The sequence below is a fragment of the Neisseria sp. HMSC064D07 genome, from assembly GCF_001837185.1.
Lineage (GTDB): Bacteria > Pseudomonadota > Gammaproteobacteria > Burkholderiales > Neisseriaceae > Neisseria > Neisseria flavescens_C.
Genome location: NZ_KV831680.1, coordinates 1 through 51379 on the forward strand (window position 1 = coordinate 1; position 51379 = coordinate 51379).

The following is a 51379-nucleotide window of genomic DNA, read 5'->3' on the forward strand; positions in this document are numbered from 1 at the left end:
GGATTTTGGGGAATTTTGCAAAGGTCTCGGCCTTAAGTTTATTCTGCTAATAAAAAAGACCCACCTTTAAGGCAGGTCTTTTCATACATGATCCTGATTATTTCTCAGAAGTATGTTGCTGACGGCGCAAGATAGCAGGAATTTCAAAGTCATCCAGTACAGACTGGTTGCTGAAATCAGCCGCAGTCAGATTCATAGAACGGATATTGCGGTTGGTACGAACCAAGCTTTCAGCACTGCTTTGGCTTTGAGCTTGAGGCGCTTCTTCCGCACCGCGTACCAATTGTTGGGTACGGGCAGCAGCACGCAGTTGGTTGTCAGTACCGTTTTCTTTCAAGCCGGTAGCAATGATGGTAATACGGATAGCATCTTCGCTCATGCTCTCATCTTCGGCAGCACCAAATTTGCATTCCACTTCAGGGTGTGCATTTTGGTTGACGATACGCATAATCTCGTTGAACTCAGACATTTTCAGGCAACCAGGAGCAGTTGTAATGTTTACCAATACACCGCGTGCGCCATCCAAAGTAACGTTATCCAAGAGCGGGCTGGAGATAGCTTGATCGGTAGCCAAACGGGCACGGTCGATACCTTGTGCGAAACCTGAACCCATCATGGCGATACCACGATTGCTCATCACGGTTTTCACGTCGGCGAAGTCCAAGTTGATCATGTCGCTAGGGCAAGTCACCACTTCGGAAATACCGGCAACCGCATCACGCAGCACATTGTCGGCCGCGCGGAAGGCTTCACGCATGGTCACGTCTTCGCCCAAGGCAGTCATCAATTTGTCGTTCGGGATAATAATCAGGGAATCGACGCGCTCTTTGAGTTGATCCAAACCTGCTTGAGCGATGTGTACGCGTTTGCCTTCGTAAGCAAACGGACGGGTTACAACCGCAACGGTCAGGATACCCATTTCTTTAGCGATTTCAGCCACAACAGGAGCAGAGCCAGTACCTGTACCGCCACCCATGCCGGTAGTGATGAACAGCATGTTTGCACCACGGATGGCATCTTCGATGGCTTCGCGATCTTCCTGAGCGGCGGCGCGGCCAATTTCAGGATTTGCACCGGCACCTAAACCGCGAGTCAGGTTTGTACCCAATTGAATGCGTTTAGCCGCATTGTTTTTAGCCAATGATTGCGCATCGGTATTGGCACTGATGAACTCAACACCATGAATAGTGTTGGCAACCATGTTGTTGATGGCATTACAGCCGCCGCCACCCAAACCGATAACTTTAATAACAGCAGGGCTCGTTGCTGATTCTGCTACGTCGTAAACAAATTCCATTCAATAATCCTCCGCGCCCCGCTTTATAAGGACGGTTCAAAAATAACTCATTATCCGTATTATATAAGAAGTATCCAGATACTGGCAAAAATCTTCTTACCATTCGGCTGTCGGCGTTATATTTTTACTACATTTTTTAACAGAAAATATACAAGTTTTAAATTATCCACTTGGCAATTATTTAAAACCGTTTAATCCCACTTAAATATTCAGGACAAACAGATTTTACACCGCCTGTCCTGAACGCTTTTATCAGAAATTATCTCTGAAGAATCTTTGGATTTTTTCCCACAGACCCATTTTTTTGCCTGAATCATTCAGGGCAATCGCACCGGTTCGGCTGGTTTGCTCACCCTCTTCGGCAGCATAGGCCGTCTGAAGCAGGCCAATCGCTGTTGAATAGCGTGGATTGCGGATACGCTCGGATACGCCGCCCATTTCTTGTGGAACACCGATACGCGCCGGCAGGTTGAAGACTTCTTCCGCCAACTCAACAATACCGGTCAACATAGAAGCACCACCGGTCAAAACGATACCTGAAGTCAGCACTTCTTCAGGGAAACCAGAGCGGCGCAATTCGTTCAGCGTCAATTCCAAAATTTCTTCTACACGCGGGCCGATGATTTCAGCCAATACACGGCGCGAAATTTGACGTGATTGACGGTCGCCTACGCTAGGAACTTCAATCATTTCATCCAAGCCGTCCATAGTCGGAATCGCAGCGCCGTAATGGATTTTGATGTACTCGGCTGCACTGTGCGGCGTACGCAAAGCTTGTGCCAAGTCTTTGGTAATCAAATCGCCGGCAACGGGAATAACCGCAGTATGGCGGATTGCACCATTAGTATAAACCGCGATGTCGGTTGTACCGCCACCGATATCGATGACGCACACGCCCAAATCTTTTTCGTCTTCAGTCAAAACGGCGTGACCGCTTGCCAAAGGCTGAAGCATGATTTGATCCATTTGCAGACCGCAACGTTGGATACATTTTTGGATATTTTGCAAAGCAGTGTTCGCACCGGTGATGATGTGTACACGTGTATCCAAACGCACGCCGCTCATGCCGATAGGCTCTTTCACACCGGGTTGGTTGTCGATGATGTACTCTTGAACCACAGTATGCAAGATGTTGTGATCAGGCGGAATATTGATGGCTTTGGCAGTTTCGATGGCACGATCGATATCGGCTTGCGATACTTCACCATCTTTAATTTTGACCACGCCTTGTGAATTCAGGCTGCGGATATGGTTACCGGCAATACCGGTAACAACGTGGGAAATTTTGGTATCTGCCATCAACTCGGCATCTTCTACCGCCTGACGAATGGCTTGCGCGGTAGCGTCGATATTGGTCACCATACCTGCACGCAGGCCGCGTGAAGGGCTTTGGCCCAAGCCGACAATGTGGATTTCATTATCTTCCCGAATCTCGCCGATTAAGGCGATGACCTTGGACGTACCAATGTCTAAGGCACTGATATATTTATTTTGTTGTTGTTCCATAATTGCTCGTTCGCTATGTTGTCTGACTGACGGTTTGATTATTTTTGAAACAAGATTGCTTCACGTCTAATCGGCTATTCACTGTCGGAAGGGTTTTCAGACGGCCTGTAACGGACTGAAAAACCATCCTTATAACGCATATCGACATACTCGATACGACTTTGTTTTTTACGCAGCAGCGACGGCCAAATCTGGGCAAACTGCTGCAAACGTTTGATTTCGTTTTCACGCCCCAAGCGCACGCTAATGCCGTTGTTCAATACAAGCAACCATGCCGATCGCGGCGTGTAGATCAATTCTTTGATGGTCAGTTTCAACGGACTCAAAATACCGGAAAAGTCCGCATAATGTTTGACCATGTCTTTGCCTGTCCCCTGCTGCCCTTCAAATATAGGCAGGTCCTGTTTCAGGCTTGCGACAAACACATTGCCCTTACTGTCCACCAAGCCGCCAGCGCGCCAGTGTGCAACCGGCACACGCTCGGTCAGGATAATTTCCACGGTTTCCGGAAAACGGCGGCGTACCATTGCCGAGTCAATCCAAGGCAATTCCTGAAAAGCGGCCTGCGCCGAATCAATATCGGCGCGGAACATATTACCCCTGATATGCTCTCGTGCAACGGTTTGCAATTCTTTGCCGGAAGCATATTTCAGCTTACCCTGAATGGCAATCTGTTTCACAGGGAAATATTTGGAATTGTAAAGCCAAGCTATGCCAGAACCTATCAGCAGAAAGGCCATCAGCAACAATAGCCGGCGGGTCAGCCGACCCAGTGCGCCTGCATCATCCCACATGAGCGGTCTTCAAAATCTCAATACATAAATCAGCAAAATCTACGCCGGTATGGGCTGCAGATTTTGGCACCAAACTGTGGCTGGTCATACCGGGCAAGGTATTGATTTCCAAAAGATACAGCTTACCGTCCGTATCTTTCAGGAAGTCCACGCGCGAACAGCCGTCCGCACCAATCGCCTGAGCGCCACGCACGGCCAGTTCGCGCATCAGGTTTTCCTCCGCCTCGCTCAAATCTTCCGACGGGCATTGATAAACTGTATCGTCGCGGTTGTATTTGGCTTCGTAATCGTAAAACTCGGTAGCCGGAATAATATGAATGCTCGGCAGGCCTTTGCCGTTCAATACCGGGCAAGAATACTCGCCGCCGCCGATAAAGCGTTCGGCAATAATTTCGCCCTGCAAATGTTTCAATTCTTCGTAAACGCTTTTCAGACGGCCTTTTTCTTTGACTTTTACCACACCGACGCTGCTGCCTTCCGCGGCGGGTTTCACAAACATCGGCAGGCCCAATTTTTCTTCAACGGCATCAAAGTCGCTGTCGTCATGCAATACGGCAAACTCAGGAACAGGCAAGCCCACAGCCTGCCAAATCAGTTTGCAGCGGTATTTGTCCATACCCAGCGCTGAAGCTGCCACCCCGCTGCCGGTATAAGGAATACCCATCAGTTCCAACGCGCCTTGAATCGCGCCATCTTCGCCGAAAGTACCGTGCAGAATATTGAAGGCCGTCTGAAAACCTTGTGTTTTCAATTCAGACAACGGAGTTTCTTTGGGGTCGAACGCATGGGCATCGACGCCTTTGCTTTTCAAGGCAGCCAAAATAGCGGCGCCGCTGTCCAGAGAAACTTCGCGCTCGCTAGAGAAGCCGCCCATCAACACGGCCACTTTGCCAAAATTCTGCATAATTTCCACTTTCTTAAATACTGATACAGGCCGTCTGAATATTGTTCAGACGACCTATCTGCCCTCAAAGACCAATATGCCCGTTTATTATGATTGTTTCGACAATTCCACCAATGCAGACGGAACGCGGTTGATGCTGCCGGCACCCATATTCAACACAACATCGCCGTCCTGCAAAACATTCAGCAGCATTTGCGGCAAGTCGGCAACGTTTTCGCAGTAAATCGGCTCAAGTTTGCCCAATACGCGTATGGCGCGCGCTAAGGCGCGGGAGTCGGCCGCGGCAATCGGCTCTTCGCCTGCTGCATAAACTTCGGTCAACACCAAAGCATCAACGGTATTGAGGACTTTGGTAAAGTCTTCAAACAAATCGCGTGTACGGGTATAGCGGTGCGGTTGGAAAGCCAAGACCAAGCGTTTTTCAGGATATGCGCCGCGTGCGGCGGCCAGAGTTGCCGCCATTTCGACAGGATGGTGGCCATAATCGTCCACCAGCAGCGCGGTTCCGCCGTTTGGCAATTTGATGTCGCCATATTTTTGGAAACGGCGGCCGACACCTTCAAAGCCGAGCAAACCTTTTTGAATGGCTTCAACCGATGCGCCAACTTCCAGCGCAACGCCGATAGCCGCCAACGCATTGAGGACGTTGTGGCGACCGGGCATATTCAAAACAACTTCAAACGGTTCTTGCTCATGTCCTTTCATTTGAACATGAACGGTAAATTTCATTTGCGCGCCAACGTTTTCAATATCGGTCGCGTAGATATCGGCAGTATCATCCAAGCCGTAAGTGGCGTAAGGCTTGCTCACTTTGGGCAAAATCGCGCGGACGTGTTCGCTGTCGATACACAAAAAGGCTTTGCCGTAAAACGGCATACGGTGGATGAAATCCACAAACGCCTGATGCAACTTCTCAACGCTGTGGCCGTAAGTGTCCATATGGTCTTCATCGATATTGGTCACGACGGACATAATCGGCGTCAGATACAGAAAAGAAGCATCGGATTCGTCGGCTTCTGCGACGATGTATTCGCCTTTACCCAAACGGGCGTTGGTCCCTGCGGCGTTGAGTTTGCCGCCGATAACGAAAGTCGGGTCAAGACCTGCCGCGCCGAGAATAGAAGCGGTCAGGCTGGTGGTTGTGGTTTTGCCGTGCGTACCGGCAATGGCGATACCATCGCGGAAGCGCATCAATTCTGCCAACATCAACGCGCGCGGAATGACGGGAATCTGCTGTTCCAACGCGGCAACAACTTCAGGATTGTCTTTTTTAACGGCAGTAGAGGTAACAACCACGTCGGCGCCATTGACGTGTTCGGCAGTATGACCTGGGTAAACTTGGATGCCGAGAGCGCTCAAATGCTCAGTAACGGCATTACGCGCCTGATCCGAACCGGAAACTTTAAAGCCCAAATTGTGTAAAACTTCGGCAATACCGCTCATGCCGACGCCGCCGATTCCGACAAAATGGATGTTGGTCACTCGATTTTTCATCATAACGTTGCGTTCCGGTTGGTTTTTAGTGCGTAAAGGCGTTATTTTAAAGGGCTATCCGCTTCTGCGCTATGCTTTTATTGTAAAGGAATTTTAACAAAAGCAATAAAGGCCGTCTGAAACGCCGTTAATCAACTTTTCAGACGGCCTTGAATCGAAGTCTGCCTGCTTATTCGGTACAAGAGATGGCAATTTCCGCCACATCGTCCGCACTGTGCGGCAACGCCAAGGTACGGGCATTTTTCGCCCATTTCAGGCATTTTTCACGGTTTAATCCGCCGAGGATTTCGGCCAGTTTTTCTGCCGTCAGTTGAGTTTGCGGCAGCAGCAAACCAGCTTCAGCCTGCACCATAAAGCGCGCATTGGCTGTTTGATGGTCGTCCACTGCGTGCGGATACGGCACCAGCAATGCACCCAAACCGGCAGCCGTCAGCTCGGCAATCGTCAGCGCACCGGCACGGCAAATCACCAAATCGGCATCACGGTAAGCGGATACCATATCGGTAATAAATTCGACGCACTCGGCTTGCACACCCAACGCATCGTAATCCGCCTGCAGGTTGCCCAATTTATTGCGGCCGGATTGATGATACATTTGCGGACGAGCCGCTTCAGGCAACAATGCCAAAGCTTGCGGAACGGTTTTGTTCAACACATCCGCACCCAAACTGCCGCCCACCACCAAAACTTTCAGACGGCCTTGACGGTTTTCAAAGCGTTCTTCGGGAACAGGCAATGCCGCAATATCGGCACGGACAGGATTACCCACCAAGCCGCCTTCATGTTGAAAGGCTTTGGGGAAAGCGTACAAGACACGTTTTGCCCAACGCGACAATTGGCGGTTGGACAAACCGGCTACGGCGTTTTGCTCGTGAATCACAATCGGCACACCGGAAATTTTTGCCGCTAAGCCGCCGGGGAAAGTAACGAAACCGCCAAAACCGATAACACACTCGACACGGTGTTTCTTAATAATCTGCTGAGCCGCACGGACGGTTTTATACAGTGTAAACGGCAACATCAGCTTGCGCTTGATGCCGTTGCCGCGGATGCCTTTAATCGCCAGCGTTTCCAAGCGTATGCCGTATTGCGGCACAATGCGCTCTTCCATCGAATCCTGACTGCCCAGCCAAATCACATGATGGCCGCGCTTTTGCAGCGACTCGGCAACCGCCAATGCAGGGAAAATATGACCGCCCGTACCGCCGGCCATCAGCATAAAAGTTTTACCGCTCATGGTTTTACTCCACCGAATAACCGCGCATTTTTTGGCGGTTTTCATAATCAATGCGCAATAACAAAGTAATGCACACCAGCATGATAAAGACAGCCGAACCGCCGTAAGACATAAACGGCAAAGTCAGGCCTTTAGTGGGCAGGATACCGATGTTTACACCGATATTGAAGAAACTTTGAATACCAATCCAAATGCCGATGCCGTTGGCGATGTACGCGCTGAACATCAAGCCCGAATCACGCGCCTGCTTGCCGATGGAAAACGCGCGCCATACCAGCCAGCCGTAGCAGAACACCAAAACCAGCATTCCTAAAAAGCCGAATTCTTCGCCGATGACGGCAAAAATAAAGTCCGTATGCGCTTCAGGCAGGTAGAAACGTTTTTCCAAACTTGCGCCCAAGCCCTCGCCAAACCAGCCGCCGCGCGCAATCGCCATCAAGGAATGCGTCAGCTGATAGCCTTTACCCAAAGGATCGCTCCAAGGGTCCAAAAACGCCGCCACACGCGCCATACGGTAAGGTGCGGCTAAAATCAACAATCCCATACCGCTCACAACGGTCGCCACCAATACGGCAAAATACTTCCACGGAAAACCTGCCAAAAACAGCATACCCATGGTAATCACGACAATCACGACAAACGAGCCAAAGTCCGGCTGACCCATAATCAAAACCAAACCGACCGCCACCAACATAATCGGCAGAATCAAGGTCTTAAACTTGCGGAAGCGTTCCTTTACCCTTACCCAAGCTTCACTTTTAAAAGGGCTGCACACCAAATCGCCAATACCGGTAAACAAAGACGACCAACCCAAAGAATCCAAATCGCGTAACATTTCTTCACGGCGCGTAAACAGGCTGGACAAGTACAAGACCGTCGCCAATTTGAAAAATTCAGTCGGTTGCAAATTGAGCGGCCCGATATGAATCCAGCGCGTCGCACCGTTAATCTCACGGCCGACAAACAAAACCAGCAACAACAGCAAACCTGAAACAGCAAAATAAAACGGAATAATCCGCCGCCAGAAGCTCATCTTCAGCAGGAAAAGCGGCAAGCATATGGCCACCGTAAACAGGATAAACATTGCCTGCTTAGACACAAAAGAAAACTGGCTGCCCCCTTCCGATGCCGCATACGCAATAGAAGCCGAATAAATCATAATCAGGCTGAAGACCGTCATTAAGACGACCATCCACAAGAGAGAAACATCAAACTTCCGACCATCGCGCGCAATCGGCCGGTCAAGCATTTTGGAAAGACTAATCATGAAAACATCCGTAACGGCTTGAATAAAATATTCAGACGGCCTACAAATGGGCAAGAGGCCGTCTGAAAAAATGAATTAACGTTATTTTAAAGGTTTATTTCCAAACCAACAATTCAGAATCTACGGTTCAAAAAAGAGAAAGCGTGTTGACCTATCCTTAGGAAGGATTGGCGGCTTATTTTAGATAAAAATCCCAGTATCAAGTCCCCTGCCCTACCGAGCTTTTCAGACGGCCTGACAAGCAATCGACTACCCGTTCCAACCTGCCCCATCACTTCAACAGGCATAAAACCTACGGCAGAATCTCAATTTCCGCATTGTGTTTCACGCTGCGGTAGAGTTCGTCGACTTCTTCGTCCGTGACCGCTATGCAGCCGTTGGTCCAGTCTTTTTGCAGGTGTTTTTTGCCGATAAAACCCCAGCCGTTTTTCATGCCGTGGATTTTAATCAGCCCACCCGGGCTTTTGCCTTGTGCCGCCGCGTAGGCTTTGTCGGCTTCGTTGGGGTAGGAAACGCCGAGGTTTTTGTGGTAGCCGCTATTGGGATTACGTTCATTGATGCGGTATTTCCCTTCGGGCGTTTTGCCGTCGCCTTCAAACTGTTTATGCCCGACCGGTTGCTTGCCCAACGAAATAGGATAGGTTTTCAGCAACCTGCCTTGCGAGTACGCCGACATGGTGCGCTTGCTTTTATGTACGACCAATCTGTCGATAACCGCATCTTCAGGCAACGGCGCTTCGCTTGGCATGGTAACGGTTGTCGTGGAACGAATCGGCGCGGCAAACCAAAACACCAAAGCGGCGACAGCCGAAAGCACGACTGCCAACAAGCCGATTTTCAACCCGACTTTCATCTTTCAGACGGCCTTACAAAGCTTTGAACGCTTCGATAAACACTTCCGAACGGTGCGCATAGCCTTTGAACATATCAAAGCTCGCACAAGCCGGGCTGAGCAGCACGATATCGCCCGCTTCGGCTTGGGCATATGCCGTCTGAACCGCTTCTTCCAAAGTGGCGCAGTCGGTCATATTCAGACCGCAGCCGTCCAAATCGCGTCGGATTTGCGGCGCATCGACGCCGATCAGGAACACGCCTTTTGCCTTGCCGGCAAGCGCGTCGCGCAGGGGCGTGAAGTCCTGCCCTTTGCCCATACCGCCCAAAATCACGAAGAGCGGATTTTGCAAACCGGCAATCGCGGCGGCGGTCGCGCCGACGTTCGTGCCTTTGCTGTCGTCAATGAACACCACGCCGTTTTTCTCGCCGATTTTTTCCACGCGGTGCGGCAGGCCTTGGAAGGTTTTAACGTGTTCGAGCAACTCGTCTCGTGGCAAACCGATAGCCTCACACAAAGCCACGGCAGCCATGACGTTAGCGGCGTTGTGCAAGCCTTGCAGCGGGATGTCTTGCGTGGCAATCAAATCTTCATTGCCTTGTTTCAAAGTGCCCGTCTCGCGTTCCAACCAAAAATCAGCTTCGTGTTCCAACGAAAACCATTTCACCTCGCGCCCGGCACGCTTCATCGCGCGGCAGAATGCATCGTCTGCATTCAAAACCTGCACGCCATCGCCACGGAAAATCTTATCCTTGGTATGCGCGTAGTCGAGCAAGTCGTCGTAGCGGTCGAGATGGTCTTCGGAAATGTTCAATACCGTCGCCGCGGTCGGGCGCAGGCTTTCAGTATTTTCTAGTTGGAAGCTGGAAAGCTCCAACACCCACACGTCCGCCTTTTTGCCTTCACGCTGCAATTCCGCCTCCAAAACCGGCGTGCCGATATTGCCCGCGATAACGGTATCCAGTCCGCACTTGATGCAGAGATAGCCGACCAGGCTCGTTACCGTGGTTTTGCCGTTGCTGCCGGTAATCGCAATCACCTTGTCGCCGCGACGGTTCACAATGTCCGCCAGCAATTCGATGTCGCCCAACACGCGCCCACCGTTTTGCTTGAACGCCTCAATATCCGGCTGACGCTCGCTGATGCCGGGACTGAGCGCCAGAATATCGAAACCGTTGTCCAATGCATCTTTCAGACGACCCGTGTAAAACACCAGCCCGTCAAACATCTTACCAATTTGCGACACGCGCTCGGCTTTCAGCTCCGCATCATAAGCGGCAACCTCCGCGCCGTTTTTGCGCAGATAGGCAATCATGGAAATACCCGTGCCGCCAAGTCCGGCGACGAGGATTTTTTTGTTTTGGAAAGTCATTTTGGTTTTGTCCTAAAACAAATCATATTGGGCAAGAGGGATGTCCGCCCCCTGCCCAAGCCGCTTTCAGACGGCATCGCGGGCTGTTCAATAACCCGCCTTCAGGAGTTGGTAATTATGACAGCCGTCTTGGTGTCCGTTTTGACACGCCTTACCAAACCATTCTTGAGCGAGCGCAAGGTCTTGGCGCACACCGCGTCCTTCGGCATACATCACACCCAAATTGAATTGGGCACCAGCATGCCCTTGTTCTGCAGCCCTACGACACCACTGCACCGCCTGTGTATAGTCTTGACGGACTCCTTGCCCGTTGGCATACATCAGACCCAAATTAACTTGGGCATCGGCATCCCCTTGTTCTGCCGCCTTACGAAACCACTGCACTGCCTGTGCATCGTCTTGACGGACGCCTTGCCCATCGGCATACATCACGCCCAAATTGAATTGGGCTTTTGCATCCCCTTGTTCTGCCGCCTTGCGATACCACTGCGCCGCCTGTGTATAGTCTTGACGGACGCCTTGCCCTTGTGCATACCCATTGCCCAAATCGGTTTGGGCTTGGACTAATCCCTGCTCCGCTGCCTTACGATACCATCTGAACGCTTCGGCATAGTCTTGACGGACGCCTTCACCTTTGTAATACATCAGACCCAAATTACTTTGGGCTTGGGCATCCCCTTGTTCTGCAGCCTGCCGATACCACTGCACTGCCTGTGCATCGTCTTGAGGGACGCCTTGCCCGATGGCATACATCACGCCCAAATTATATTGGGCATCGACATTCCCTTGCTTCGCAGCTTGAAGCGTTTTCTGAAAATTCGGTACGTCATCCGCCCACACCGCTTGGTTCAAGCCCAAGGCAATCAGGGCGGCTGCAAGCCATTTGACTGTCTGTTTCATGGTTTTACTCCTGTTTCGGTATAAGGCGGGTTTCAGTCGCCGTTAACGATAGGACGGGGCAGATTGCCGCCGCAGGTTTATTGCGCGTTTAAATGCCGTCTGAAAGGTGTTCAGACGGCATAGATTTAGCGGATTTTGAGGGTACTCAAGCCGATTAACACCAAGACGATGGTGATAATCCAGAAACGGACGACGACTTGGGTTTCTTTCCAGCCTTTTTGTTCGTAATGATGATGAATCGGCGCCATCAGGAAGATGCGTTTTTTGGTGCGTTTGTACCAACCGACTTGCAACATAACGGAAATGGCTTCAACAACAAACAGGCCGCCCATGATGACGAGGACAAATTCTTGGCGGATGATGACGGCAACGGTACCGAGCGCCGCACCAAGCGCGAGCGCGCCGACGTCGCCCATAAAGACTTGTGCCGGATAGGCGTTAAACCACAAAAAGCCGAGGCACGCACCACACATGGCGGTACAGAAAATCACCACTTCGTTTGCGCCGGCAACGTAAGGCAATTGCAGGTATTGGGCAAATTGGGAGTGTCCACTGGCATAAGCAAAGATGGCAAGGCCGGCGGCGACAAGTACAACGGGGAATGCGGCCAAGCCGTCCAAACCGTCGGTCAGGTTAACGGCATTGGATGTGCCGACGATGGTCAGGTAGGACAATACCAAGAAGCCGACTACACCAAGCGGCAAGGCAACTTGTTTGAAGAAGGGAACAATCAGGATATTGTTGGCGGAATTTGTAGCAAGGTAGAACAATGCCAAACCGGCGATAATGGCAACGCTGGACTGCCACACCATTTTAAATTTGGCAGACACGCCGTTAGGATCTTTATAAACCACTTTGCGCCAGTCATCGTAAAAACCGAGTGCGCCGGTAGCAAGCAAGACTCCTAAGAGAATCCAGATATAAGGATTTGCCCAGTTGCCCCACAAGATTGTGGACACGGTAATGGCGGTTAAAATCAGCGAGCCGCCCATGGTTGGCGTACCGTTTTTGATCAGGTGGGTTTGAGGGCCGTCGGTACGGACGGCTTGGCCGACTTTAAGCGCAGTCAGCTTGCGGATGGTCCACGGACCCAACAATAATGAAAATACCAGCGCAGTCAGCGCGGCCATTACGGCACGAAATGTGGTGTATTGAAAAATATTCAGACCGGTTAACCAGTTACTGAAATGTGCGAGCCATAAAAACATGGGGCTTCCTTTTTTGTTTTTGTTGTTACAGCGGGCTTATTGCCCAATTAAAAATAAATCGGTATGCCATCTGAAATTGCAGACGGCCTTGTTGAGTAAGATTATTTCTCTACCACGCAAATCGGATAGTTTCCAGGATTCTTTCCGCCGCCCAAATCCAAGCAGGTATCTTCATAAATAAATGCCTGTACTTTCATTCCGGCATAAAACGCGGCAATCAGCAAACCAGCCAATAGTAAAATCTTTTTCATATTTCAGACGGCCTTCTTAAGTTTTATTTTCTTGAGTCTGAAAATAATCCTTGGGATGTAAGCAAAACAAGCTGTAACAAATTGCAGCGCGAATAATGACATCCAACAATGGAAACCCGATTCTAGGGGAAACCAAATAACCGACCATATTGTAGACGATATACAGTATACAGCCATACAGCCATAACCTACGCGCCCAATCCTTACCTCTCCATAATCCAACAGCACTAACCAGCATCAATATCACTTGCACAAGCAAATGAAAATTTCCTAACCAAAATTCAAACCAACCCCAACGTCCTCTTGTGCTTTCGTATGCTTCGCTTATTGTCTCAAATCCTACATCTTTGATGTACTGCCACACTACAACCGGCCATAACACTGCTGCCACTACCATCATCCCAACGATAACCTGCAACAGTATAGGCCGTTTCCTTTTCTGTTCCATTTTCAGACAACCTCTTTATCCGTCAGTGCCTCGACCACTTCTTCCATCTTCATAAAGCGCGAGCCTTTGACCAATACAGTAGCGCGTTCAGGCAAGTCGTGGCTCAACACTTGGATCAGCGGATCTTTGTCAGCAAACCACAAACCTTCCACGCCAAATGTTTCTGCCGCTTCAACGCTGTTGTCGCCGACAAAATACGCGGCCTCGATGCCTTTATCCCGTGCATACGCGCCAACTTCGGCGTGCATGGCGGCGGCTTCGTCCTCGCCCAATTCGCCCATGTCACCCATCACAAAAATACGCGGCGCAGGCATAGCGGCGAGCACATCAATGGCAGCTTTCATGCTGTCGGGGTTGGCATTATAAGTATCGTCAATCAAAGTCGCGCCTTTAATGCCTTGCTTGATATTCAGACGGCCTTTGATATTACTGAAATTTTTCAGGCCGTCTAAAACTTCGGCAAGGCTCAAACCTGCCGCCAAAGCCAGAGCCGCCGCTGCTACGGCATTATGCACATTGTGACGGCCGGGGACCGGCAGTACCACGGCAACACGTTCATTGCCACGCACCAAATCAAACGCACAAGACAACGGTTTCAACTCAATATTTTCTGCATGGACATCACCACTGGTAACGCCGAAAGTCTGAGCGTTCAATTGCGCAGTAGCAGCTTCAAATGTAGCGATATTGGCATCTTCGCACGGAATCAGCGCAATGCCGTCTGCAAGCAAACCTTCGTAGATTTCACTTTTGGCTTTGGCAATATCGCCGACACCATCAAAACCGCAACCGACATGCGCGCGCAAGGCATTATTGACCAAAGCAACATTCGGACCGGCGATTCGGGTCAGCAAAGACAATTCGCCAAAATGGTTCATACCCATTTCAATGACGGCATAGCGGTGTTTTTCGTTCAATTTCAGCAAAGTCAGCGGCAGGCCGATATGATTGTTGAAATTACCGGCAGTCGCCAACACAGCTTCATTACCGAATCGATGACGCAATACGCCAGCCAACATCTCTTTAACCGTCGTTTTTCCGGAAGAGCCGGTAATGCCGAAGACAAACGGATTCACATTTTCACGCCACGCCTTCGCCAGTTTTTGCAAAGCCACAAGCGTATCGTCAACCTTCAACGCGCCTTTCAAAGCCGCGCAATCTTCGCGCGAAACCACAACCGCCGTTGCCCCCGCTGCCAACACATCTTCAACAAAGTCATGCGCGTCAAAGCGCTCGCCGGCAAGCGCAAAAAATACGTCGCCGTCCTGAATATCGCGGCTGTCTGTAACAATACGCGAAACGGGTTGATTTTCAGACGGCATCGTAAGGCCGAGGGTCTGACAAATAAAATTAAGGTCTAGTGGTTTCATAGTTTTTTTAATTAATAATAAAATGGCTGTTTACTTATCTGAAAATCGATGTTGAATAACCCGATAACCATTATTTCCAACCTTTCCTGTTTTTGCACACAGACTATCTCCGCAACGAACAATATCCGAACTATTAATCCGATTCAGCATATCTGCCTCCAATTTCTTTTGAGAGATAATGTTCGAATAGAAGAAAACCAATGCAATACCACCGAGAACTAACATAGTTAAAGTAAGTGCCATACCCAATACAGTCATTCTAAATATTTTTTGGTTTTCACTTTTAACTGCGCATAAATAAGTATTAAATTCACGCACCTGCTCAACCATCTGTTTCCGTGCATCATCCATATTTTGAGTGTATGCCTTTACTTGGGTAGAAGCGTGATGAAGGATATCATCCCTGACCATATCAACTATCATTTTTCGCTGCTGATTTAAAGAACTATCTAGTTCTTTTTGAATATTATCTACAATTTTCCCACTATTCTCTTTATATTTTTCCATAACCATGACCATATCAATCATCAGGTTTTGTATTTGCTCTGAAGCTCTATCAAGCTCATTCATTATTAATCTCACATGTCAATCCAAACTCCCTATGGATAAACTTCCATAGGGAGACTAAATTACCAATATTCATACAAAAACTATACAGAACGGGAAAAATTCCGCTGTTGTTCTTCTTGTTGCAGCGTATTTCTGCTTTCACGTTCAGTCAATTCTTGCAATTTTGTTTGTTCGATGATACGTCCTTGGATTTTCTCGCTAAAACCAGCAACTTCTTCCTGATTATTTGCTAGAAGCTTTTTGGCATATGAACCGTCAGTATCACTTAGCAAACCTTGAAGCATGGAACGGGTTTCTTCATATTTGGATTGTGAGGTATTAGTATCCTTCTCAGGAAGATTAAGCTTATCATCTTGATGATCTTTACGACCATATCCTTGATTATTATATTTTTCTTGAAGACCATCTGCCCTTTTTATCCACATATTGGCAAATTGTTCAGCAGTCATACTCGTTTTCCCACCATTTTGCTTAACTGAATTTTCTGCTTTTTTTCGCGACATAACAGTAGCCAGTGCATCCACCACATTGTCTTTTGGATGAGATAATAGCGCAGTTGCACCAGTCCATCCCTGCTGATGTCCTAGATAATATTCACCAGCAGTTAATTCACGTCCTAATTTTGCTCGCAATTGTGTAGAATTCCTTGCATGATGTTGCCTAACCGCAAGAAATGATTTTTCCAAATCCATAGTTTCATCTCTTGTTACACCATAATCTTTATAAAATTGAGGCATAATTTGAAAATGTCCAGTAGCTCCTGAACTTGCTTTCATATTTGTACCACTTGTACTTTCAATTTCATATATAGCCAGCCATTTAGCAGGATCCTCATTATATTTTAAGGATAAGTTATACAATTTCTTTTGATTTGCATTTAAATTAGCCATCTCAAAACTCCATAATAATTAATAGATTAATTTCCAATTAAGCTCTTTACTGTTTCTTTTACAAAAATATTCCAAGATTGCGAATATTTTTTATCCTTCTTAATTTCAACATCAGAAGGTCGATAAAAATATTCTGCATATGCCTGCGAACGTTGCAATTTACATATAGTAATCCAATTCAATTTTTGTGCTGGAGGAACACTTGCTCCTTGAAACTCATCACAATGTTGAATCTGCTGCTTGAGAAATAATTGATCTTTCCTGATTTCCTCTTTCAACAGCTGGTTATCTGCCCGAGCTAAACTCAAGTTGACATAACGGTTTCCTACATGAAGAAAACCATCTGCTGCCTCGCCATAGCATACATTGACATAATCGTTCCCACTGCCTTGCTCGGGAGATAGCAAGCATTTCTCCAGCTTCCCTGCAATATCTTTTTTAATTTGCGGCAGCGTATCAGCAATAACAGCCATCTTTCCTTTAGCATAAACATCAGTTATCGCACATACAGCAATCAAGCTCAAAACCATTATTTTCTTCATAATATTACCTCTCATATAATTTTCAAATTGAATCAATTCAATAAATGTATTACCCACATACAATCCAAAACCATAACTTTCTCCTTTCAACTTAACATTTCTCTGATGATGACTCACATACCTCAGTCTCTTTTCTCACTAGCTTAACTGCATCATTATGTAATTTATATGTAAATTTATTATATTCACAGCATCCACTTGTTTTACCTACCGTTAAAATATTGCCATTTACCCTGAATAAAGAATTTGTACCAATGGTTAATTGAGAAAGCGGTCGGTTATAAATGAATTTTCCTTTCCGATATAAATAGATGTTATATGACGGACCACCGTAAGCACCTTTTTTTCCTGTTTGAATAATTAAATCATTGACACCATCTCCGTTAATATCTGAGAAAACAATAGAATATTTATCATCTGCATATTTATCATCTAATTTTCCATTATAAACAGCATAATCCAAATTTATCCAAGCAGTATGCAATTTTAAAGTTTGCTTGATTGGCAGGATTTTGATAGATGTGTTTTTACATTCATATAACTTTTCCAAGAATGCGTTACATTGATTAGAAGAAAATCTAATATCCATCCCGTTGGATTTAAATGATTCATCATTAAGAAATATAGCCTTTTGAAGAAGCTTGCAACATTGCAGTTCCACTTACAGCTAACAATAAAAATTTCTTTAAGGTCATACTACACTCCTGTTTAGATTTTCATTTGCTATATAATTCGCTTACTAATGAATCAGGATTAAACTGATCAAAACGAATCTTCTTAAGACTTTTAGGATATTTTTTCAAGTCTGTTACCACATCAACTATTCCAGTATTTGGGTTATTGACGGTCTGTGTATTTTCCATCTCTGTCAAATACCACTGCCCATTCTTGAATTTACGGAAAGTATAGGTACTATTATGAGAAGTCCCTGCATGTATTTCTTGATAAATGCTAAACTGATTTTTTTGGAATTTGAAAAAATCTTCGCTGGAAAAAAGGTGTTTGGGAGTTTTGGAATATAAAAATATCTTATTATTTTCTGCTACTTTTATAAGCCGTCCATTCTTATTCTTTTCCAAAATAGAAAGAACAAGATTATTCTTTGCAGTTAGTGATTTTATTTTTTCAGGCTTAGTTATTAACAAAGCATCTGTATCCCCATCTCCATCCAAATCATGATACACATAAGCCCATAAATCATCATGTCCAACAAATACTGATAATTCTTTTGGTATGTTTTGTTGCTCTGGCGTAGAAATTTCAGTAGCTAATGCATGACAAAAAAACCATTTAAAGCAAAAAAAGCTGTTAATTTAAGAAATTTCATAGCCAAACTCCATTTAAAACAAAAAATAATTACAAAACAAAACCATAGAAAAACGCACAAAACAATCTAAAAAAATCCCATATCGAATTTAGACAGCCTATCTGCTCCGATGAATCAGTGGATACGGATTCACCGCGCCGCTGGGCAGATACATATATTGCCATCTTAGTTAATTAATTCTTCTTAACGAAATGATATATCTAGATTTTGAATATTTCAGATCAACACTTCCAATGACTTGGACGCGTCAAACTGAACTGAAAAAGTGTATATAACGGGGACATAAAGGGTTCAGAATCAAAATTTGCATCCGCATTCACATAAATAACCGCCCTGTCTTTAAAACTGATTTGATAGGCTTTTTCCGTTTGTATAAATTCGCTTCTACAACCCACTAACTCTTTAACCACATCCTTACCTAAATTGGCTTCCAAAATTTTTTTAAATTTCTGATTTGGCTCTGAATCTGACAAATTAATTGAATCGATATAGCCATTCCTACCAGATATGGTTATTTCACTATCCTTTAAAATTTTTAGCTTTATCTTACTGGAGTTATACATATTCTTCTCTTTTTTATGTTGCCATACTGCCATTTCATACCTTTAATATTATATCGTTCCGCTTCAGTGCCTACTTCAGGCTGTTGTGTGTCTGAAAAAATCAACAATAATTCTTTAAGCTGCATATTCCTCTGAGAGGCTGGAACATTGCTGGGTTTAGCAGAAATATCTATAGAAAATACGATACAAAGCAAACCTAATAATACTCTTCCATTCATTTTTAACTCCTAAAATCAAAAACTTAACGATTATTCATCAAATCTTATTAAAAAATAAATTAACAAGCAAAATATAAGACAATCTAAAAGACTATCTTCAATTCAGACGGTCTATCTGTTCTGATTAATCAGCGGATACGGATTTACCGCGCCGTTCGGCAGATACACGCCGTAATGCAGGTGGGCCGGTGTGGTTCTGGCGTTGCCGGTTTTACCGACATAGCCGATGACCTGTCCTTCTTTTACTCGTTCATACAGGCGGATACGGGCAAATTTATTCAGGTGGGCATAGTAATGCCACGCACCCGGCCCTTGAATACCGATAACTTTACCGCCCAATCGGTTGCGCCCGATTTTGGTCACGATGCCGGGCGTGGTACTGCGTATCGGCGTGTTTTTCTTAGCAAAAATATCCACACCTTCATGCCTGCGCCCCTGACTGCGCGCTGCGCCCCAAGTGTCGTCAAAACGTTTGCCTTTCACAGGATTCGGCAGGCTTTGCTCGGCCGGAGGCTGTTGCGCCCTCAACTGCTCGATTTCGGCAGTAGGACGCGGAAGTTGTTTGGTTGTACAGCCTGCGAATAAAACTACGGCTGCACTGATTAATAAGGTTTTTGTCGGCATTTTCAGCATCAAATCGGTCTCCTTGTTGTTCAGACGGCCTTTCTAAAAAAACCTTATGAAACAAACAACTGTGATGGGTTTAATGGCTGACGTGCCGTAATGCGTGTGTCGTATTGCTTTTATTGTATATGTTTAAATCTTTTTCAGACGGCCTTAAGGTTTCGGGCCGTCTGAACATTTGCGATATGGTCTATCCGCGCTCTGCCAATGCTTTTTCTGCGATTTCAAAATCGGAGAAATGGTGCTTCACGCCTTGTACATCCTGATAGTTTTCATGCCCTTTACCGGCAATTAGAATGATGTCGTTCGCGGCAGCCTGCTCAACCGCATAACGGATAGCAACGGCGCGATCAACTTCGACGCGTTCAGGATTAGGTACGGCAGGCAAAATATCGTTGATGATGTCTTGTGGATTTTCCAAGCGCGGGTTATCGCTGGTTACGACAACTTTATCGGCACCCTGAACTGCTGCCGCACCCATCAATGGGCGTTTGCCGCGGTCTCGGTTGCCGCCACAGCCGAAGACACACCACAAAGCCGCGCCCTGCGGTTTGATTTCCTGCAAGGTGGAGAGTGCTTTTTCCAATGCGTCGGGCGTGTGGGCGTAATCGACGACGACCAAGGGCTTTCCGCTGTTCATGATGCAATCCATGCGGCCTGAAGCAGGATGGATTTTTGCCAATACATCCAAAACGTTATTGAGTGGATAACCGTTGGCACACAGCAAGGCAACGCAGGCGGCGAGATTTTGCGCGTTGAATCGTCCGAGCAGACGGGTACGGCATTTTCCTTCGCCCCATGGTGTTTGGAATATGGCTTCCATGCCGTCTGAAGAAGCGGTGAAATCGGTAATGCGGATATCGGCTTGCTCGCTGAAACCATAGCCATAAACGGCTAAATCGGGACAGTCTTTTTTCAGACGGCCTGCGAGTTCTGCACCGTATGCGTCATCGACATTGATGATGGCGTGTTGCAGACCACGCCAGTAGAACAGGCGCGATTTGATGGCACCGTAGGCTTCCATGGTACCATGATAGTCGAGGTGGTCGCGGGTGAGATTGGTGAAGATTGCACTGCAAAACGGCACGCCGTTGACGCGTGATTGGTCAAGGCCGTGGCTGGAAACTTCCATCGCGGCGGCTGTTGCGCCTTGCTGGCGGAAGCGGTAGAGCAGGGTTTGGACATCGACAGGGGCAGGCGTGGTATGCGTGGTCTCTTCCAATGCACCCCAAAAGCCGTTGCCGACTGTGCCGATAATAGTGGTTTTTTCGCCCAGAAGATCGGCGGCTTGCGCCAACCATTGTGTGATGGAGGTTTTACCGTTGGTACCGGTTACGCCCCAAACTTTAAGGCCGTCTGAAACATTGCCGTAAACCTGTGCCGCCAACATACCGGCGCGATGTTTCAGATCTTTAATGCCTTGATTGGGAACATTCCATTCGGGATTCCATGTAAATTTGCCGTCATCATCCCAAAAAACAAAGGTCGCACCGTTGGCAATGGCAGCAGGAATATAGCTGCGGCCGTCTGTATATTCGCCCTGACAGGCAACGAAAATGTCACCCTGTTTAATTTGTCGGCTGTCTGAATGCAACAAACGCCCTGCTGCGTTTTCACACAGCAGAGGCGGAAAGTTGGTTTCAGCCAAGGGGGTTAACTTGCTGAACATAAACAATATCTCTTTGATTGTTTGGATTATGACGGTACTTTGACAGTAGCAGTATTACTTAAAGGCTTGGTCGGGGAAACGCCCAAGATGTTCAAGCTTCCGCTCATGACTTCTTTGAATACGGGACCGGCAACCACGCCGCCGTAATAGCCGTTGGCAGTCGGTTCGTCGATGGTAACGGCCACAATCACGCGTGGATTTTTAGCCGGAGCAAAACCGATGAACGTACCGACGTGTTTATTGTCCACATAGCGGCCATTGACCAGTTTACGCGCCGTACCGGTTTTCGCACCTACGTCGAAACCATCGACAGCACCTGCGGTACCGGTACCGCCAGCTTCAGTAACAGAAACCATCAACTCGCGCACTTTTTTCGCAGTAGAGGCTTTGATGACGCGCTTGCCTTTAGGTGCAACCGCTTGTTTTTCAAAGCTGACCGGCAACAATTCGCCGTCATGAGTCAAAACAGTATAGGCACGCGCCAATTGCAACAGGCTTAATTGCAGGCCATAACCGAAAGACATGGTTGCCTGTTCGATTTTTTGCCATCTGCGCCAGCTTCTCAACAAACCTGCAGTCTCGCCAGGAAAGCCTGAATGCATGCGCACGCCCACACCTAAATCGTGATAGAAATCGTACATTTCTTTAGGCGTAAACATGGCAGAAAGTTTACTGGTACCGACGTTGGAAGATTTTTGCATAATGCCGCGCACATCCAAAGTAGGATAAACGTGGGTATCCTGCACGGTAGCCGGACCGATTTTGTAAGGCAGGGTATTGAACGTATCGGTTGCATCCACTTTGCCGGAATCCAATGCTTTGGCAATGGTAAACGGCTTCATGGCAGAACCGGGTTCAATCATGTCGGTTACGGCGCGGTTGCGGCGTTGTTCGCTATTGGCCTGACCCGGTTGATTCGGATCGTAAGCCGGGCTGTTGACCAAAGCCAAAATCTCGCCAGTTTGTGCATCCAATACCACAACTGTACCCGCTTTGGCTTTGTGATAAGCCACAGCCTTGTTCAACTCGTCATACGCCAGCGTTTGAATACGCTGATCCAAAGACAAAATCATGTCTTGGCCGTTTTTAGGCACGCTGTTGCGTGGAGAGTCGAGGCTGTCAACGATATTGCCTTTGTTGTCGCGCAATACGACTTTCGCACCATCTTCACCACGCAGGCTGTCTTCACGAGAAAGCTCCAAACCTTCCTGACCTTTGCCATCGATATTGGTAAAACCGATAACGTGCGCAAACAGATTGCCCATCGGGTAATGGCGTTTCAATTCTTTTTGGAATGCAATGCCTTTAATACCCAATGCCTTGATTTCTTCTGCTTTCTCGTAGCTAAGTTGACGTTTCAGATAGATAAAGCCTTTGTCTTTTTTAGACAATTTATTTTTCAAAACTTCAACAGGCACATCGGCAATGGCCGACAGCTTTTCTAATTGTTCTGCAGTCGGCATTTCTTCCATACCGGAAGGCATGGCATACAATGATTCTGTAGGCGCACTCAAAGCCAATGTAGCACCATTGCGGTCGGTAATCATACCGCGTGATGCCGGCAGCGGAAGCGTACGCACAAAACGTTGGTCGCCCTGATTTTTCAAAAATTCATGCTGACTGGTTTGCAGATAAACCCCGCGCACCAACAGACCGGTAAATGCCAGCGCAACAGCACCCAGCACCAAACCAATACGTCCGTTACTTGTCAGCGGTTTTTTTGTTTTTGTGGTTCCAGACAGCATTTGAGGTTTATATTCGTTCTTAATTAACATGTTGGACTTCTCATGACTTAGCTGCTCAGTGAGCTATTAATTCCCGTAAACACCTTGAAAACAAGGCTATATTCTTATTTTTTGCGTTCCAGCATAGCCGTATTATGCGCACCCGGCGGAAGCAGATGTTGCTTTTCGGCCGCCACTTTAATCAGTTTGTGGTTTGCCAATCTTGCTTGCTCCAGTTTCAAGCGCGCGTAATCCTGTTCCAACTGAATTTCCCGCTTTTGCGCCTTATCCAACTCGATAAAGTGCAAGCGCGACTGGTTTTGCTTAAACACTACGGCAAAGGCAGAAACCGTCACCAAAACCAGTAATAAAATATTCAACTTACCCATTTCAAACTTTCAGACGGCCTGTCAACAGAAACATCCCTTGCGACAATGCCGAAACGCTTTCCCTAGTCAACAACCGAAAATTCGCCGCTGCTGCGCTCCGCCACACGCAAAACTGCACTGCGCGCACGCGGATTGGTTTCAGTCTCTGTCGAACCCGGTTTGATTGCTTTGCCCACAGCCTTCAAAGGCGGTTGAGGCAAATCCGCTTCCTTGACCACCGCCCAACGGGGCAAAGGCGCATGTTGCGAATATTTTTTAATAAACTGCTTCACAATTCTGTCTTCCAGCGAATGGAACGCAATGACGGCCAAGCGTCCACCCTCTTTCAGACGGCCTGCAACCTGCGGCAAAACTGCCTCTACCTCTTCGAGCTCGCGGTTAATAAAGATGCGAACTGCTTGGAAGGTGCGCGTAGCAGGGTCTTGTCCGCGCTCACGAGTACGGACGTTTTGCGCCACAAGCTGCGCCAGCTTGCGGGTTGTATCGATGGGACTCTCCTCGCGTTGCGCAACAATGGCGCGCGCAATCTGGCGACTAAACCGCTCTTCACCATAATTCTTAATTACCTCGTGTAAATCCTGTTCGGATGCGGTTGCAATCCATTCTGCCGCAGACATCCCGCGAGTCGGATCCATCCGCATATCCAACGGCGCATCAAAGCGGAAACTGAATCCGCGGCTGCCATCGTCAATTTGCGGCGACGAAATCCCCAAATCAAAAAGCGCACCGTCAATCTTATCGATGCCCAATTCATCCAAGGCCGTCTGAAATGTTTCAAAACCATTGTGTACGACACTGACACGTTTATCTTGCACCGCCAGCTCATTGGCTACCGCAATCGCCTCAGGGTCTTTGTCAAAAACAACCAAACGACCCTGCTTGCCCAAACGCGACAAAATCAGCCGGGAATGCCCTCCCCTGCCGAACGTACCGTCCACATAAATCCCATCTTCACGGATTGCCAACGCATCCACCGCCTCATGCAACAAGACAGTAACATGCTGATAATTTTCAACTTTACTCACAATTGCAAATCCGTTTGACTCAATTGGAAAGCCAATTCATCAGGATCGATATCCAAAGCCTGATTCATTTCCTCTTCCCAATGTTCGCGGCCCCACAACTCCATACGGTTTGCACGGCCAACCAAAGTAACTTCTTTTTCAAAATCTACGCGTTTGCGCAGATTGGCCGGAATCAAAACGCGTCCGGCGCTATCCCACTCCAAAATCTCCGCATTGTGCAGCAGCAAATTCTGATACCGTTGCAAAGCTTCATTGCCGGCCACTTTCAACTTCAAAATCTGCTCGGCTTTTTCTTCCCAAACGGGCTCGGGGTACATCAATAATTTTTTTCGGGAATCCAGAGTGACCACAATTGCAGGCGTATAACGGCGCAGCAAAATATCGCGGAATTTGGCAGGAATAGCCAACCGCCCTTTACTGTCCATACTCAATTCATGAGCACCGCCAAACACATTACACCCCAAATTCGATTAAAATAAAACTAGAGTGGGATTAAAAATCCCACCTTCCTAAAATATTTCGTCTTCACTTCTACGGAACACTTTTTAGGAAAAAGTAACCACTTTCACCCACTATGCCCCACCAACCGACACTATAAGAAATTTTGGCAATCAGGTCAAATCAACCCTTTATCTGAAATGAAACACTAAACACTTAAAATTCAATAGCTTATATATACAAAAATGCATGACAAATTAATATGCTAGCCATTTTATATGGCATAAAACACCATATCTAGTATTGTTTATGTTTTTAAAATACTACATATAGTATTTTTACACCAGATTACCACCCCTCTCACAAGGGGCTATAATATACAAACAAATTCAAATTTTTTACATTATCTAACAGTCATGAAGCCACAACTCCCCCTTCCTTCCACTGATGCACAAGCCTCTTCAGCACACCTGACGAAGCTCATAAAAAACGAAATTGAACAATATCAAAACTGGATACCCTTCTCCCGTTTTATGGAGCTTACCCTTTACACACCTCAATACGGTTATTACAGCGGAGGCAGCCATAAAATTGGCATGGACGGCGACTTCATCACTGCCCCTACCCTTTCTCCCTTATTCGGACAAACCCTTGCCAAACAACTTGACGAATTACTGCCGCAAACAGCAGGCAATATCTATGAATTTGGTGCAGGTACAGGTCATCTCGCTACCACACTCTTGCAAAACTTTTCAGACGGCCTGAATCATTACTATATTATCGAGCTATCGGCAGAGCTTGCAGAGAGACAACGCCAATATATTCTTGAACATACTTCCCCTGAAGCAGCCGCCAAAGTCATCCACCTCACCGCATTACCCAAATACTTTGACGGCATCATCATCGGCAACGAAGTATTGGATGCCATGCCGGTTGAACGCTTGATTTATCAAGATGAAGGATTTCAACAAATCGGCGTCAGCCTAGAGAATGACGAGCTAATCGAAGCCATCAGACCATTGGCCCAAGCCGAACTTACACAAACAGCCACCTTGTACTTCCCTCCTCTCCCTTCATACACAAGCGAGCTGCATCCAGCACAATATGCCTTTATCCAAACCCTGGCCGCCAAATTGCAGCGCGGCGGCATGATATTTATCGATTACGGCTTCGATGCCGCTCAGTATTACCATCCGCAACGCAAGGAAGGCACATTCATCGGCCACTATCGTCACCACACTATCCATGACCCTTTTTTCAATATCGGTCTGACCGATTTGACTGCGCACGTCAATTTCACCGATATTGCACGCGCCGGTACAGAGTCAGGTTTGGATTTAATCGGCTATCTGCCCCAATCTTATTTCCTGCTTAATCTCGGCATCACTGATCTACTGACACAAATCGGCAGCCCAGATTCAGTTGAATACATCCAAGCAGCCGCCGCAGTACAGAAACTGATCCATCAGCACGAAATGGGCGAACTTTTTAAAGTGATCGCTTTTGGCAAAAACATCGATATCGACTGGGCAGGCTTTAGCCACGGCGATATTTGCCATAAGCTATAGCCTGACAACCTACTTTTTATTTTTTAAAAACAATAAGAAATAAAAAAAACCAAAATTAGTGCTTGCCAAATATTCAAAAAAAACTATAATAGCGACTTCACGAAACGGCGAATTAGCTCAGTCGGTTAGAGCAGAGGAATCATAATCCTTGTGTCCGGGGTTCGAATCCCTGATTCGCCACCAAATTTCGGGGGTATAGCTCAGTTGGTAGAGCGCTTGCATGGCATGCAAGAGGTCAGCGGTTCGATCCCGCTTACCTCCACCACTAAACAAAAAAGCTCTTGTTAAACGCAAGAGCTTTTTTGTTTGGCTTAATTAATAACTGATTGCTCATTAATTTTGCCATTTCAACACCTAATTAATAAAGGCCGTCTGAAACATTTCAGACGGCCTTTTGTCTTTAATTACTTCACAAGCTTCAATACTTTTTTCGGCTTTTCTTCCGCAGATTCAGCTTTTTTATCTTTGGCCTCCGCAGCTTCAACAGAAGCAGGCTGATATGGTTCTACCTCAAACCCCATACCCTCTCCACTTTCGCGGCCAAATATACTGACAATATGACCGACCGGAATCCAAATCTCGTGTGCCACGCCGGAAAAACGCGCAGAGAAATTGACCCATTCGTTGTCGATATTCAAGTTATGACTGGCGGTAGGACCGATATTTAAAACAATTTCATTATCGCGAACATACTGCATCGGCACACGGGTATGTTCATTTACCCAAGCTACGATATGCGGTGTTTGGTTATTGTCCAAACACCATTCATACAAAGCACGCAACAAATACGGTTTGGTTGAAGTTGCCATAGATCCATCCCTTAACGACGCATGGCTTTTTCAGCCGGCGTCAATGCTTCAATAAAGGCTTCGCGTTGGAAAATACGCTCGGCGTACTTCAGCAAAGGCGCAGCAGATTTACCCAGTTTGATGTCGTAATAGTCCAAACGCCACAACAGCGGAGACAAGGCAACATCAATCATGGAGAAGTCATCGCCCAAGATGTATTTGTTTTTAGTAAAAGACGGTGCCAACAATGTCAAACCATTGCCAATGGCTTCACGCGCTTTAGCTTGTTCTTTATTGGTAGATTCAGGGTTTTCCAACACTTGCACCAAGCTGAACAATTCTTTTTCCATGCGGTACAGCACCAAACGGCCGCGACCGCGCATAACAGGATCACCCGGCATCAACTGAGGATGAGGGAAACGCTCGTCAATGTATTCGTTGATAATGTTTGATTCGTGCAAAATCAAATCACGCTCAACCAGAACCGGTACTTGGTTATACGGATTCATCAAAGCCAAGTCTTCAGGTTTATTGAACACGTCCACATCTTTGATTTCAAAATCCATGCCTTTTTCGTACAACACAAAACGGCAGCGTTGGCTGAATGGACAAGTAATACCCGAATACAAAGTCATCATAATCTTCTACTCCTAATCAATCTTTTCAGACGGCCTTAAGCCTTATAAAAATTTAGAAAGAATTATACATAATTTCAAACACTTAATCCAGAAATTTAAAATAACACACTGTTTACATTAAGTAATTTTTAGATTTGCATTTATTCGACATAAATTGATTAAGCAAACAAAAAAGGCAAACCTGAAACAGGTTTGCCTTTTTGATTCAAAAGAATTAATGAACGTCTTTCCAGAATTCTTTTTTCAGGAAGTACGCCAACGGCAACATTACGGCAAACAGGAATGTCAAAACCATGTAACCGATACGGTGGCGTTGCAATTGAGCAGGTTCGCCCATGTATACCAGGTAGTTTACCAAATCGCGCACATAAGCATCGTACTCTTTTTGGATTACTTTACCGTTAGGCAGACGACGGCTATGCAGACCGGTAGATTCCCAATACAGTTTAGGAGTCAGGTTGCCGTGCTCGTCTTTAATCATAACGGGCTGACCTTTGGCATCCAACTCAACGGCTTGAACACCTTGTTGCTCCCACAATGGGTGAGGCATACTCGCGCCGGCCAAAACGGTATTGTTCCAACCGGTCGGACGAGTTGGGTCTTTATAGAAGCCGCGCATATAAGCGTACAGGTAGTCTGCACCTTTAGAACGGGCGATCAGGGTCAAATCCGGTGGAGGCGCACCCAACCATTTGGAAGCATCTTTCGGATCCATTGCCGCTACCATGACATCGCCAACATTGTCTGTTGTAAACATCAGGTTTTTCTTGATTTCATCTTCAGTCAAACCGATGTCTTTCAGACGGTTGAAGCGCATACCGCTTGCAGAGTGGCAAGACAAACAGTAGTTTGTAAAGATTTGCGCACCGTGCTGCAGGCTGACTTGGTCACGCAGGTCGATATCGACTTTTTCATAGTTTGCATGGCCGCCGCTGGCGACGGCTGCACTCATAGGCACTGCCAGCAATAAGGCAGCAAACCAGTTTTTCAGAGTTTGTTTCATTTTCGCTGCCCTCATCAGATATTGGTTGCAAACAAGTAAGCACCAACAACGGTAATACCGACATAAACAAAGAACATAATTTTTTGTTTAGTAGTGCTCATGGTTACGCGTTCAGGCGTAGCTTTTTCGCTATTAAACGCATTTAGGAATGGAATAGCTGCAAAGAAAACAGTGTAAGCCAGAACAAACGCCTTAACGATGTAATTTGGCAAGACTGCAACTAAATACAGGTTATAAATAATTAAAGCTGCATAAACAAACAGGCTAATTAAATATTTAATACCACCAGCTTTTTCAGCCAACCATTTAGGGTTTGTATGCAAAGGCATACCGATGAAGAACAAGAAATAGAATGCACTGAATGCGCGAGCAAAAGCTGTACGAGTATCATCTGCTACCAATGCACCCAGAATGCCTAAGCCGATAAAAGATACAACAAACAACGCCAACATTACTTTGAAAGAGTTGTTGCGGTAACGAACAGATTTTACAGGTGACTTATCCAGCCAAGGCAACAAGGCAATCAATACAACTGCTGCACCCATGCCGATTACACCCCATACCTGAGTACCTGCCATCGAAGGAATCGCACGCAGAATTGCGTAGAATGGAGTGAAGTACCATACCGGCGCAATGTGCGGAGGTGTTTTCAGCGCATTCGCTGCATCGAAGTTTGGCGCCTCGAGGAAGTAGCCGCCGCCTTCAGGTGCAAAGAACAACACAGAACAGAAGACAATCAGGAATACAACGACGCCCAAGATGTCTTTAACGGTGTAGTAAGGATGGAATGGGATACCATCGCGTGGGATACCGTTTTCGTCTTTGTTTTTCTTGATTTCAACGCCGTCAGGGTTGTTAGAACCCACTTCGTGCAGGGCGATGATGTGAGCCACAACCAAGCCGAGCAATACCAAAGGTACAGCGATAACGTGCAGGGCGAAGAAGCGGTTCAGAGTAACGTCGGAAACGTTGAAGTCACCACGAATCCAAGTGGACAAATCAGGACCGATAACAGGGATGGCGGAGAACAGGTTAATAATTACCTGCGCACCCCAGAAGGACATTTGACCCCAAGGCAACAGGTAACCCATAAAGGCTTCTGCCATCAATGCCAAGAAAATCAGGGAACCGAAAATCCACACCAATTCACGAGGTTTTTTGTACGAACCGTAAATCAGGCCGCGGAACATGTGCAGATAAACGACGATGAAGAAGAAAGATGCGCCGGTGGAGTGCATGTAGCGGATAATCCAGCCGCCGGAAACGTCGCGCATGATGTACTCTACTGCGGTAAAGGCAGCAGGCAGATGGTAGGCGTTAAGGTTGCCGTCCGGTTTGTAGTTCATGGTCAGGAAAATACCGCTGACGATTTGAATCACAAGGACAAGCAGGGCCAAAGAGCCGAAGTAATACCAGAAGTTGAAGTTCTTCGGCGCATAGTATTGAGCCAAATGCTCATTCCACATTTTAGACAGAGGGAAGCGAGCGTCCATCCAGCCTAACAATGCTTTTGCTTTGCTATTGGTTTGGTTTGCCATAATTATCGTTCCTTATTTTTAGTCTTCGCCCACCAAAACAGTTGTATCGCTCAGATATTTGTAAGGCGGTACAACCAAGTTGGTCGGTGCAGGAACACCTTTGTATACTCGGCCTGCAATGTCAAATTTCGAACCGTGGCAAGGGCAGAAGAAACCGCCTTTCCAGTCTGCGCCCAAGTCGGCGGGAGCAATGTCGGGACGGTAAGTCGGAGAGCAACCCAGGTGAGTACAGATACCGATAGCGACGAGGAGGTTCGGCTTGATCGAACGGTGCTCGTTTTTAGCGTATTCCGGTTGCTGATCCACTTCGGAATTAGGATCGACAACTGCGCCATCCAAACTTTTCAAGTCTTTGAGCTGTTGATCTGTGCGGTTGACCAGCCAAATCGGTTTACCCTGCCATTCGGCAGTCAGCATTTGGCCTGCTTCGATTTTGCTGACATCTACTTCGACAGCAGCACCGGCAGCCTTAGCTTTCTCCGATGGGAAGAAGCTGGCCACGAAAGGCGTAGCTACGCCCAGAGCCGCCACACCGCCTGCACCGCAAGTAGCCAGTGTCAGGAAACGGCGGCGACCGTTGTTGATTTCTTGATTATCCATTATTCAGTCGTCCTAAAATTTTGGGAATACCGAGCCATTAAACAGCGTAATTCTACCTAGTTTGTTGTAATACTCAAAGCATTATTTAAAATAAGGTAAAGTTTTTATGATATTGCTCAATACTCAAGCAGGATTGTTTTCATCAAAGTGAACCACTTCGATACCGAATTTTTCTGCCACGGCATCGCCTAAGGCGCGGACGCCGTAACGTTCTGTCGCGTGGTGGCCTGCGCTGATAAACGCCACACCCGTTTCATTGGCAAGGTGATATTGCGCTTCGGAAATCTCACCGGTCAGATACGCATCGACACCTTCGTCTACGGCCGTCTGAAAAAATCCCTGCGCACCGCCGCTACACCAGGCAATGCGTTTGATTTCACGTTCAAGATCGCCGATAACGGTCGGCTTGCGGCCGAATACCGCCTCGATGCGTTCAGACAACTGCGCCAGCGTTTGCGTGGTTTTCAGACGGCCTGTATTCAACAGATTTTGCTCGCCGAATTGTTTTTCGAGCACCCAATCGAGTTTCTCGGCCAACTGTGCGTTATTGCCCAGTTGCGGGTGCGCATCCAGTGGCAGGTGGTAGCCCGCCATATTGATTTGGTGTTGCAGCAAGGTTTCAATGCGTGCTTTCTTCCAACCGGTAATCGTGACAGGCTCGCTTTTCCAAAACATGCCGTGGTGGACCAAAAGCATATCCGCCCCCTGCCCTACGGCAAAATCGATTGCAGCTTTGCTGGCGGTAACCGAAGTGGTGATTTTGGCAATTTCTTCTTTGCCTTCAACCTGCAAACCGTTGGGCGCATAGTCCTTAAACAACCCGACCTGCAATGTCTCATCGCACCAAGCCAGAATTTCGCGGCGTAAAGCCATATTCCGCTCCTTATATCTATCTTCAAAAACAGCTTCGCATTCTAACCGCAAAATCTGTTTATGCCTCAAATTCTTACATTCCGATTTCAGCAATCATTCCCAACATTAATCATTTGCACATCATCATGAATTATTTTAATATACACCACCTTACCCACAGGCCGTCTGAAAACACATGGACTCTATTATCGAATTGCGTCATCTCAAAACCTTGCTGGCTTTAGAAGAAACCGGCAGCGTTTCCCTTGCCGCCAAACGGGTTTTCCTGACCCAATCCGCCCTGTCACACCAAATCCGCGCCTTGGAAAATTATTACGAAACGCCGTTGTTTGAACGCAAATCTACACCTTTGCGCTTCACTCCGGCCGGTATGCGCCTATTGCAACTGGCGCGCGAGCTGTTGCCGCAAGTTGCCGCCGCCGAACGTGATTTGGTGCGGATTATCGAAGGCGAAGCCGGCGAACTCAGGCTTGCCGTAGAATGCCACACCTGCTTTGACTGGCTGATGCCTGCCATGGGCGAGTTCCGCCCGTTATGGCCACAAGTTGAATTGGATATCGTTTCCGGTTTCCAAGCTGATCCGGTCGGACTGCTGCTGCAACACCGCGCCGACCTTGCCATCGTTTCCGAAGCCGAGCCGCTCAACGGTATCAGCTACCGTCCTCTGTTTGCCTATGAAATGGTCGGCATCTGCGCAGAAGACCACCCGCTTGCCGACAAAGACGTTTGGGAAGCGGAAGACTTTATCGACGAAACCCTGATTACTTATCCCGTCCCCGACGAAATGCTGGATTTGCCCAAAAAAGTGCTGCTGCCCAAAGGCATTAATCCGCCGCGCCGCCACAGCGAGCTGACCATTGCCATCATTCAATTGGTTGCCAGCAAACGCGGCATCGCCGCCCTGCCCTATTGGACGGTCATGCCGTATTTGGAAAAAGGCTACGTCGTCCACCGCAAAATCACTTCAGACGGCCTGCAAAGCAAACTTTATGCCGCCATTCGTACGGAAGATGCCAACAAAGGCTATCTGGACAACTTCTGCCAAATCACGCATGACCGCTGTTTTGCCGACTTGCCGGGTTTGAGCGAATTGGAAATGTAAACTTGAAACAATCAAAAGGCCGTCTGAACAATTTTCAGACGGCCTTTTTTTAATACATACAAAAATTTCACTGTTTCTATTCGGACTCATCCGAGCCCAAACACGCCGACAAATTGATTTCAGACGGCCATGTTTTATCAGGCGTAACCCGAATATCGAAATGCTCGCCGCGATAGTCAAAAACCAAACGCCAAGCGTGCAGAAACAGATGTCCCGCCTCATCGCCGCCATACAGCATATCGCCCAAAATCGGGCTGCCTATGCTTTTCATGGCCACGCGCAGCTGATGGGTTTTGCCGGTAAACGGTTGCAACACAAACAGGCGCAAACCGGGCTTCAGGCTTTGGCTGCTGAAACGGGTAACGGCAAAATTATCCTCATCACGCGTCAGCTTCCATGTACCGCGCCGCGAACGCGCCATACCGCCTTTCACCCAGCCCTGCTTTTTCGCCGGCTTGTGCGTACCGAGTGCCAAATAAGTTTTACGCATGGTTTTCTCGACAAACTGCGCCGACAAAGCGGCCGCGCTGTCGTGATTTAACGCAAACAGCAACAGGCCGCTGGTGGCTTTGTCCAAACGGTGAACCAGCCACACGCGTTCAACGCCGAGCTGCTGCGCCAGCGAAGCGGTCAGGCAAACATCCCCTTCCGATTCGCTGTGCACCGATACACCGCAAGGCTTATTGATGACCACAAAGTCTTCGTGTTCAAAAACAATGTCCCACATTTCAGACGGCCTTCAACACAATACCGTCGCCAAGCAGGGTCAAAATACCCAGTAAGCAGAATAAGATACACGCAGCAATGCGCACTGCTTTGGCCGGAATCTTGCGCATCAGCATTTCGCCCAAATACACGGCAGGCACAGAAGCAATCATCAAACCGGCAATACTGCCGACCACGACCAGCAGGATAGATTGGTATTTTGCCGCCAAAAGAACTGTCGCAATCTGCGTTTTATCGCCGATTTCCGCCAAGAAAAACAGGACGACCGTCGCCGTAAATGCGCCGTATTTCAGCCATTTGCCATCAGGGTCTTCGTCTTTATCCGGCAACAGCAGCCATAATCCGACTGCAATAAAACTGCCTCCGACCACCCATTTCATGACTTCGGGCGAAATAGCGGATGCCAGCCAGACACCGAGTGCGGCCGAAACAAGATGGTTCAACAGGGTTGCAATAAAGATACCGGCAACAATCGCGTTTTTGTGGGCAAAACGTGCTGCCAAAAAGAGCGCGAGCAATTGCGTTTTATCGCCGATTTCGGCAATAGCCACGCCCAGCGTCGAGGAGAAAAAAGCTTCCATGATTTAAGATACTCAACCGAAAAGCGGGCAAACAAAAAGCGCTGTGCATACCGCCCGCAAGGGTATGGACAACGCTTACGTCTTGCCTGTCTTCCGATAAAGCAGAGAAGATACCGCTGCCACGGCCGCACAAGCCGATTATGTTGACAACGGTTTCGGCATTGCGCCGAATGGCTACTCCCGTAAGAGTGAAGCGCGAATTGTAAGGCAAACCATGGCTTGAAGCAACAGAAAGAAAAACAAAAGTCCGCCTGAAACCTGATTCAAGTAGGTTTCAGACGGCCTGCGATTACTTGCCGCATACTTCAAATTTACGGCCGAATCCTTTGCCATTATATCTGCCAAAACCATGCAGCATATCGTTTTCAATCACTTTAAACAAACCCGGGCTAGCTGTAACCCCTTCAGGCATATTATCCGGCAGGGCCTGACGCATCTTGGCAGTAGCGGCTTTAAAATCTTCCATATTGCGCCAACGGGCTACATTGACCAAATGATATTTACCGTTTGGATCTATATTTTGGTGCAGGCGCGTAGCTATATAGCCCGGCTGGGTTTTCAAAAAATCACGCGCTTTTTGCCAAGAAGCCAAAGCTTCGGCTTCTTTACCCTGTGGCACTTCAAAAGTATTAATGAGGACGACACTGTTTTGAAAGGCCTCACATTTTTCCTGCTACTGTTTGGCATTTGCAGTACAACCGACAGCGACAGCGACAAAGGCAGTGGCAGCAGCGGCAATCATAGCTGTTTTTTTACGGATATTCATATGGATAGATCCTTATAGGTTTGAATTGATGTGAGATATTTAATCTCTTCCGAACATTCGGGGCATTACGGATTCGCCTTTGATGTAGTGGTAAACGACCATGCCGATATGTCCCAAAGACAAGAACAACAACGAAAATGCCAGTGCTCCGTGAATCTGCCCTTCCTGAGTAATTTGTCTCATAACACCTGTGACTGGAACGGCAAGCATCAGGAGATACATTGCCCAATGTCCAAGTTTGGCAGCCATACTGCCAACCGGTCGATTGCTGGACTGGCGGATTGCCCGCATCACACGCCAAGCAGACAATATCAGCAGAAGAAAGCCAACCACCTTATGAGGATTAGTCAAAAACTTCAGACTTTCATCCATATTCCAAGCAATGGCGGTTGCAAACATAAACAGATAGCAGGCCGCCATAGTCCAATGCAGAAAGCGGGTTGTAGTGCCGTAACGTTGCGGAATATCAGGTTTCATGATGTTTTCTCTTAAATTAACAATTAAATGGATTTCAATTTGGGTTTACGGATAGAAAATCCGTCTTTCATGCTCAGTCCCAACAGCGTCAGATTAGCTATACCGGCAATCAGTTCTACGATTTGAACGATATAAAACACGCTGTCAAACTGTCCGGCAGAAGCGTGGTTATTCAAGAAAAAGGCACAAGGCAGCAAAATCAGCATTCCGTTGGCAGCGATAAACGGCATGCGTCGGCGTTTCGCGGCAATCGCGGCGTGTTTGCTTTTGCCGCCCATTTTCATGCCTGTTGCGCCTGCGGTTGCCATGCAGGCAATCAACCCGAACAGCGCATAAACAATGGTTTGCTTCACGGCGGCGACAGTTTCGTGCGAGCCGAAGAGTTCACTTAATACGGTGCTGCTCCAAAATGAGGCGATGAATAAACATGCACCTGCTCCTGCCGCGGCATGGATTTTGCGTAAAGTATCGCGGTTCATAATATTTCCTTTGAATGTTTAAGATAGGCCGTCTGAAATTTATATAGCAAGCTATTAAGTTGAGATAAGTATAGCTTGCTATTGATTAATATAGCAAGCTATATTTGTGTTATAATTCATAGGATTTTGTTTTAAAAGGAAATAAAGTGAACGACTCATTCAAAAACCAATCAGCCGGCTATTTGATGAACCATATTGCCCGCCAATTTGCCATTTTATTGAGCGAAGGCTTAAAACCACTGGGGATTGCGCCTGCACAATTTCCAATTTTGATCGAGCTATGGAATAAAGACGGCTTGAGCCAACAGGAATTGGTAGAACGCGCCGATTTAAAACAGGCAACGATTGCCAACACTCTGGCACGGATGGAGCGAGATGGATTGATTACACGGGAGCCGAATCCTGAAGATGCACGCAGCCGTTTGATTATGCTGACGGAACACGCGCGTGATTTACAATTAAAATCCACCGAAATTGCCAAAGCCATCAACCAAGAATCCTTGGCGGATTTATCGGCAGACGAGCAGAAGCTGTTTTTGGAAATGGCACAGAAGATTATATTGAAACAACAAAAGATGATAAAAGTCTGAAAAATATAAAAAAGGCCGTCTGAAACCCAATGTAAACAGGTTTCAGACGGCCTTTTTCACAGCGATTAATTATCGGAGAACAAATCGCCTACTTTTTCGCCTACTTTTTCCCAAAACGATTTTTTGCGCGGGGTTTGGCTGAGATTGAGACCGGAGGAGATTTTTTCAAATTCTTCCAACAACTCTTTCTGACGGTCAGTCAGGTTGACCGGTGTTTCAACCAAAATGTGGCAGTACAAATCGCCGGTCGAGCTGGAACGCAGAGACTTGATGCCTTTGCCTTTCACGCGCATGCGGCGGCCGGTTTGCGTTTCTTTCGGAATGTGCAGTTTGACTTTGCCGTCCAAAGTCGGCACTTCGACTTCACCACCCAATGCAGCAATGGCAAAGCTGATCGGCAGTTCGCAATGCAGGTCCAAGCCGTTGCGCTCGAAGATTTTGTGCTGTCTTACGCGGACATTGACGTACAAATCGCCTGCCGGTGCACCGTGTTGACCCGGCTCGCCCTCGCCGCTCAAGCGGATGCGTTGACCGTCGTCGATGCCTGCCGGAATGTTGACTTCAACCGTTTTGCTGGTTTTGGTGCGGCCTTCGCCACGGCATTTGACGCAAGGATCTTTGATTTCTTTGCCTGTGCCGTGACAAGTCGGACACGTCTGCTGCATTTGGAAAATGGCTTGGCGGACGTGTACCGTACCTGAGCCATGACAGGTCGAACAAGTCGATGCGGATGTGCCCGGCTTAGCACCTGAGCCGTGGCAGACATCACATTCTTCGTAAGTCGGAATGTTGATGCGTTTTTTCACGCCTTTGGCGGCTTCTTCAAGCGAAATCTCTATGCCGACCTGCAAGTCCGTGCCGCTGTAATCCGGCTGACGGCCGCCTGCGCTGCCGCCACCGCCGAACATTTGGCTGAAAATATCAGAAAAATCGAAGCCTTGCGTGCCACCGAATCCGCCTTGGCCGCCGAAACCGCCAAAGCCACCGAATCCGCCCGCACCTGCGCCCTGTTCAAACGCGGCATGGCCGTATTGGTCGTACATGGTACGTTTTTCCTTGTCAGACAAGGTGTCATAAGCTTTTTGGACTTCTTTAAATTTTTCTTCCGCTTCTTTGTTGTCAGGGTTGCGGTCGGGATGGTATTTCATTGCCAGCTTGCGGTAGGCTTTTTTGATTTCATCGTCGCTAGCGCTGCGGGCAACACCAAGGGTTTCGTAAAAATCTTTATTGCTCATAATTTTGATAGTGTTAAGAATGAATTCAAACTGGGTGGGATATGTGGGCGAGTATCAAAAACTCAAGTCAGTATTTTCAAGGCCGTCTGAAATTGTGCTTTTCCGACATCCAAACATTCAGACGGCCTTTGTCAAACCGACAGGCCCGACAACCTGCTATAATCCCATCTTTATTTTTTCCAACGTTTTCAAGCGAAAAACAGAATGACCATGCAAGAACATTACCAACCCGCCGCCATTGAGCCTGCGGCGCAGAAAAAATGGGATGACGCCCGTATTTTCAACGTCTCCGAAGACGCTTCCAAACCCAAATACTACTGCCTCTCCATGTTCCCCTACCCCAGCGGCAAGCTGCACATGGGGCATGTACGCAACTACACCATCGGCGACGTATTGAGCCGCTTCAAACTCTTAAACGGCTTCAACGTCATGCAGCCTATGGGTTGGGACGCGTTCGGCATGCCGGCGGAAAACGCGGCGATGAAAAACAACGTCGCCCCTGCCGCTTGGACCTACGACAACATCGAATACATGAAAACCCAGCTCAAAAGCCTGGGTTTTGCGATTGACTGGGAGCGCGAAGTCGCCACCTGCAAACCCGAATACTACCGCTGGGAACAATGGCTGTTTACCAAGCTGTTTGAAAAAGGCATCGTCTATCGCAAAAACGGCACGGTAAACTGGGACCCTGTCGACCAAACCGTCCTTGCCAACGAGCAAGTCATCGACGGACGCGGCTGGCGTTCGGGCGCGTTGATCGAAAAACGCGAAATCCCGATGTATTACTTCAAAATCACGGATTACGCCGAAGAGCTGCTCAACGATTTGGACAAGCTGGAACACTGGCCGGAACAAGTCAAAACCATGCAGCGCAACTGGATCGGCAAATCACGCGGTATGACCGTGCGCTTCGCCGTTTCAGACGACAGCAAACAAGGTTTGGAAGGCGATTACGCGAAATTCCTGCAAGTTTATACCACCCGTCCCGACACGCTGATGGGCGCGACTTATGTCGCCGTTGCCGCCGAGCATCCGCTGGCAACCGCCGCAGCCGCCGACAAACCCGAGTTGCAGGCATTTATCGCCGAATGCAAAGCCGGTTCGGTTGCCGAAGCCGACATGGCGACGATGGAGAAAAAAGGCGTGCCGACCGGCCGCTACGTCGTCAATCCGCTCAACGGCGACAAGCTGGAAGTGTGGATTGCCAACTATGTATTGTGGGGCTACGGCGACGGCGCGGTGATGGCTGTTCCGGCGCACGACGAACGCGATTTCGAGTTTGCCACCAAATACAACCTGCCGAAAAAACAAGTCATTGCCGTCGGCGACAGCGCATTCAACGCAAACCAATGGCAAGAATGGTACGGCGACAAAGAAAACGGCGTATTGGTCAACAGCGGCGACTTGGACGGCATGAATTTTCAGACGGCCTTCGACGCCATCGCTACCAAGCTGCAAAGCCAAGACGCAGGCGAACCGAAAACCCAATACCGCCTGCGCGACTGGGGTATTTCGCGCCAACGCTACTGGGGCTGCCCGATTCCCATCGTCCATTGCGAACAATGCGGCGACGTCCCCGTCCCTGCCGACCAACTGCCCGTCGTCCTACCTGAAAACGTCGTACCCGACGGCATGGGTTCGCCACTGGCAAAAATGCCCGAGTTTTACGAAACCACCTGCCCATGCTGCGGCGGCGCGGCAAAACGCGAAACCGACACCATGGACACCTTCATGGAATCGAGCTGGTATTTCTTCCGCTACATGTCGCCCAAATTTTCAGACGGCATGGTCGATCCTGCCGCCGCGAAATACTGGGGCGCGGTCGACCAATACATCGGCGGCATCGAACACGCGATTCTGCACCTCTTATACGCGCGCTTCTTCACCAAACTGATGCGCGACGAAGGCTTGGTCAATGTTGACGAACCGTTCGAACGCCTGCTCACGCAAGGTATGGTTGTCTGCGAAACCTACTACCGCGAAAACGCCAACGGCAGCAAAGACTGGATCAACCCTGCCGATGTCGAGCTGACTTTCGACGACAAAGGCCGCCCTGTTTCTGCTGTTCTGAAAGCCGACGGCCTGCCCGTCGTCATCAGCGGTACGGAAAAAATGTCCAAGTCCAAAAACAACGGCGTCGATCCGCAAGAACTGATTAACGCCTACGGCGCGGATACCGCCCGCCTGTTCATGATGTTCGCCGCACCGCCCGAACAGTCCCTCGAATGGAGCGACAGCGGCGTCGAAGGCGCACACCGCTTCCTGCGTCGTCTGTGGCGTACCGTTTACGAATACCTGAAGCAAGGCGAAGCGGTCAAAGCGTTCGCAGGCAGCCAAGACGGTTTGTCTAAAGAACTCAAAGACCTGCGCCACAAACTGCATTCCACTATCGCCAAAGTCAGCGACGACTACGGCCGCCGTCAGCAGTTCAACACCGCCATCGCCGCCGTGATGGAACTGCTCAACCAATACGACAAAACCGACACCGGCGGCGAACAAGGCCGCGCCGTCGCCCAAGAAGTATTGGAAGCCGCCGTACGCCTGCTGTGGCCCATCGTGCCGCACATCTGCGAAACCTTGTGGAGCGAATTGAACGGCGCGAAACTGTGGGAAGCAGGCTGGCCGACAGTCGATGAAGCCGCCTTGGTCAAATCCGAAATCGAAGTGATGGTTCAAGTCAACGGCAAACTGCGCGGCAAAATCACCGTCGCCGCCGACACATCCAAAGCCGACCTCGAAGCCGCCGCCCTTGCCAACGAAGGCGCAGTGAAATTCATGGAAGGCAAACCTGCGAAGAAAATCATCGTCGTTCCCGGACGCTTGGTGAATATCGTCGTCTAAACCACTTTTAAGGTTTAGCCATACGGATAAAGGCCGTCTGAAACTTGGTTTTCAGACGGCCTTTTTATCTACCAAATTTTATTCGCCGTAATAGGCTTTGGTCAGAATTTCTTCCATGTCGGCGACCATGGCGAGGCGTGGGTTGGCCGGGGTGCATTGGTCTTCAAAAGACATCATGGCCAGCTCTTTTCTGCCATCGAGGAAGGTTTTCTCATCGATGCCCTGCTCTTTCAAAGACATTTTGATGCCGACGTTGACCGCCAACTCATGGCAGGCGCGGGCGAAGGATTCGACGCCTTCTGCCGGTGTGCTACACGGCAGGCCTAAAGTACGGGCGATTTCCTGATATTTCAGGTCGGCTTTGTAGTAGTTGTACTTCGGCCAAGTGGCGGTTTTCTGCGGACGCGTGCCGTTGTAGCGGATGACGTGCGGCAGCAGGATGGCGTTGGCACGACCGTGCGGAACGTGATATTTACCTCCGATTTTGTGTGCCATCGAGTGGTTGATGCCCAAGAACGCATTGGCAAACGCCATGCCTGCGATGGTGGAGGCATTGTGCATATGCTCGCGCGCTTCAGGATCGGCCGCACCGTGTTTGTAGGAGCGTTCGAGGTATTGGAACACGAGCTTGATGGCTTGCAGGGCGAGGCCGTCTGTAAAGTCGTTCGCCAGTACGGAAACGTATGCTTCTACGGCGTGGGTCAGTACGTCCAAACCGGTATCGGCGGTTACGCCTGCCGGTACGGTCATGGTAAACGCAGGATCGACAATCGAAATGGTCGGTGTCAGCGAGTAGTCGGCAATCGGATATTTTTTGTCGCCGTCGCTGATGACGGTAAACGGCGTCACTTCGGAGCCAGTGCCCGATGTGGTAGGGATACCGATAAATTTGGCTTTGCGGCCCAATTCAGGGAAACGGAACGCGCGTTTGCGGATGTCCATGAATTTTTGCACCAAGTCTTCAAAATCGACTTGGGGCTGCTCGTAGAAGAGCCACATGGCTTTGGCTGCGTCCATCGGTGAGCCGCCGCCCAGCGCGATGATGGTGTCCGGCTGGAAGCTGCGCATCAAATCCGTGCCTTTATAGACGGTTTGGACGCTTGGATCGGCTTCAACGTCAGTAAACAGCTGGATGGTCACTTTGTTTTTGCGTTGATGCAGTTGGTGGGTGATTTTATCGACAAAGCCCAGATCAACCATCGAACGGTCGGTCACAATCATGACTTTTTCACAGTCTTTCATGTCTTGCAGATATTGGATGGAATCGCGTTCAAAATAGATTTTGGCGGGCACTTTGAACCATTGCATGTTGTTTCTCCGACGGCCTACTTTTTTGATGTTTAACAGATTGACTGCGCTGACGTTGCCGCCGACGGCGTTTTTACCGTAAGAGCCGCAACCGAGGGTCAGAGAAGGCAGGAAGGCGTTGTACACGTCGCCGATGCCGCCGAAGGTGGAAGGTGAATTCCAAATCACGCGCAGCGCTTTGACGCGGGAGCCGAACGTTTTGACCAATTCTTCGTCGGCGGTATGGATGGCGGCGGAATGTCCCAAGCCGTCGAAGGCAACCATTTCTTCGGCGAACTTCAAACCTTGTTCGGTCGAATCCGCCTTAATCATGGCCAAAACAGGTGAAAGTTTTTCGCGGGTCAGCGGCTCGTTCGGACCGACTTCACGGCATTCGGCGATGATGATGTTGGTTTTTTCAGGCACTTTAAACCCGGCCTGTTCGGCAATCCATGTTGCCGGTTTGCCCACTACCGCAGAATTGAGTTTCGCCCCGCCGCAGCTGGCGCAATTCGCCGTTACGCCGAAGATAAACTCTTCGAGCATGGCTTTTTCTTTTTTGTTGGCAAAGTACACGCCGTAGGATTTGAATTCTTCGGCCAACTCTTTGTAAATCTCTTTATCGGCAATCACCGCTTGCTCGCTGGCGCACACCATGCCGTTATCGAAAGATTTCGACATCACAATATCGTGTACCACCTGTTTGATGTCCGCCGTTTTTTCAACATAAGCAGGTACGTTGCCAGCCCCGACGCCGAGCGCAGGTTTGCCGCAAGAATACGCGGCTTCCACCATCGCATTGCCGCCGGTCGCCAAAATCGTTGCCACGCCCGGATGCTTCATTAGCGCGGAAGTGCCTTCCATAGACGGCTTTTCAATCCACTGGATACAGTTTTCCGGCGCACCGGCCGCAATCGCCGCATCACGCACGATACGCGCGGCATGGGCGGAACACTGCTGGGCGGACGGGTGGAACGAGAAAATAATCGGATTGCGGGTTTTCAGCGCAATCAAGGATTTGAAAATAGTGGTGGAAGTCGGATTGGTTGTCGGCACAATACCGCAAACCACGCCGACCGGATCGGCAATTTCAGTAATACCGGTTACATCGTTTTCGCTGATGACGCCCACGGTTTTTAAATCGCGCAGGCGGCGCACGACATTTTCGCAGGCAAACAGGTTTTTCGTCGCCTTATCCTCAAACACGCCGCGTCCCGTTTCCTCTACCGCGTGCATGGCGAGTACACCATGTTTGTCCAGCGCGGCGATAGAGGCTTTAGCCACAATAAAATCAATCTGCTCCTGATCCAACTTAAGAAACTCATCCAATGCCCGTAAACCCTTGTCAACCAGGCTGTTTACCTCGGCTACGGCTGGGCTGACGACGTTGTCGGCTGATGCATTCATGGTGTATCTCCTTAATAAAAGGTGGCAATAAGGTTAATAAATTTTCACTACTATAACTATAGGTAATTTAGTTACATTTTGCTTTGACCTACATCACAAACCATGATTGAACTTTTCAGACGGCCTCTTTATCATTTATTCATTTTAATTTATTGAAGTATAATGATTTTATCCTTATACAACCGAAGACGGTCATTTTTGGTTGCTTTTCTCAATAATTAAGATAAAAACAGAAAAAAGATGTATTAAAATTACAAGCTCAAATAGACAAAAGCCGTCTGAAAATCTTTTTCAGACGGCCTTTTCATGTCTATCTTTTATTGGCTGATGTCTTCCAGCGTACGGCCTTTGGTTTCTTCACCCAATACCAAGATTACCGCCACAATCAGCAGCATAACCAGCGCAAACATCATAAAGATATTACCGAAGCCGCCACTATTGCCCACCATCGCCGCCACCACCATGGGCGCGAGTATGCCGCCGACGCGCCCGATGGCGCCTGCCCAGCCGGATGCGAAGGCACGGAAGCGCAAGGGGTAGAGTTCTGGGGTGTAGGTGTATAAAACGCCCCATGCGCCCAAGTTGAAGAAGGACATCAGGCTGCCCCAAATCATGACTTCGGCCGCAGTGGTGCTTTGCCCGAAAAACCATGCGCATGCGGCGCAAGCGGCCAGAAAGCCTGCCAACGTTGCTTTGCGGCCGATTCTTTCCACCAAAGCCGCGGCGGCTATATAGCCGGGCAGTTGTGCAACAATCATCACCAGCACATATTCAAAAGTTTTGACCACGGTATTGCCCTGCTCAACCAGCAATTTGGGCAACCAAGTGAAAATGCCGTAATACGAAAACACGATGCCGACCCAAACCAGCCACAGCATCAGCGTACGCCGTGCAAATGGATGTTGCCAAAGTTGGAAGAAGCGGATGCGTTCGCGCGGGGCGGCCGGTGCGGCAACGGCTTCTGTCGGCGGCGTGATGCCCGATTGGATTTCCAGCGCGGATACCAAACGGTGCGCTTCGTTGGTTTTGCCGTGGGAAAGCAGGTAAGGCACGGATTCGGGAACAAACTTCAACACCAACGGCACATAAAACAGGGGCAAGGCGCCGAATAAAAACGCGCTGTGCCAGCCGGTTTGCGGAATAAAGAAATAAGACACCAGCGCGGCTGAGAGCCAGCCCAAGCCCCAGAAGCTTTCCAGCAACACAATAAAACGGCCGCGTACTTTCGGCGGCGCATATTCGCTGACCAACGACACGGCGACGGGCAGTTGGCCGCCCAAACCGACGCCGACAAAAAAGCGGCTCACCAGCAAAACCGTCAAATCAGGTGCAAACGCGCACAAACCTGTGGCAATGCTGTACACCACCATCGTACCGGCAAAAACGGTTTTCCGTCCGAACCTGTCCGCCAGCCAGCCGCTGAATACTGCGCCCAGAGCCATGCCGACAAAGGCAATGCTGACAATCCAACCCAACTGCGCCGGAGCCAGCGCCCAATCTTTGCCCAAAGCCGGCAATACAAACGATACCAAGCCTGTATCCATGGCATCAAACAACCAGCCTATACCGACCAAAACCAGAAGTTTGTAATGAAAGCGGGAGGGCGGCAGATTGTGCAGCCGCGTCAGAATATCCATCACTTCTTTCCTTTGTTTGTATGATTGAATTGGGTTTTAGCAATGAATGCTTTAATTTCAGTGACAAACCTGAAACCGAGACATTGTGTCGATTTTAACATTGGTACCATATGCAAAGAATAGGAAGCGCGTGTTTTTTAGATATTTTTATCGCCAGAACCGCACGCCCTATTAAAACTCTGAATAAGGGTTCACGGCAGGCCGTCTGAAACCGATGGTCTGTTTTTCAGACGGCCTGTCGTTTTTTGCAAAGGCTTCATGCTTGGGTTATGATGTTTATTTGTAATATGTAAACAGATGATTGCCTGTTTTTACATAACAGGCCGTCTGAAACAACGGAGAACGATATGAATGCGGTTGTAATTGCGGTCATCATCATGCTTGTGCTGTCTTTATCGCGCGTGCATGTGGTGCTCAGCTTGGCTGTCGGCGCGTTTGTCGGCGGCTTGGTGGCCGGTATGCCTTTGGAGAATGTAACCAACGCGGCCGGCGATGTGGTGCAGCAAGGGATTATTCCTGTTTTTAACGAAGGCTTGAAAGGCGGGGCGCAAATCGCGCTGTCTTATGCCATGCTCGGCGCGTTTGCCATGGCCATCACTCATTCCGGCCTGCCGCAACAGCTTGCCGGCGTGATTATCCGCAAACTCAACGGCGGCGAAGGCAATGCGAAAGGCGAAGGCGCGGTCAAATGGCTGCTGCTGGCGATTATTTTGTGCATGGGCGTGATGAGCCAAAACATTGTGCCGATTCATATTGCGTTTATCCCGATGATTATTCCGCCGCTGCTGTTGGTGTTCAATCGTTTGAAACTCGACCGCCGCTTGGTGGCCTGCGTGATTACGTTTGGCTTGGTAACGACTTATATGTTCCTGCCTTACGGTTTCGGCGCCATCTTCTTGAACGACATCATGTTGGGCAATATCCGCTCGGCAGGCATGGACACCAGCGGCATCAATGTGATGCACGCAATGGCGATTCCGGCTTTGGGCATGGTGTCCGGCTTGCTGCTGGCCTTTTTGCACTACCGCAAGCCGCGCATTTATCAGAACAATACCACTGACACGGAAGACAACCGTGCGGCAGTGCAACAACAAGAGCCTTCAACCTATCGCAGCTTGGTGGCGGCCGTGGCGATTGCCGTGTGTTTTGCCATTCAGCTTTCGTACGATGGTTCGCTGGTATTGGGCGCTATGTTGGGCTTTGCTGTATTTATGATGTTAGGCGTGATGAACCGCTCCGCCGCCAGCGATGTCTTCGGCGAAGGCATCAAAATGATGGCGATGGTCGGCTTTATTATGATTGCGGCTCAAGGTTTCGCCGCTGTCATGAACGCGACCGGCGAGATTCAGCCTTTGGTCGAACACAGCATGGCTTTGTTCGGAAGCAATAAAGGCATGGCCGCCTTTACCATGCTGTTTGTCGGCCTGCTGGTAACCATGGGCATCGGCTCGTCTTTCTCCACTTTGCCGATTATTACCGCGATTTATGTGCCTTTGTGCATCAGCTTGGGCTTCTCCCCAATGGCTACCGTGGCCATTGTCGGCACGGCAGGCGCGCTGGGCGATGCGGGTTCCCCCGCTTCCGACTCAACGCTCGGTCCGACCATGGGTCTGAACGCCGACGGCCAACACGACCACATCCGCGATTCGGTTATCCCGACTTTTATCCACTACAATATCCCGCTGATGGCTGCCGGCTGGATTGCCGCGATGGTGCTGTAAGATGAGCGATATTCAGGAATTGGAACACCGCGTCACCGAGCTGGAAATTCAGACGGCCTTGCAGGAAGATTTAATCGGCAGCCTGAACGACACCATCGCCAAGATGCAGCAGGCTTTGGATTTGCAGCAAGGCCAGCTGCGGCTTCTGTATCAACGGATGCAGGATAAAGGCGCAAACGGCGAACGCGAACCGTACAGCCTGCGCGATGAGATTCCGCCGCATTATTGATAAACTAAAAAAGGGCGTGTTGGATACACGCCCTTTCCTTTCATAACAAAGGCCGTCTGAAAGTCTATCAAGCTTTCAGACGGCCTTTTAAACAATCAAACCTTACAAACAAGCCAATTCGTTGGCCATTTGCTGCTCGACGGTTTCACGTTGACGGATAAGTTTGCACTCACTGCCATCAACCAACACTTCCGCCGCACGGTTGCGTGTGTTGTAGTTGCTCGCCATGCTTGAACCATACGCACCGGCGCTGCGGATAAGCAGCAAATCCCCTTCTTCGCAGGCGATGGTGCGGTCTTTGCCGAGGAAGTCGCCGGTTTCACAAATCGGGCCGACGATATTGGCCGTCAGAAGCTCAATGTCTTTGGTTTCGACCGCTTCAATGTGATGATAGGCATCATAAAGCGCCGGGCGCATCAAATCGTTCATCGCCGCATCGACCATCACAAAGTTTTTCTCTTCGCCATGTTTGACAAACTCAACGCGCGTCAACAACGCACCTGCATTGCCGACCAAACTGCGGCCTGGCTCAAGAACCAGTTTCAGACGGCGTGTACCCATCAGTTTTTGAACTTCTTTGGCATACGCGCCCAAATCAGGCACATTTTCGTCTTGGTAAACAATGCCGACGCCGCCGCCCAAGTCCAAGTGTTCCAACACAATGCCTTCATCTGCCAATTGGTCGACCAAGGCCAAGATACGTTCGCAGGCTTCGACAAGCGGGCTGAGGTCGGTCAGTTGTGAGCCGATATGGCAGTCGATACCGACAATTTTCAAATGGCTTTGTCGGGAAGCATGACGATAGGCCTCAAGCGCATCGGCATAGGCAATACCGAATTTATTGGCTTTCAGGCCGGTGGAGATATAAGGATGGGTTTTGGCATCGACATCAGGATTGACGCGCAGGGAAACCGGAGCGACCTTACCCAAGCGCGCGGCAACTTTCTGAATACGGTCGATTTCGGGAATGCTCTCCATATTGAAGCATTTCACGCCTGCATTCAGCGCAAATTCAATTTCTGCCTCACTCTTACCCACACCGGAAAAAATCGTTTTCGCCGCATCGCCGCCGGCCGCCAAAACGCGCGCCAACTCGCCGCCGGACACAATGTCAAAACCGCTCCCCAAAGAAGCAAAGTGCTTGATGATGCTCAGGTTGCCATTGGCTTTAACCGCGTAGCAGACAAGCGGATTCAAAGCCGCAAACGCGGTTTGGTAGTTTTCAAACGCCTCGGTCAGCGCAGATTTGCTGTACACATAAAGCGGCGTGCCGAATTCCTCGGCAAGGTGGGAATAAGAGATTTGTTCGCAGGATAATGTCATGTTTGTGAAATCTTTTTTTAATCGTTGGTTTGAGTGGTCGGCTCTTTTGCCGTATCGAATTTCAAGCCGGTCTGAATCACGCCGAAGCGCGCCTTGTCGCCTTCTTTGGGCAGGTAGAGGTCGCCTTTATAACCGCAGGCAGAGAGCAGCAGAGCCGTTGCCGCTGCAAAAAATACGCCGTATTTCATCAGTAAAACTTTCTTCATCATTACGAATGTGGCAAGATTCGGTATCTTAAACAAAAACCACACAAAAAGCCATGATGACCGAAAGCGAATTCATCCGCATGAGCGAAGAATTGTTTGAACACATTGAAGACCAAATCGATGAAAACGGCTGGGATTTCGACTGCCAGTTTGCCGGAAACGTGCTGACCATCGAAGCCGAAGACGGCACGCAAATCATCGTCAACCGCCACACGCCCAATCAAGAATTGTGGATTGCCGCCAAAAGCGGCGGCTACCATTTCGCCGAGCAAAACGGCAAATGGCTGGCAACGCGCGACAGTCGCGATTTTTACGACGTTTTGAACGAAGCCTTAAGCGCGGCTTCGGGCGAAGCGGTGGAAATTGCCGAATTGTAATTTGAGAGTGATCACTAAAGAGAGCGTTACCCAATGGCACAATTACCGCTATATCTGACTTCCGAAATCAAAGACTTTACTGTCGGCACGCCCGAAGTTTTACAATCATTTTTCGAACATGTCCCTTATGGCGTCGTCTTTGAAGACGATGGCGACACAGGCTACTTCTATGCTGCCTCGAAAGATGGAATTCTGGATGCTTTGCATATCTACAATGTCGAAGATGTATCCGACAAACATATCCCCAATCATGTCTTGATCTTATGGGACGATGCCTGCACTTTGGCAGCTTTGTGCATCAACGACTACATCCATGCCGTCTATGATTTTGTCGCGCAGGCAGGATATTGCCGCAACGGCTTCCCTGAAACAGACGGAGAATGGGTGAAAGTCGAAAACCGCGTCTTGGACGATGAATTGCTGGACAAAATCCTATCCCGAAAATCTACATAACCCACTCAAAAGGATAACAAAATGCCCCTGTTAGACAGTTTCAAGGTTGACCACACCCGTATGCACGCCCCTGCCGTGCGTGTAGCGAAAACCATGACCACGCCCAAAGGTGACACCATTACCGTATTCGACCTGCGCTTTTGCGTTCCCAACAAAGAAATCCTGTCCGAAAAAGGCATCCACACGCTGGAGCATTTGTTCGCGGGCTTTATGCGCGACCACTTGAACGGCAACGGCGTCGAAATCATCGACATTTCCCCGATGGGCTGCCGCACCGGTTTCTATATGAGCCTCATCGGTACGCCCGACGAGCAGCAGGTCGCCGACGCATGGCTCGCTTCGATGCAGGATGTGGTCAATGTCAAAGACCAAAGCAAAATTCCCGAATTGAACGAATACCAATGCGGCACTTACATGATGCACTCGCTCGCCGAAGCGCAGGAAATCGCACAAAACGTCCTGACGCGCAAAGTCGCCGTCAATAAAAACGAAGACCTGACATTGGACGAAAACCTGTTAAACGCTTAATACTCAATGACAGCAAAGGCCGTCTGAAACTTTATTATGACAAGTTTCAGACGGCCTAAGACCTTTTATTCCAATTTTCAACCTTTCAGCCACAGTTTTACACCGCCTAAAAATAAGTTGGCGGATGCTGACAGTGTACATAGTATAATTACACTTTAAACAAACAACCTGATTCTATTGCTTTTATGAAACCGTTTTTCTGCAAAACCGCCATTGCCCTCAGCCTGATCCTCCCCGCCGCCGCCAACGCTGCCGAGTATGTCTGCAATGTTGAAGGCATCACCGTTTATACCTCACACCAGATCAACAATACCTGCCGCGTTACCGATTCGTACAGTCCAGTAGAAACAAATGTATTTCAAACAAATGCTGAGCAGCTAAATTTGAATTCGACTCTTGCAGAGCAACAAACAGATCCGAAATTGGTTGGAACACAGAACATTTTCGATAAAACAGGAGTAACAAACCAAAAAACTACTAGATCAACGGCTGATCACTATGTTCCTGTTATAGAAACACAAACGGCAATAGCTCCTGTTGAAACCAAGCAATATCCCGTTAATACTTTCGCCATATTCAATACCACACCTGTTGTTCAAATATACCCCTCTGCACCTATCGCTCAGGTACAAACTACCCCTCAGGAAAGTCATAGATCGGATAGCTTTTTCTCTCCTCATACTGAACAGATACCTACCCAAACTCTCACCGCCCCGAACGTGCACACTGACCAAGCTACCACCACCCAATTCCTGAATCATTCTCTAGATTTGGAGCCATTGGACAACAAGACAGCAAAAAGTACAACAGCCGAAGAACCGGCCAAAACTGAAGTTACACACACAGAACAAACTGTTTCCAAAACATCGATAAACCGCACAACCAATATTAAAAAAACAGTAACCAAACCACTTAACGCTGAAAACTCTTCTGCATCGTCCGACAAAACCAATATATTAACAGGATCTACAACCGAGATTTTCGCACTGACAGACTCGGTCAAGCCGACCGAACCCATACCAGCGGCAGCAACTCCAACGAAGCCTACCAAAACCCCATTGCCCAAAGCATATGGACCAACCACTGATGCACTCTTCAGCGATAAAGATGTCGATAACGACATCAAAATTCTGCTAAATGGTCCGATCGGTGGCGTTACCAATACTGCCGAAGCTGCTAATCCGCGTCTGAATATCCTCCTACGCAACAGCATACAGAAACGCCAGGCCAAGCAAAATAGCCAGCAAGACATCCGCCGCAAAGCACCAATTCGTACCATTCCTGCAACCATTGCTGCACCACAACCCAAACCTAAAGAAACACGTAAACAGGTATTACAAGGGGAAATTCGCAACGAACAGGCCGCCATTACCCGCCTTCAAACACAGCTGAATGCGGCCAAACAAAAAGGTGACCAGATTAAAATCCAACAGCTGACCCGTACTATCAACGACCGCAAAGCGAATATCCGCGCTATTCAAGGTGAGATGTCTCGTTGATTGGCGTTTGATACAAAAAGGCCGTCTGAAAATATTTTCAGACGGCCT

53 protein-coding genes and 2 tRNA genes are annotated in these 51379 nt (G+C 48.5%); 12 read left to right on the top strand and 43 right to left on the bottom strand.

What is annotated here, in order from left to right; translation table 11 throughout:
• Nucleotides 1-97 precede the first annotated feature (97 nt).
• The 27 genes from ftsZ to mraZ all read right to left on the bottom strand — a co-directional run bounded on the left by ftsZ (nt 98) and on the right by mraZ (nt 24873).
• The gene (gene ftsZ / locus HMPREF2608_RS05740; protein WP_003682480.1) at nt 98-1297 is read right to left on the bottom strand and encodes a cell division protein FtsZ; all 1200 of its coding nucleotides are present in this window, start codon (nt 1295-1297) and stop codon (nt 98-100) included.
• Nucleotides 1298-1549: 252 nt separating this feature from the next.
• A complete protein-coding gene (ftsA, locus tag HMPREF2608_RS05745) occupies nt 1550-2803 on the bottom strand; it encodes a cell division protein FtsA (RefSeq protein WP_003682483.1) in 1254 nt (417 codons plus the stop codon).
• A 74-nt stretch (nt 2804-2877) separates the two neighbouring features.
• Nucleotides 2878-3597, bottom strand: a complete 720-nt coding sequence (locus tag HMPREF2608_RS05750; protein WP_070826290.1) for a cell division protein FtsQ/DivIB — start codon at nt 3595-3597, stop codon at nt 2878-2880.
• Nucleotides 3587-4501, bottom strand: coding sequence for a D-alanine--D-alanine ligase (locus tag HMPREF2608_RS05755; protein WP_003748301.1), 915 nt, complete (start codon nt 4499-4501; stop codon nt 3587-3589). Before HMPREF2608_RS05755 ends, HMPREF2608_RS05750 begins: the two co-directional genes overlap by 11 nt.
• A gap of 87 nt (nt 4502-4588) precedes the next feature.
• Complete coding sequence (gene murC / locus HMPREF2608_RS05760; protein WP_070826291.1) at nt 4589-5998, bottom strand: UDP-N-acetylmuramate--L-alanine ligase; 1410 nt, start codon at nt 5996-5998, stop codon at nt 4589-4591.
• A gap of 166 nt (nt 5999-6164) precedes the next feature.
• On the bottom strand, nt 6165-7232 hold the full coding sequence (murG, locus tag HMPREF2608_RS05765; RefSeq protein WP_063076124.1) for an undecaprenyldiphospho-muramoylpentapeptide beta-N-acetylglucosaminyltransferase: 1068 nt from the start codon (nt 7230-7232) through the stop codon (nt 6165-6167).
• Between the two features lie 4 nt (nt 7233-7236).
• Nucleotides 7237-8499 (bottom strand): FtsW/RodA/SpoVE family cell cycle protein, encoded by a 1263-nt coding sequence (locus tag HMPREF2608_RS05770; RefSeq protein WP_070585182.1) that lies wholly within the window; start codon nt 8497-8499, stop codon nt 7237-7239.
• Nucleotides 8500-8791: 292 nt separating this feature from the next.
• Nucleotides 8792-9352, bottom strand: a complete 561-nt coding sequence (locus HMPREF2608_RS05775; protein WP_070826292.1) for a L,D-transpeptidase family protein — start codon at nt 9350-9352, stop codon at nt 8792-8794.
• A gap of 13 nt (nt 9353-9365) precedes the next feature.
• Nucleotides 9366-10703: a UDP-N-acetylmuramoyl-L-alanine--D-glutamate ligase gene (gene murD, locus HMPREF2608_RS05780; RefSeq protein ID WP_070826293.1), complete on the bottom strand. Its 1338-nt coding sequence runs from the start codon at nt 10701-10703 to the stop codon at nt 9366-9368.
• 87 nt (nt 10704-10790) lie between these two features.
• Nucleotides 10791-11603, bottom strand: coding sequence for a tetratricopeptide repeat protein (locus HMPREF2608_RS05785; RefSeq protein ID WP_070826294.1), 813 nt, complete (start codon nt 11601-11603; stop codon nt 10791-10793).
• Between the two features lie 125 nt (nt 11604-11728).
• On the bottom strand, nt 11729-12811 hold the full coding sequence (mraY, locus tag HMPREF2608_RS05790; RefSeq protein ID WP_003685861.1) for a phospho-N-acetylmuramoyl-pentapeptide-transferase: 1083 nt from the start codon (nt 12809-12811) through the stop codon (nt 11729-11731).
• Nucleotides 12812-12912: 101 nt separating this feature from the next.
• Nucleotides 12913-13062 (bottom strand): hypothetical protein, encoded by a 150-nt coding sequence (locus HMPREF2608_RS11460; RefSeq protein WP_003748282.1) that lies wholly within the window; start codon nt 13060-13062, stop codon nt 12913-12915.
• A gap of 16 nt (nt 13063-13078) precedes the next feature.
• Nucleotides 13079-13510: a hypothetical protein gene (locus tag HMPREF2608_RS05795; RefSeq protein ID WP_049331932.1), complete on the bottom strand. Its 432-nt coding sequence runs from the start codon at nt 13508-13510 to the stop codon at nt 13079-13081.
• 2 nt (nt 13511-13512) lie between these two features.
• Nucleotides 13513-14880 carry a UDP-N-acetylmuramoyl-tripeptide--D-alanyl-D-alanine ligase gene (gene murF / locus HMPREF2608_RS05800; RefSeq protein WP_070826295.1) on the bottom strand — a complete coding sequence of 456 codons (1368 nt, stop codon included), beginning with the start codon at nt 14878-14880 and terminating at the stop codon, nt 13513-13515.
• Nucleotides 14881-14910: 30 nt separating this feature from the next.
• Nucleotides 14911-15450: a lytic enzyme gene (locus tag HMPREF2608_RS05805; RefSeq protein WP_070826296.1), complete on the bottom strand. Its 540-nt coding sequence runs from the start codon at nt 15448-15450 to the stop codon at nt 14911-14913.
• A gap of 80 nt (nt 15451-15530) precedes the next feature.
• Nucleotides 15531-16340, bottom strand: coding sequence for a lytic transglycosylase domain-containing protein (locus HMPREF2608_RS05810; RefSeq protein WP_070826297.1), 810 nt, complete (start codon nt 16338-16340; stop codon nt 15531-15533).
• A gap of 26 nt (nt 16341-16366) precedes the next feature.
• Nucleotides 16367-16972: a hypothetical protein gene (locus HMPREF2608_RS05815; protein WP_141761465.1), complete on the bottom strand. Its 606-nt coding sequence runs from the start codon at nt 16970-16972 to the stop codon at nt 16367-16369.
• A 1-nt stretch (nt 16973) separates the two neighbouring features.
• Nucleotides 16974-17471, bottom strand: a complete 498-nt coding sequence (locus HMPREF2608_RS05820) for an FG-GAP repeat protein (protein WP_141761466.1) — start codon at nt 17469-17471, stop codon at nt 16974-16976.
• Nucleotides 17472-17598: 127 nt separating this feature from the next.
• Nucleotides 17599-18066, bottom strand: coding sequence for a hypothetical protein (locus tag HMPREF2608_RS05825; protein ID WP_128581694.1), 468 nt, complete (start codon nt 18064-18066; stop codon nt 17599-17601).
• Nucleotides 18067-18430: 364 nt separating this feature from the next.
• Complete coding sequence (locus HMPREF2608_RS05830; protein WP_070826301.1) at nt 18431-18805, bottom strand: hypothetical protein; 375 nt, start codon at nt 18803-18805, stop codon at nt 18431-18433.
• Entirely contained in the window at nt 18751-18990 is a 240-nt protein-coding gene (locus HMPREF2608_RS11465; RefSeq protein WP_168167207.1) for a hypothetical protein, read from the bottom strand. The genes HMPREF2608_RS05830 and HMPREF2608_RS11465 overlap by 55 nt, the downstream gene beginning before the upstream one ends.
• Nucleotides 18991-19101: 111 nt before the next feature.
• Nucleotides 19102-19623: a M23 family metallopeptidase gene (locus HMPREF2608_RS05835; RefSeq protein ID WP_070826302.1), complete on the bottom strand. Its 522-nt coding sequence runs from the start codon at nt 19621-19623 to the stop codon at nt 19102-19104.
• A 181-nt stretch (nt 19624-19804) separates the two neighbouring features.
• Nucleotides 19805-21283 (bottom strand): UDP-N-acetylmuramoyl-L-alanyl-D-glutamate--2,6-diaminopimelate ligase, encoded by a 1479-nt coding sequence (locus HMPREF2608_RS05840; protein WP_070826303.1) that lies wholly within the window; start codon nt 21281-21283, stop codon nt 19805-19807.
• 26 nt (nt 21284-21309) lie between these two features.
• Nucleotides 21310-23058, bottom strand: a complete 1749-nt coding sequence (locus HMPREF2608_RS05845; RefSeq protein WP_070826304.1) for a peptidoglycan D,D-transpeptidase PBP2 — start codon at nt 23056-23058, stop codon at nt 21310-21312.
• A gap of 74 nt (nt 23059-23132) precedes the next feature.
• Nucleotides 23133-23396, bottom strand: a complete 264-nt coding sequence (gene ftsL, locus HMPREF2608_RS05850; protein ID WP_003681879.1) for a cell division protein FtsL — start codon at nt 23394-23396, stop codon at nt 23133-23135.
• A gap of 62 nt (nt 23397-23458) precedes the next feature.
• Nucleotides 23459-24421: a 16S rRNA (cytosine(1402)-N(4))-methyltransferase RsmH gene (gene rsmH, locus HMPREF2608_RS05855; protein WP_004518896.1), complete on the bottom strand. Its 963-nt coding sequence runs from the start codon at nt 24419-24421 to the stop codon at nt 23459-23461.
• Complete coding sequence (gene mraZ, locus HMPREF2608_RS05860) at nt 24418-24873, bottom strand: division/cell wall cluster transcriptional repressor MraZ (protein WP_039861849.1); 456 nt, start codon at nt 24871-24873, stop codon at nt 24418-24420. Before mraZ ends, rsmH begins: the two co-directional genes overlap by 4 nt.
• Before the next feature lie 402 nt (nt 24874-25275).
• On the opposite strand from mraZ, the gene HMPREF2608_RS05865 reads away from it, so the two are divergent.
• The 3 genes from HMPREF2608_RS05865 (at nt 25276) to HMPREF2608_RS05875 (ending at nt 26692) form a co-directional block, all read left to right on the top strand.
• A complete protein-coding gene (locus HMPREF2608_RS05865) occupies nt 25276-26427 on the top strand; it encodes a class I SAM-dependent methyltransferase (protein WP_070826305.1) in 1152 nt (383 codons plus the stop codon).
• Nucleotides 26428-26533: 106 nt separating this feature from the next.
• A tRNA-Met gene (locus HMPREF2608_RS05870) sits at nt 26534-26610 on the top strand.
• Between the two features lie 6 nt (nt 26611-26616).
• Nucleotides 26617-26692: transfer RNA gene (locus tag HMPREF2608_RS05875), tRNA-Ala, on the top strand.
• A gap of 139 nt (nt 26693-26831) precedes the next feature.
• On the opposite strand, the gene HMPREF2608_RS05880 is transcribed toward HMPREF2608_RS05875, so the two are convergent.
• The 6 genes from HMPREF2608_RS05880 to HMPREF2608_RS05905 form a co-directional block, all read right to left on the bottom strand.
• Complete coding sequence (locus tag HMPREF2608_RS05880) at nt 26832-27236, bottom strand: ClpXP protease specificity-enhancing factor (protein WP_070826306.1); 405 nt, start codon at nt 27234-27236, stop codon at nt 26832-26834.
• Nucleotides 27237-27247: 11 nt separating this feature from the next.
• Nucleotides 27248-27853 (bottom strand): glutathione S-transferase N-terminal domain-containing protein, encoded by a 606-nt coding sequence (locus HMPREF2608_RS05885; protein ID WP_039861850.1) that lies wholly within the window; start codon nt 27851-27853, stop codon nt 27248-27250.
• A gap of 214 nt (nt 27854-28067) precedes the next feature.
• The gene (locus HMPREF2608_RS05890; RefSeq protein ID WP_003748257.1) at nt 28068-28856 is read right to left on the bottom strand and encodes a cytochrome c1; all 789 of its coding nucleotides are present in this window, start codon (nt 28854-28856) and stop codon (nt 28068-28070) included.
• 14 nt (nt 28857-28870) lie between these two features.
• Nucleotides 28871-30394: a cytochrome b gene (locus HMPREF2608_RS05895; protein ID WP_168163289.1), complete on the bottom strand. Its 1524-nt coding sequence runs from the start codon at nt 30392-30394 to the stop codon at nt 28871-28873.
• 18 nt (nt 30395-30412) lie between these two features.
• Nucleotides 30413-30994, bottom strand: coding sequence for a ubiquinol-cytochrome c reductase iron-sulfur subunit (petA, locus tag HMPREF2608_RS05900; RefSeq protein ID WP_070606098.1), 582 nt, complete (start codon nt 30992-30994; stop codon nt 30413-30415).
• A 123-nt stretch (nt 30995-31117) separates the two neighbouring features.
• Nucleotides 31118-31867 carry a Nif3-like dinuclear metal center hexameric protein gene (locus HMPREF2608_RS05905; protein ID WP_070606100.1) on the bottom strand — a complete coding sequence of 250 codons (750 nt, stop codon included), beginning with the start codon at nt 31865-31867 and terminating at the stop codon, nt 31118-31120.
• Between the two features lie 175 nt (nt 31868-32042).
• On the opposite strand from HMPREF2608_RS05905, the gene HMPREF2608_RS05910 reads away from it, so the two are divergent.
• Nucleotides 32043-32969 (top strand): LysR family transcriptional regulator, encoded by a 927-nt coding sequence (locus HMPREF2608_RS05910; RefSeq protein WP_003748251.1) that lies wholly within the window; start codon nt 32043-32045, stop codon nt 32967-32969.
• Nucleotides 32970-33045: 76 nt separating this feature from the next.
• On the opposite strand, the gene HMPREF2608_RS05915 is transcribed toward HMPREF2608_RS05910, so the two are convergent.
• The 5 genes from HMPREF2608_RS05915 to HMPREF2608_RS05935 all read right to left on the bottom strand — a co-directional run bounded on the left by HMPREF2608_RS05915 (nt 33046) and on the right by HMPREF2608_RS05935 (nt 35998).
• Nucleotides 33046-33696, bottom strand: coding sequence for a TIGR01621 family pseudouridine synthase (locus tag HMPREF2608_RS05915; protein WP_070606104.1), 651 nt, complete (start codon nt 33694-33696; stop codon nt 33046-33048).
• Between the two features lies 1 nt (nt 33697).
• Nucleotides 33698-34276 carry a TMEM165/GDT1 family protein gene (locus HMPREF2608_RS05920; protein ID WP_004518907.1) on the bottom strand — a complete coding sequence of 193 codons (579 nt, stop codon included), beginning with the start codon at nt 34274-34276 and terminating at the stop codon, nt 33698-33700.
• A gap of 289 nt (nt 34277-34565) precedes the next feature.
• Nucleotides 34566-34910 carry an antibiotic biosynthesis monooxygenase family protein gene (locus tag HMPREF2608_RS05925; protein ID WP_283122294.1) on the bottom strand — a complete coding sequence of 115 codons (345 nt, stop codon included), beginning with the start codon at nt 34908-34910 and terminating at the stop codon, nt 34566-34568.
• Between the two features lie 171 nt (nt 34911-35081).
• The gene (locus tag HMPREF2608_RS05930; RefSeq protein ID WP_070826308.1) at nt 35082-35519 is read right to left on the bottom strand and encodes a cytochrome b; all 438 of its coding nucleotides are present in this window, start codon (nt 35517-35519) and stop codon (nt 35082-35084) included.
• A 23-nt stretch (nt 35520-35542) separates the two neighbouring features.
• Nucleotides 35543-35998 (bottom strand): hypothetical protein, encoded by a 456-nt coding sequence (locus tag HMPREF2608_RS05935; RefSeq protein WP_070826309.1) that lies wholly within the window; start codon nt 35996-35998, stop codon nt 35543-35545.
• A 185-nt stretch (nt 35999-36183) separates the two neighbouring features.
• Between HMPREF2608_RS05935 and HMPREF2608_RS05940 the strand changes: the two genes are divergently transcribed.
• Nucleotides 36184-36588, top strand: coding sequence for a MarR family winged helix-turn-helix transcriptional regulator (locus HMPREF2608_RS05940; protein WP_070826330.1), 405 nt, complete (start codon nt 36184-36186; stop codon nt 36586-36588).
• A gap of 65 nt (nt 36589-36653) precedes the next feature.
• Here HMPREF2608_RS05940 and dnaJ read toward each other — a convergent pair whose 3' ends face one another.
• The gene (dnaJ, locus tag HMPREF2608_RS05945; protein WP_070826310.1) at nt 36654-37823 is read right to left on the bottom strand and encodes a molecular chaperone DnaJ; all 1170 of its coding nucleotides are present in this window, start codon (nt 37821-37823) and stop codon (nt 36654-36656) included.
• Between the two features lie 210 nt (nt 37824-38033).
• On the opposite strand from dnaJ, the gene leuS reads away from it, so the two are divergent.
• The gene (gene leuS, locus HMPREF2608_RS05950) at nt 38034-40664 is read left to right on the top strand and encodes a leucine--tRNA ligase (protein WP_070826311.1); all 2631 of its coding nucleotides are present in this window, start codon (nt 38034-38036) and stop codon (nt 40662-40664) included.
• 78 nt (nt 40665-40742) lie between these two features.
• Here leuS and adhE read toward each other — a convergent pair whose 3' ends face one another.
• Both adhE and HMPREF2608_RS05960 read right to left on the bottom strand, forming a co-directional pair.
• On the bottom strand, nt 40743-43358 hold the full coding sequence (gene adhE / locus HMPREF2608_RS05955) for a bifunctional acetaldehyde-CoA/alcohol dehydrogenase (protein ID WP_070826312.1): 2616 nt from the start codon (nt 43356-43358) through the stop codon (nt 40743-40745).
• Nucleotides 43359-43675: 317 nt separating this feature from the next.
• Nucleotides 43676-44995, bottom strand: a complete 1320-nt coding sequence (locus tag HMPREF2608_RS05960) for an MFS transporter (RefSeq protein ID WP_070826313.1) — start codon at nt 44993-44995, stop codon at nt 43676-43678.
• 347 nt (nt 44996-45342) lie between these two features.
• Between HMPREF2608_RS05960 and HMPREF2608_RS05965 the strand changes: the two genes are divergently transcribed.
• Nucleotides 45343-46716 carry a Na+/H+ antiporter family protein gene (locus HMPREF2608_RS05965; protein WP_070826314.1) on the top strand — a complete coding sequence of 458 codons (1374 nt, stop codon included), beginning with the start codon at nt 45343-45345 and terminating at the stop codon, nt 46714-46716.
• Nucleotide 46717: 1 nt separating this feature from the next.
• Complete coding sequence (locus tag HMPREF2608_RS05970; RefSeq protein ID WP_004518924.1) at nt 46718-46945, top strand: SlyX family protein; 228 nt, start codon at nt 46718-46720, stop codon at nt 46943-46945.
• A gap of 102 nt (nt 46946-47047) precedes the next feature.
• On the opposite strand, the gene lysA is transcribed toward HMPREF2608_RS05970, so the two are convergent.
• Both lysA and HMPREF2608_RS05980 read right to left on the bottom strand, forming a co-directional pair.
• Entirely contained in the window at nt 47048-48268 is a 1221-nt protein-coding gene (gene lysA / locus HMPREF2608_RS05975) for a diaminopimelate decarboxylase (RefSeq protein WP_070826315.1), read from the bottom strand.
• 17 nt (nt 48269-48285) lie between these two features.
• Nucleotides 48286-48456 carry an LPS translocon maturation chaperone LptM gene (locus tag HMPREF2608_RS05980; RefSeq protein ID WP_036472795.1) on the bottom strand — a complete coding sequence of 57 codons (171 nt, stop codon included), beginning with the start codon at nt 48454-48456 and terminating at the stop codon, nt 48286-48288.
• 71 nt (nt 48457-48527) lie between these two features.
• On the opposite strand from HMPREF2608_RS05980, the gene cyaY reads away from it, so the two are divergent.
• The 4 genes from cyaY to HMPREF2608_RS06000 all read left to right on the top strand — a co-directional run bounded on the left by cyaY (nt 48528) and on the right by HMPREF2608_RS06000 (nt 51331).
• Nucleotides 48528-48851 carry an iron donor protein CyaY gene (gene cyaY / locus HMPREF2608_RS05985; protein WP_070585221.1) on the top strand — a complete coding sequence of 108 codons (324 nt, stop codon included), beginning with the start codon at nt 48528-48530 and terminating at the stop codon, nt 48849-48851.
• Between the two features lie 33 nt (nt 48852-48884).
• Nucleotides 48885-49304: a DUF2251 domain-containing protein gene (locus HMPREF2608_RS05990; protein WP_070826316.1), complete on the top strand. Its 420-nt coding sequence runs from the start codon at nt 48885-48887 to the stop codon at nt 49302-49304.
• Between the two features lie 21 nt (nt 49305-49325).
• Nucleotides 49326-49832, top strand: coding sequence for an S-ribosylhomocysteine lyase (gene luxS, locus HMPREF2608_RS05995; protein ID WP_070826317.1), 507 nt, complete (start codon nt 49326-49328; stop codon nt 49830-49832).
• Between the two features lie 185 nt (nt 49833-50017).
• Entirely contained in the window at nt 50018-51331 is a 1314-nt protein-coding gene (locus HMPREF2608_RS06000; protein ID WP_070826318.1) for a hypothetical protein, read from the top strand.
• Nucleotides 51332-51379 lie beyond the last annotated feature (48 nt).

Coding starts and splice junctions, on each gene's coding strand:
- HMPREF2608_RS05935 (WP_070826309.1), bottom strand. CDS start 35,998: ATGAACCGCGATACTTTACGCAAAATCCATGCCGCGGCAGGAGCAGGT.
- HMPREF2608_RS05820 (WP_141761466.1), bottom strand. CDS start 17,471: ATGGATATTAGATTTTCTTCTAATCAATGTAACGCATTCTTGGAAAAG.
- HMPREF2608_RS05865 (WP_070826305.1), top strand. CDS start 25,276: ATGAAGCCACAACTCCCCCTTCCTTCCACTGATGCACAAGCCTCTTCA.
- ftsA (WP_003682483.1), bottom strand. CDS start 2,803: ATGGAACAACAACAAAATAAATATATCAGTGCCTTAGACATTGGTACG.
- cyaY (WP_070585221.1), top strand. CDS start 48,528: ATGATGACCGAAAGCGAATTCATCCGCATGAGCGAAGAATTGTTTGAA.
- adhE (WP_070826312.1), bottom strand. CDS start 43,358: ATGAATGCATCAGCCGACAACGTCGTCAGCCCAGCCGTAGCCGAGGTA.
- HMPREF2608_RS05940 (WP_070826330.1), top strand. CDS start 36,184: ATGAACCATATTGCCCGCCAATTTGCCATTTTATTGAGCGAAGGCTTA.
- luxS (WP_070826317.1), top strand. CDS start 49,326: ATGCCCCTGTTAGACAGTTTCAAGGTTGACCACACCCGTATGCACGCC.
- petA (WP_070606098.1), bottom strand. CDS start 30,994: ATGGATAATCAAGAAATCAACAACGGTCGCCGCCGTTTCCTGACACTG.
- ftsZ (WP_003682480.1), bottom strand. CDS start 1,297: ATGGAATTTGTTTACGACGTAGCAGAATCAGCAACGAGCCCTGCTGTT.
- HMPREF2608_RS05835 (WP_070826302.1), bottom strand. CDS start 19,623: ATGCTGAAAATGCCGACAAAAACCTTATTAATCAGTGCAGCCGTAGTT.
- murD (WP_070826293.1), bottom strand. CDS start 10,703: ATGACTTTCCAAAACAAAAAAATCCTCGTCGCCGGACTTGGCGGCACG.
- HMPREF2608_RS05920 (WP_004518907.1), bottom strand. CDS start 34,276: ATGGAAGCTTTTTTCTCCTCGACGCTGGGCGTGGCTATTGCCGAAATC.
- ftsL (WP_003681879.1), bottom strand. CDS start 23,396: ATGGGTAAGTTGAATATTTTATTACTGGTTTTGGTGACGGTTTCTGCC.
- HMPREF2608_RS05755 (WP_003748301.1), bottom strand. CDS start 4,501: ATGCAGAATTTTGGCAAAGTGGCCGTGTTGATGGGCGGCTTCTCTAGC.
- HMPREF2608_RS11465 (WP_168167207.1), bottom strand. CDS start 18,990: ATGAATGGAAGAGTATTATTAGGTTTGCTTTGTATCGTATTTTCTATA.
- HMPREF2608_RS05915 (WP_070606104.1), bottom strand. CDS start 33,696: ATGTGGGACATTGTTTTTGAACACGAAGACTTTGTGGTCATCAATAAG.
- dnaJ (WP_070826310.1), bottom strand. CDS start 37,823: ATGAGCAATAAAGATTTTTACGAAACCCTTGGTGTTGCCCGCAGCGCT.
- HMPREF2608_RS05990 (WP_070826316.1), top strand. CDS start 48,885: ATGGCACAATTACCGCTATATCTGACTTCCGAAATCAAAGACTTTACT.
- murC (WP_070826291.1), bottom strand. CDS start 5,998: ATGATGAAAAATCGAGTGACCAACATCCATTTTGTCGGAATCGGCGGC.
- HMPREF2608_RS05980 (WP_036472795.1), bottom strand. CDS start 48,456: ATGAAATACGGCGTATTTTTTGCAGCGGCAACGGCTCTGCTGCTCTCT.
- HMPREF2608_RS05880 (WP_070826306.1), bottom strand. CDS start 27,236: ATGGCAACTTCAACCAAACCGTATTTGTTGCGTGCTTTGTATGAATGG.
- HMPREF2608_RS05785 (WP_070826294.1), bottom strand. CDS start 11,603: ATGAAACAGACAGTCAAATGGCTTGCAGCCGCCCTGATTGCCTTGGGC.
- HMPREF2608_RS06000 (WP_070826318.1), top strand. CDS start 50,018: ATGAAACCGTTTTTCTGCAAAACCGCCATTGCCCTCAGCCTGATCCTC.
- HMPREF2608_RS05905 (WP_070606100.1), bottom strand. CDS start 31,867: ATGGCTTTACGCCGCGAAATTCTGGCTTGGTGCGATGAGACATTGCAG.
- HMPREF2608_RS05930 (WP_070826308.1), bottom strand. CDS start 35,519: ATGAAACCTGATATTCCGCAACGTTACGGCACTACAACCCGCTTTCTG.
- HMPREF2608_RS05965 (WP_070826314.1), top strand. CDS start 45,343: ATGAATGCGGTTGTAATTGCGGTCATCATCATGCTTGTGCTGTCTTTA.
- HMPREF2608_RS05805 (WP_070826296.1), bottom strand. CDS start 15,450: ATGAATGAGCTTGATAGAGCTTCAGAGCAAATACAAAACCTGATGATT.
- mraY (WP_003685861.1), bottom strand. CDS start 12,811: ATGTTTTTATGGCTCGCACATTTCAGTAACTGGTTAACCGGTCTGAAT.
- murG (WP_063076124.1), bottom strand. CDS start 7,232: ATGAGCGGTAAAACTTTTATGCTGATGGCCGGCGGTACGGGCGGTCAT.
- HMPREF2608_RS05910 (WP_003748251.1), top strand. CDS start 32,043: ATGGACTCTATTATCGAATTGCGTCATCTCAAAACCTTGCTGGCTTTA.
- HMPREF2608_RS05960 (WP_070826313.1), bottom strand. CDS start 44,995: ATGGATATTCTGACGCGGCTGCACAATCTGCCGCCCTCCCGCTTTCAT.
- lysA (WP_070826315.1), bottom strand. CDS start 48,268: ATGACATTATCCTGCGAACAAATCTCTTATTCCCACCTTGCCGAGGAA.
- HMPREF2608_RS11460 (WP_003748282.1), bottom strand. CDS start 13,062: ATGAAAAAGATTTTACTATTGGCTGGTTTGCTGATTGCCGCGTTTTAT.
- HMPREF2608_RS05750 (WP_070826290.1), bottom strand. CDS start 3,597: ATGTGGGATGATGCAGGCGCACTGGGTCGGCTGACCCGCCGGCTATTG.
- HMPREF2608_RS05810 (WP_070826297.1), bottom strand. CDS start 16,340: ATGGCTAATTTAAATGCAAATCAAAAGAAATTGTATAACTTATCCTTA.
- HMPREF2608_RS05770 (WP_070585182.1), bottom strand. CDS start 8,499: ATGATTAGTCTTTCCAAAATGCTTGACCGGCCGATTGCGCGCGATGGT.
- murF (WP_070826295.1), bottom strand. CDS start 14,880: ATGAAACCACTAGACCTTAATTTTATTTGTCAGACCCTCGGCCTTACG.
- HMPREF2608_RS05775 (WP_070826292.1), bottom strand. CDS start 9,352: ATGAAAGTCGGGTTGAAAATCGGCTTGTTGGCAGTCGTGCTTTCGGCT.
- HMPREF2608_RS05840 (WP_070826303.1), bottom strand. CDS start 21,283: ATGTTCAGCAAGTTAACCCCCTTGGCTGAAACCAACTTTCCGCCTCTG.
- HMPREF2608_RS05890 (WP_003748257.1), bottom strand. CDS start 28,856: ATGAAACAAACTCTGAAAAACTGGTTTGCTGCCTTATTGCTGGCAGTG.
- HMPREF2608_RS05845 (WP_070826304.1), bottom strand. CDS start 23,058: ATGTTAATTAAGAACGAATATAAACCTCAAATGCTGTCTGGAACCACA.
- leuS (WP_070826311.1), top strand. CDS start 38,034: ATGCAAGAACATTACCAACCCGCCGCCATTGAGCCTGCGGCGCAGAAA.
- HMPREF2608_RS05895 (WP_168163289.1), bottom strand. CDS start 30,394: ATGGCAAACCAAACCAATAGCAAAGCAAAAGCATTGTTAGGCTGGATG.
- HMPREF2608_RS05885 (WP_039861850.1), bottom strand. CDS start 27,853: ATGATGACTTTGTATTCGGGTATTACTTGTCCATTCAGCCAACGCTGC.
- HMPREF2608_RS05970 (WP_004518924.1), top strand. CDS start 46,718: ATGAGCGATATTCAGGAATTGGAACACCGCGTCACCGAGCTGGAAATT.
- HMPREF2608_RS05830 (WP_070826301.1), bottom strand. CDS start 18,805: ATGGCAGTATGGCAACATAAAAAAGAGAAGAATATGTATAACTCCAGT.
- HMPREF2608_RS05795 (WP_049331932.1), bottom strand. CDS start 13,510: ATGGAACAGAAAAGGAAACGGCCTATACTGTTGCAGGTTATCGTTGGG.